This window comes from Microbacterium sp. AC035, from assembly GCF_979258485.1.
The window spans coordinates 2,316,059-2,373,729 of sequence record NZ_OZ409858.1 but is presented as its reverse complement, the minus strand read 5'-3'; the positions used below and the strand labels follow the sequence as shown (position 1 = coordinate 2,373,729).

Below are 57,671 nucleotides of genomic sequence, written 5' to 3'. Positions count from 1 at the left end.
GCGCTGTGACGCGAAAACGGGAGTAGTTCGGTTCGCATGGTCCGAATGGCTCCATCTCGTATAGAGGTGGGGTCATTCGCGTGCCGGGGAGGGTCTGCAACCTCGCTTTGCTTATCGGAATACAACACGTGGGAAGCGGTATTCGCCTCATATGAGGACAATAATGTGGGGGCAGGTGATCTTTGGGGGAACGTGCGCCAACCAATCCATGTGGACTACGAAGGTATGCAGGGCACGGCCAGAACGCTGAACGGCCTTGCTGTCGGCGGATCGGCGAGTGCCTTGGATCTCTCGCCGATGAGGAGCGATCTCGTGACGTCGGCGGCATCGATGTTCTCGCGCGGCTGAGGCGACGCCGTCACCGCGCTCGAATGGGCCGCGCGTCGTCTCGCCGGCGCCGTCGACGAGACCGCCTCCGACTTCGTCGCTGCCGAGCAGGCTCACATCGATGCGCTCGCCGCCTACGTCGCCGCGCTGGACGACTGATGCCGTCCAACTGGACGTGGTCTGATCCGGGCGCGGGCGATGTCGGATCATGCGGGCTCGCCGCTCGATGGGCCGAACTGCGGGCCTCCGATCTGTCCGACGCGCGCGCTGCAGTGACCACGATCCTGCGCGATCTCGATGCGTCGTGGACAGGCGAGAGTGCCGACGCCTTCCGTGGGCGGGCTGCTGGTCTGCGGCGCGACCTCGAGGATTCCGCCGAGGCGATGGATGCTGCGCGCAAGGCCGTCATCGAGTACGGCGATGTCGTCGCTGAGATCGCGGCACGAGCCGAGCCGCTGAAACAGGACCTCGCGGCGGCGCAGCTGATCCTCGACATGGTGAGTGAAGGCGGGCTGTTCGACAATGATGCCGCGGGTATGGAGCATCGGCTCCAGGCGGAACAGCAGGCGAAGAAGGATGCGAAGATCGCGACGGAAGCACTCACCGGCCTCGCTGAGGATAGAGCGACCGCGGATCAGACCCTCGCGAGTCTGCTGGGCCGCGTGGCATCGGTCGCATGGGGAGGTCTGCGCTGCGTCGCCGAGAGTCCGGAGGGGTCCCGTCGTGACAGGGCCAACAGGCGCGTGATGGAGATGCTCGGTCAATTCTGGAAAGGCGACCTCGGCCGAGGTGTGGCCCTCGGTTCCGACGACCCGTTCGTGTCGACGTTAATGCGGAGCGACCACATCGAGAGTGTGCGAGAGCGGGTGCTGGCTGACCTACGTAGTGGGAAGTTCTCCCTCAACACGGACACGGGTCTGGACTACAACAGAGAGATCAGCAACAATTTTTCAACTCTCATCAACGACGGCGTCAACCTCGCGACGAGTTCGATGTCAGGCCCTGTGGCCGATCTCCATCTGGGGGACCGGAATCTGCCGGAATCCTTCCTCGGGTCATACACACTCAGGGTTTTCGTCGACGAGTCCCTCATCGACGGAAGTGTCGACGTGACCTATGTGATCAACAACGACACGACCATAGACTCTGCGACGCGCATCCCCGGCACAGGAGGAGGGCACCTCCCGATAGTCCACCCCTCGATGCTCGCCGCGGAAGCCGACAGCGGCGAATGGGCGTCGCAGCACCAGACGATCGTGTGGACAGAAACGGTGTATCCATGAGTGCCCTCTTGCGAACGCCGCGGATGATCGCTGTTATTGGGGGAGTCGTCGCTGTGGTTCTTACGCTCACCGGGTGCGCGCCGCAGATATCGTCTCCCGTCGGCACCTGGCGGGCGGTAGGTGAGGACACCGGCACGCTCACTGTCTACGAGAATGGAACCTTCGTCATGCACGGAGCTTCGTTCAATCCGCTGGACTATGTCGATGCCGGTGGCTTCGCTGGCATCGGTACCTGGGACACGTACCCTGATGATCCCGAAGTCGTGCTTCGCTTCTCGCAGGCTGCATACGACGGCTTCCGTGTGGAGCCCGCCTCTCTTTCACGAGCGTTCACGTCAGGAGTGATCCGCTTCACCGATCCGGACGAGACCGTCGGCATCGAGTTCCGTATCGAGGATTCAGCCGAATGACGATGGAACTGTAGTCGGATTGATCACACCGTTGGGATCCAGACCCGCATGGTCGACGGGCCGCGTCGAGCCCAGTCGTGATAGGCGATCAAGGGCGCGTCGACCGTCTCGCCGGTCGAGCGGTGTCGCACCGGCAGCACCACGTGACCCTCGCGCTCGACGGGCTCGCCCGCAACGATCGCGTCACCGACATCGGCTCCGAGGTCGATCGACTCGAGCGCCAGGACCTCGGGGCCGCGCTCGATCGCGACGCTGCCGCGCACGGCATCCACCATCGGATGCGGTGCAGTGGCCCTCGCGGCGATAGGCAGGTGCAGCTCGACGATGTCGCCAGCGCGGAACGCACGCGGCACCGACACCGAGTCGACGGGCGCAGGGGACTCCGCGACCTCGCCGCCGCTATGCACGCGCACCGTCGCTCCTGACGCCCACGACGGCACACGCAGCGTCAGCGTGAACTCGGCATCCTCGACGATGGTGATCCGCACGTCCCCCTCGACGGGGTAGTTCGTCGACACGTCGAAGGCCACGATCCGCCCGTCGGGCAGAACGGTCCGCACGGTCGACGGAGCGTACTGATGCACCTGCACGCCGTCGTCGTCGGCGGTGGCGACATACGCACCGAGGCTCGCGAACGTGCGTGCCACGTTCGGCGGGCAGCACGACACCTCGAACCACGGGGCCCGCAGCGATGACGAGGCACGCGGCGACGTGGCATCCGGATCCGCGGGGACCCCCGGAGTGCGCTGATGCAGCGTGTTGGCGTAGAAGAACGAGCGCCCGTCGTCGCCGGGGGAGGTCGCGACGACGTTGAAGAGCGTCCGTTCGATCAGGTCGGCGTACTGCGACTCACCGGTGGCGAGCAGCAGCCGCCACGAGAACATGATCGACCCGATGCCGGCGCAGGTCTCGGAGTAGGCGCGATCCGGCGGTAGCTCCCAGTCGTCGCCGAACGCCTCGTCCTGATGGTGCGACCCCTGGCCGCCGGTGACGTAGGTGCGGCGTTCGACCGTGCGATCCCACTGCGCGCGCAGTGCGTCGAGCAGAGACTCGTCGGCCAGCTCGGTGGCGACATCGGCCGCGGCCGACGACAGGTAGTTGGCCCGCACGGAGTGCCCGCGCAGCGCTTCGGCCTCGCGCACCGACACGTCGTCCTGGAAGTAGCTGCGCCCCCATTCGATCTCGCCCAGCGACCCATGCCCGTGCCGTTCGACGAACAACGCTGCCTGATCGATGTAGCGCTGCTCGCTGAGCGCTCGGCCGAGCTCCGCGAGACCGACCTCGACCTCGGCATGCCCGCAGATCGCGTCCCGGCCGTCGCGGCCGAACTCGCGGCAGACGAGGTCTGCGGCGCGGCGGGCGACGTCGATCAGCCCGTCGTCGGCCTCCGGCCTCGTGCGCACCCGGGCGACGGCCGCCTGGAACAGGTGTCCGAGGCAGTAGAGCTCGTGCCCCCACTGCAGCGCCGACCAGCGCTCACCCTGGCCCTCGCGACCGAACATCGTGTTGAGGTATCCGTCGGGCTCCTGCGCGGCAGCGACCCGGTCGACCACGCGGCGGAACCGCTGCTCGAGGTCGCTGTCATCGCCGGCATCCGTCCGTCCGATCTCCCACGCCAGTGCCTCGAGGTACTTGTAGATCTCGGAGTCGGCGAACTCGCGACCCCGGCGCCCCGCGGGGAGCGTGCCGGCTGCGGCGAGATCGAAGTTCGGCAGCCATCCCTCGGACTCGAGTCGCGACTCGATGTGCGTGAGCGTGGCAGTTCCGTTGACGGCCTGACGGTCGCCCCAGAATCCTCCGGTGATGCGCACCTCGTCGAGACCGAGGGGGCGCAGACGGCCGCGGCTGGGGACCACGGGAGCGGCAGGTGCAGTGGTGTCGAACATGGTCATCCCTTGAAGGCGCCGGACATGAAGCCCCGCACGTAGTGTCGTTGCAGAATCAGGAAGAGCAGGATGCAGGGGAGCGCCAGCACGACGACCCCCGCCTCGGTGGCGCCGTAGTCGACGACGCCCTGCACCTGCCCTCGGAGGTTCGCGACCGCGAGCGGCAGCGTCATGCGGTTGGTGTCGTTGATGAGGATCAGCGGGGCCATGAAGTCGTTCCACGCGGTGAGGAACGCGAACAGCCCGACGGTGACGAGTCCCGGCTTGACCGCGGGCAGCAGCACCCGCCACAGCGCGCCCCAGCTGGAGCATCCGTCGACCATCGCGGCCTCGTCCATCTCCTTCGGGATCGACTCGAACGAGATGCGCATCATGAACATCGAGAACGGCAGCTGGAACATGGTGATCACGAGCGCGACGCCGACGAGCGAGTTCTGCAGGCCGACCGCGTTGAGGATCACGTACAGCGGAATGAGCAGCGTCGCGTACGGCACCATCAGGATCGCGAGCGTCAGCAGGAACAGGGCGTTCTTGCCGGGGAACGAGAAACGCGCGAACGCGTAGCCGCCCAGCAGAGAGATGAACAGCGTGAGCGCCACGGTGAGCACCGAGACGAACAGCGAGTTGCCGAGGTACACCCAGATGCCCGCCTGGTATTCGCCGAGGGCGGCGTAGTTGCCGAATCCCCATCCGTCGGTCTGGCTGGTGCCGGCCATCGGGCTGACGGATGAGACGCCGGTCCAGATCAGCGGGTAGAGGAAGATCACCGCGAGGGCTGTGGTGAACACCCAGTACGGGATGCCGAAGACGACGCGGGCCGCCTTCGAGCGGTATCGAGGTGCGGTGGGCTGATGATTCGGGGCGACGATCGTGCGGGTCAGTGTCTGGGACATGGTTCTCAGCTCTCGGTTCAGTTCTCATCCGTGCGGCGGAACGCGCGCAGCTGGAAGACGTTGATGACGATGAGCGCGAGCAGCACGATCACCGAGAGGGCGCCGGCGATCCCCAGGCTGTTCTGCCCCTGGAAGGCGACGTTGTAGATCAGCTGCACGACGGTCATGGTGCTGTTGTCGGGGCCGCCCTTGGTGAGGATGTAGAACTGCTCGAAAGCGAGCAGCGACCCGGTCACGCACATCACCGTGGTGAGCGCGAAGGTCGGCTTGAGCAGCGGCACCGTGATGTCGCGGAACGTCTGCCACCGGTTCGCGCCGTCGATGCGGGCGGCCTCGTAGACGTCGTCCGGAATGCCCTGCAGGCCCACGAGCATCAGCAGCATGTAGAAGCCCGCATAGCGCCAGACGATCAGGAAGATCGTCGACCACAGCGCACCCTCCGGTGTGCCGAGGAACGTGATGCCCCAGGACTTCATCAGTTCGGCGAACGGGCCGGCGATAGGGGAGTAGAGCACGTAGAAGAGCAGCGAGGCGGATGCCAGGCCGAGCGCACTCGGGATCAGGAAGGCCGTACGCAGGAACCCTTTCCAGCGGGTCGACTCCTGCACGAGGAGGGCCAGGCCGAGCCCGAGCCCGATCAGGATGACGGTCGTGATGAGGGTGTACAGCAGGGTGAAGCGGATCGAATCCCAGAAGAGGCGGTGGGTGACGGCATCCGCGTAGTTCTCGGGGAAGTTGATGCCCTGATTGCCGCTCAGCAGGGGCCAGTCGGATGCCGACATCTGCACCACCAGCACGAGCGGGACGATGAAGAGCAGGGCGACGAAGATCGCGGTGGGAGCGGCGTAGAGCCAGCCCTGCACCGGCCCGCCGAACGCGGTGCGCGGTCTGCGGCGACGCAGCGGGGGTGCGGCCTGGGTCATCTCGTTCTCTTTCGGTCGGGAATGCAGGGGGGCGGGGGCGCCCCGAGTGCAGGCGTGCGGGGATACGTGGCGAGTTCGCCGACGAGGATGCGGGGCGGCGCGATTTGCGCCGCCCCGGACGCGATCACTGCGACAGGATCGCGGTGATCTCCTCGTTGTCGGCCGGCACGGAGCCGTCGCCGTTCAGCACCGCGTTGCGCACCAGCGTGAGCCACGGGCTGCCCGGAGCGTTGAACGCCTGCTGGAAGTTCAGCGCCACCGGGGTGTCGCCCTGGGCTGCGACCTCGTTGATCGTGACCAGCCGAGGGTCGGCGGCCGCGTACTCGTTGTCGGCGAGGTCACCGCGTGACACGGCGTTGCCGTCCTTGGCGAGCACCTCGACCTGAGCGTCCTCGGACATCATCCAGTTGAGGAAGTTCCAGGCCTGCGCCGCCTTCTTCGAGTCCTTCGAGATGCCGATGCCGTCGCCGCCGACGAACGTCGAGGCGCCGCCGTCCACCCCGGGGATGCCGGCGACTCCCGCGTCGAACTCGAGGGAGGGAAGCAGGGTCGCAGGGAACGGCATCACACCGACCTTGCCCTCGCTGAATGCGGCGGTCCAGGTGGGTCCGGCCTCATCGGTCGAGGAGGGGAGGATCGCGCCGGCATCCTGCAGCTCTGCCCACGTGTCGTAGACCGCCTGAGCCGAGTCGCCGTCGAGCAGGGATTCGGTGCCGTCGTCGCTCATGACCTCGTCGCCCGATGCCCAGATGGAGGGGAACCAGGTGAAGACCAGGCAGCCACCGCAGTTGAGGCCCGTCGCCGTGCCGTAGGTGTCGGGCTTGTTCAACGCCTGGACGGCCATGGCCGCCTCGGCGAACTCTTCGAGCGTGGCGGGTGCCTTCTCGGGGTCGAGGCCCGCCTCGGCGAACAGCTCCTTGTTCCAGAACAGCATCGAGAGGTCGAGGGCGAAGGGCAGCACATACTCGGCGCCGTCAACCGTTCCGGCCGACAGGTGCCCGGGGTTGATCTCGTCCTTGAAGTCGAGACCGTCGATCTGCTCGGACATGTCCTGGAACAGGCCCTGCTGCGCCCAGTTGGGCACGTAGACGATGTCGGCGGCGAAGAGGTCGGGCAGACCGTCGGATCCGGCGGCGGCGCCGACCTTCGCGACGTAGTCGTCGTTGGGGACGACTGTCAGCTCGACCTGGTTCTCGTGGCTGTCGTTGTAGGCGTCGACGAGCAGCTTGGCCTGGCGCTCGATGGGCGCGCGGGTCCACAGTGTCAGCGTGGTGCCGTCATCCGTGCCTTCGGCGGGAATGGGTTCGTTCGACGCCTCGTCGGCGGCCGGTGCGCAGGCGGCGAGGCCGCTGACGAGCAGGCCGGCCGCGATGACGGCGGCTGCTGCCCGGCGTGCGGCGTGGGTGCGGGTGGTGTTCATGGGCGGGGGCTCCTCTGGGCTCGTCCTCGAGCGGGTGCGGTGTGGCGCTTCGACAGTGCAGCGCCGGGAGTGAGATGAAGGTGGAGATCAGGTTCTTCGAAACTTACGAAAACCCTTTCGAAAAGGTATAGCGTGGTTTCGGAGGGTGCGTCAACCCTTGTTCCGATAACCTTTCAGCACGAAGGAGTGGGATGACGGACACGACTGGAGCTCGGGCTGCGACCCTCAGCGACGTCGCCGCGCGCGCCGGAGTCTCGATCTCGACGGCGTCCAAGGCGCTGAACGATCGGGGCGACGTGTCGGCCGCCACCCGCGCCAAGGTGCGCGCGATCGCCGAGGAGCTGTCCTTCACCCCCAACGCCATGGCGCGAGGACTCCTCGCCGGGCGCACCGGCACGGTCGGCCTGCTCACCAGCGACCTCGAGGGCCGCTTCATGCTGCCGATCCTCATGGGCGCGGAAGACGCTTTCGGAGCCGGCCGCATCAACGTGTTCCTCTGCGACGCCCGTGGCGACGCGATCCGCGAGCAGCATCACTTGCGCGAGCTGCTGAGCCGTCGCGTCGACGGCATCATCGTCGTCGGTCGGCAGACGGATCCGCGCCCCTCGCTCGGGCAGGAGATCCCCGTGCCCGTGGTCTACGCGTATGCCCCGTCGGATGACCCGCGCGACCTCTCATTGACTCCCGACAACTATGCCGGCGGGCGTCTCGCGATCGAGCACCTGCTCGCCTGCGGGCGTCGGCGCATCGCGCACATCTCGGGCGACCCGACCTATGCCGCGGCTCACGATCGTCTCGCCGGAGCCAGAGCAGCTCTCGGCGAGGCGGGGCTCGAACTCGTGGGCGAGCCGATGTTCTCGGAGTGGACGGAGCACTGGGGTCGCGACGCCGCGGCGATGCTGCTGCAGCGGCATCCGGACATCGACGCCGTGTTCTGCGGATCCGACCAGATCGCTCGCGGTGTGCTCGACTCCGCCCGTGATCTCGGGCGCACTGTGCCGGACGACCTCGCCGTGATCGGCTACGACAACTGGGAAGTGCTCGCGACCAACGCCCGGCCCGAGCTCACCAGCATCGACGCGAACCTGCAGCAGCTGGGGCGTCAGGCCGCGTTGCGGGTGTTCGACGCGATCGACGGCATCGACATCGGCGAGGGGGCGCACCACCTTCCGGTGCGTCTCGTGATCAGAGGGTCGACCATCGCCCGGCGCTGACGCTCACCCTGTCGTTGTCAGGTCAGGCGTGGTCGCGCCAGGAGTGCTGTGGGTCGAACCCCAGGATGCGGCGGGCCTTGTCGATCGACAGCAGCGTCTCGTTCGGTCCGAACTCGCGGGCGACCGGCACATCGGGGAAGACCTCGCCGAGCAGCTCGGCGTTCGGCCGCGACATGACCGTGTCGGCCGCCGCGATGATGAAGTTGTCGAACCCGGGTGCCGCCACCTCGAGCGCACGCTCCACCGCCTGCGCACCGTCGCGGGCGTCGATGTACCCCCACAGGTTCCACTTGCGGCGCAGAGCGTCGGCGTCGAAGTCGGGGAACTCGGCGTAATCCTCGGGGTTCATCACGTTCGAGAACCGCAGCGCCGTGATCGACAGGTCGGGGTGCCAGCGCACGAGCTCCCTCGCCAGCTGCTCCTCCAGCGTCTTGACCAGCGAGTAGACCGATTCGGGGCGCGCCGGGTAGTCCTCGTCGACCGGCACGTAGGGCGGCGGCACATCGAACGGCAGGCCGAGGACGGTCTCGCTCGACGCGTACACGATGCGTCGGATGCCGAGTCGCACGGCCGCCCAGAAGACGTTGAACGTCGCGGGCATGTTGTTATGGAAGGTCGCCACGTCGCTGCGGATGCCGGGGGCGGGGATCGCACCGAGATGCACGACGGCGTCGATGCCCTCGTGTCGGTCGCCGACCGCGGTGAAAGCATCCACGACCTGGCCGTAATCCGTCAGGTCGACCTGCACGAAATCGGGGCCGCGAGTGCCCGCGACATCCATGCCGATGACCTCGTATCCGTGGGCGCGGAGCTCCCGCGCGACGACGCTGCCGAGCTTGCCCGATGATCCGGTGAGTGCGATGCGCATGTCACCAGAGTGGCACGAAGGCGAGGCGCCGGGGCCGCTCGGCATACACTCGTCGGCGTGAGTGACACGAGCAGCGAGCCCCGCCGCACCGTCGGCGTGCGCGACGTCGCCGTGCGCGCGGGGGTGTCACGCCAGACGGTGTCGCGTGTGCTGAACGACCACCCCGAGGTCGCTACCGAGACCCGCGAACGGGTGCTCGCCGCGATGTCCGAGCTCGGCTACCGCATGAACAACGCCGCCCGTGCGCTGGGCACCCGGCGCTCCCGCACCCTCGGCGTGCTGGCCACCGACGCGCTGCACTACGGCCCTTCTCGCAGCATCGCCGCACTCGAGGCGTCGGCCCGCGAGGTCGGCTATTGGCTGAGCGCCGCCTTCGCGGATGCCGGAGATGCCGACGCGGTCATCGCCGCGGTCGACCACCTCGTGATGCAGGGAGTCGAGGGCATCGTCGTCGTCGCTCCGCACGCCCACACCCTCGACGCGCTCGACGAGGTGCGCATCGGCGTTCCCGTCGTGACCCTCCATGCAGCCGACCGGGGTGCGCGTGGCCTCTCGGTCGACCAGGCCGCCGGAGCCAGGCTCGCCGTCTCAGCGCTCGCCGATGCCGGACACACGCGCATCGCGCACCTCGCCGGACCCGCCGACTGGCTCGAAGCCGAGTCGCGCGCCGAGGGATTCGCTGCTGAGCTCGCCGCACGAGGGCTCGCCGCAGGGCCCGTCTTCGAGGGCGACTGGACCGCCGGATCGGGCTATGCAGCGGCTGGCGCCGTGCGGGACTCGGGTGTGACGGCGGTCTTCGCGGCGAACGACCAGATGGCACTCGGGCTGCTCGGCGGCCTGCAGGAAGTCGGGCTCTCGGTGCCCGGCGACATCAGCGTGGTCGGTTTCGACGACACTCCGGACGCCGCGTACTACTGGCCGAAGCTCACGACCGTGCGACAGGACTTCTCGGAGCTGGCGCGTCGTGCAGTGGCGGCGGTGCTGGCGGGCAGCGCCGGAGCCGCGGCATCCGACCTCGCGCCGGTGGCGCCCGTGCTGGTGACCCGGGACTCGGTGGCGCCGCCGCGCTGAACGGCGCCAGGGTGTGTGCCGGCACGCTGCGGGGTCAGTTCTGCATCCGCGGCGCGGTGCGGTGCGGGGTCAGTTCTGCATGTGCGGCGTGGTGCGGGGTCAGTTCTGCACGTGAACACGCCGTATCCGATGCGAAAGTGACCCCGCACGAGACGGGAGATGCGAAAGTGGCCCCGCGCACGGCGGCGCCGAGCGGGCGCCGGCGTCTTGACGGTCCGCCGACCTCCGTGACACACTTCTGTGACCGGTCACAGTGACCACCGCCGACCCTGAGGTATCCGTGAGCAACGAAGCCCCCGCTTTCTCTGACGAGAACGTCTTCTCCGCTGAGATCGACGCATCCATCCAGGCCGTCCGTGAGGACGTCTCCCGTCTGCACAGCGAGCTCGTCCGCTACGGACTCATCGTCTGGACCGGCGGCAACGTCTCGGGCCGCGTGCCCGGCGCCGACCTGTTCGTGATCAAGCCGTCGGGTGTGAGCTACGACGACCTCACGCCCGAGAACATGATCCTGTGCGACCTCGATGGCGCCGTGATCCCCGGCACCCCCGGCAGCGACCGCTCGCCCTCGAGTGACACCGCGGCCCATGCCTACGTCTACCGCCACATGCCCGAGGTCGGCGGAGTCGTGCACACGCACTCGACGTTCGCCGTCGCGTGGGCCGCCCGCGGGGAGGAGATCCCCTGCGTCATCACGGCCATGGCCGACGAGTTCGGCGGTCCGATCCCGGTCGGTCCCTTTGCGATCATCGGTGACGACTCGATCGGCCGCGGCATCGTGCAGACCCTCACCGGCCACCGCAGCCGCGCGGTGCTGATGCAGAACCACGGCCCCTTCACCATCGGGGTGGACGCGAAGGATGCCGTCAAGGCCGCCGTCATGGTCGAAGACGTGGCCCGCACCGTGCACTACGCCCGTGAGGCCGGACCGCTGATCCCGATTCCGCAGGAGGCGATCGACAGCCTCTTCACCCGCTACCAGAACGTCTACGGACAGAACTCGGACGCCCGACGATGAGCGACACGACCCCCACCCCGAGCGACGAGGCGACCACCGCGCGCGACGACATCGCCGCCGGCCGCACGAGCCTCGGCATCGAGCTCGGTTCCACCCGCATCAAGGCGTGCCTGATCGGATCCGACGCCACCGAGGTGCTCGCCACCGGCTCGTTCGCCTGGGAGAACCGGCTCGAAGACGGCCTCTGGACCTACGCGATCGGCGAGGTCTGGAACGGACTGCAGGCGGCATACGCCGGTCTCGTCGCGGACGCGCACGAGCGTCACCGCGTGCGCCCCGAGACGTTCGGCGCCATCGGCATCTCGGCCATGATGCACGGGTATCTCGCGTTCGACGCGCAGGGCGAGCTGCTCACGCCGTTCCGCACGTGGCGCAACACCAACACGGGGGCTGCGGCGGCCGAGCTGACCGATCTGCTCGGGGTGAACATCCCGTTGCGGTGGTCGATCGCCCACCTGCACCAGGCGGTGCTCGACGGCGAGGAGCATGTGCCGCAGCTCGACTTCGTCACCACTCTCGCGGGCTACGTGCACACGCGCCTGACCGGCGAGCGTGTGCTCGGTGTCGGCGACGCATCCGGCATGTTCCCGATCGACTCCGCGACCCGCGACTACGACGAGCGGATGCTGCAGGCCTACGACGTCCTCGCCGCAGACCGCCTTCCCGCGAGCGCACGAGACCTGCTCCCGACCGTCCTCCCCGCCGGCTCTGCGGCAGGAACGCTCACGGCCGAGGGTGCGGCGCTCCTCGATCCGACCGGTGCGCTGAAGCCCGACATCCCGCTCTGCGCGCCCGAGGGTGACGCAGGCACCGGCATGGTCGCGACGAACTCGGTGTCGCCGCGCACGGGCAACGTCTCTGCGGGCACGAGCATCTTCGCGATGGTCGTGCTCGAGCATCCGCTGGCCGAGGTGCATCACGAGCTCGACCTCGTGACCACCCCCGCCGGTGACGCCGTCGCCATGGTGCATTGCAACAACGGCGCGAGCGAGCTGGCCGCCTGGGCCGGGCTCTTCACCCGGTTCTCGGCCGCCGCCGGACAGCCGGTGAGTGATGACGCCGTCTTCGACACGCTCTTCCGCGAGGCTCTCGATGGAGAAGCGGATGCCGGGGGCCTGCTGGCCTACAACCACCTCGCCGGCGAGCCGATCGCCGGTCTCACCGAGGGGCGACCGCTGTTCGTGCGCACGCCCGACAGCGCCTTCACGCTGGCGAACTTCATGCGCTCGCAGCTCTACGGCGTGTTCGGCACGCTCGCACTGGGGATGCAGGTGCTCGCCGCCGAGGGCGTCGAGCTCGACCGCATGTTCGCGCACGGTGGCATGTTCCGCACCGCCGGGGTCGCGCAGCGATTCCTCGCTGGCGCCCTCGGCGCTCCGGTCGCGGTCGGCGAACTCGCCTCGGAAGGCGGCGCGTGGGGCATCGCGGTGCTCGCGTCGTACCTCGCCCACGCCGAGTCGGCGTCGCTGGGGGAGTATCTCGAGCGCGACGTCTTCGCCTCGGCATCGCTCGTGGTCGCCGACCCCGACCCCGCCGACGTCGCCGGCTTCACCACGTACCTCGACCGCTACCGCGCGGGCCTCGCCATCGAAGCCGCCGCCGTCGACTCCCTCTGATCTCTCCCCGCCACACCGAAGGACAACTCATGCCCCGCACCCCGCTCTCCACCTCGCTCGACGGCTACGAGGTCTGGTTCCTCACCGGCAGCCAGCACCTCTATGGCCCCGAGACGCTCGCGCAGGTCGCCGAGCAGTCGCAGGAGATCGCCCGCATCCTCGACGAGGCCGGCGAGGTTCCGGTCACCATCGTCTGGAAGCCGGTGCTGACGGATGCCGCCGCCATCAAGCGCACGGCGCTCGAGGCCAACGCCGACGACAGGGTCATCGGTCTGATCGCGTGGATGCACACGTTCAGCCCCGCGAAGATGTGGATCGCCGGTCTCGACGCGCTGCAGAAGCCGCTCGCCCACCTGCACACGCAGGCGAACGTCGAACTGCCGTGGGCCGACATCGACTTCGACTTCATGAACCTAAACCAGGCCGCGCACGGCGACCGCGAGTTCGGCTACATCCAGACCCGTCTCGGCGTGCCCCGCAAGACCGTCGTCGGCCACGCGAGCGACCCGCGGGTGCGCCAGGAGATCGCGACCTGGCAGCGGGCGGCGGCCGGCCTCGCGGCATCCCGTTCGCTCAAGCTCGCCCGCTTCGGCGACAACATGCGCTTCGTCGCCGTCACCGAGGGCGACAAGACCGAGGCCGAGTTGCGCTTCGGCGTGCAGGTCAACACCTGGGGTGTGAACGACTTGGCGGATGCCGTCGCCGCGGCATCCGACTCCGAGATCGACGCCCTCGTGGCCGAGTACGAAGAGCTGTACGAGGTCGTGCCGGAGCTCCGTCGCGGTGGCGACCGTCACCAGTCGCTGCGTGACGGGGCCGCGATCGAGATCGGTCTGCGGACGTTCCTCGAGGAGGGCGGTTTCGGCGCCTTCACCACCTCGTTCGAAGACCTCGGCGCGCTGAAGCAGCTGCCTGGCCTCGCGGTGCAGCGTCTGATGGCCGAGGGCTACGGCTTCGGCGCCGAGGGCGACTGGAAGACCGCGATCCTCGTGCGCGTCGCCAACGTCATGGGCGCGGGCCTGCCCGGCGGTGCGAGCCTCATGGAGGACTACACCTACGACATGACTCCCGGCGACGAGCTGATCCTCGGGGCGCACATGCTCGAGGTCTCACCCTCGCTCACCACCGCGAAGCCGACCCTCGAGATCCACCCGCTGGGCATCGGCGGCAAGGACGACCCGGTGCGCCTGGTCTTCACCGCCGACCCCGGTCCTGCGATCGTCGTCGCCCTCAGCGACATGCGCGACCGGTTCCGCCTCACCGCGAACGTCGTCGAGAACGTGCCGCCGCGTCAGTCGCTGCCGAAGCTCCCGGTCGGCCGCGCCGTGTGGAAGCCGCAGCCCGACTTCAACACCTCGGCCGCCGCCTGGCTGACCGCGGGTGCTGCGCACCACACGGTGATGTCGACCGCCGTCGGGCTCGAGGCCTTCCGCGACTTCGCCGAGATGGCCGAGGTCGAGCTGCTCGTGATCGACGATGCGACCACGCTGCCCGAGTTCCAGAAGCAGGTCCGCTGGAACCAGGCGTACTACCGACTCGCGCAGGGGCTGTGATGACCGACGTCTCGTCGGCCACCGTCGATCTCGCGACCGCGGCGCGTGCGCGCTCCGGCCGACAGCTGCGCATCACCGGTCACGGCTATGAGGCGGTCATCGCGAGCGTCGGCGCATCGCTGCGCATGCTGACCTTCGACGGGCGCGACCTGGTCGTGCCGTTCGAGGCCGACGAGGTGCGGCCCGGATACCGCGGCACCACCCTGGCGCCGTGGCCCAACCGCATCGTCGACGGTCGCTACACATTCGGTGGCGCCGAGCATCAGCTGGCACTCACCGAGCCCGCCCGTGGCCAGGCGCTGCACGGCCTGCTCTCGTGGGCCGAGTTCGAGGATCGCCTCGTGCTCGACGACCGGGTCGTGCTCGCGGCCGTGATCGAGCCGCAGACGGGGTACCCGTTCCGCGTCGAGGTCGAGACCGAGTACCGCATCGACTCCGACGGACTGCATCAGACCGTCACGGCGCACAACCTCGAGGCGGATGCTGCGCCCTGGGGCACCGGCCCGCATCCGTATCTCGTCGCCGGCCCCGACGGCCGCGTGGACGACTGGACGCTCACCCTGCCGGCATCCGAGGTGCTGACCGTGACCGACGACCGGTTGAGCCCGGTGGCTCTCGAGGGGCTGGCCGAGCATCCGCAGTGGGACTTCCGCGCTGCGCGCCCGATCGGCGACGTGTTCATCGACCACGCCTTCACGGGGCTCGCCCGCGAGGGCGGTGTCGCCGAGGTGCGGCTGGTGACGGATGCCGGCACCGGCGTCGCGATGACGTTCGACGAGCGCTGCCCGTGGGTGCAGGTGCACACGGCCGACAACCCCGAAATCGACGCGATCCACCGCATCGGGCTCGCGGTCGAGCCCATGACCTGCCCGCCCGACGCGTTCAACTCCGGGACCGACCTTGTCGTGCTCGAACCGGGCGCGACGCACGCGGCATCCTGGAGTATCGCCGCCGTCTGAGTCTTGGCGGCCGGCCTGAGTCGCTCGCGGCACGGTCGTGGCGCCGATGCGGGGCCAGTTGCGCACCCGGGATCCTGTGCGGGGCCAGCTCGGCATCCGGGACCCGATGCGGGGCCAGTTTCGCATCCGGGACCCGATGTGGGGTCAGTTCGGCATCCGAATGGGGCGTTTCCGGTGCGCAACTGGCCCCGCACGCGTGCTGTCGTGCGAGAGCGGGCGGATGCTGTCGCGAGCGGGGCCGATAGTGCATCCGCTCCCCGATGCGGGGTCAGTTCGGCATCCGGCATCCGGGGTCGTATGCGGGGTCAGTTTCGCACCCGGGATCCTGTGCGGGGCCAGTTCGGCATCCGAATGGGGCGTTTCCGGTGCGCAACTGGCCCCGCACGCGTGCTGCCGTGCGAGAGCGGGCGGATGCTGTCGCGGGCGGGGTCGATAGTGCATCCGCTCCCCGATGCGGGGTCAGTTCGGCATCCGGGGTCGGATGCGGGGTCAGTTCGGCACCGGGGATCGGATGCGGGGCCAGTTCGGCACCGGGGATCGGATGCGGGGCCAGTTTCGCCCCCGGGATCCTGTGCGGGGCCAGTTCGGCATCCGAATGGGGCGTTTCCGGTGCGCAACTGACCCCGCACGCGTGGAGGAGAGAGCGGGTGCGGGTGCCGGACGGCGCGGGTGCGGACCGCGCCCCTCCGATCAGGCCAGAGCAGCGAGCAGAGCGCGGGCCGCGGATGCCGAGGACTGCGGGTTCTGGCCGGTGATGAGCAGCCCGTCGACGATCGTGTGATCGCTCCACGGGTCCGTGACCTCGACGTCGGCACCGAAGTCGCGCAGCGAGGTCTCGAGGAGGAATGGCGCGCGGTCCGCGAGGCCTCCGAGGCGCTCCTCCTCGTCGGAGAAGCCGGTGATGCGCCGTCCGGCGACCAGCGAGTTGCCGGCGGCATCGCGGACGGGCAACAGAGCCGCGAGCCCGTGGCACACCGCGGCGAGCGGGCGTCCCGCGGCGACGGTCGCCGAGATGAGTGCCGCCGAATCGGCGTCCACTGCGAGATCCTGCATGGGGCCGTGGCCGCCGGGGTAGTAGACCGCCGCGTAGTCGGCGCCGTCGACGTCGGCGAGTACCAGAGGAGAGCTGAGCCCGGGAATCTGCGCGAGCGCCGCGGCATCGCCCTCGCCGAGGCTCGACGCGTCGGCGACCGGCTCGACACCGCCCGGGGTCGCGAAGACGACCTCGTGCCCTGCGGCGGTGAGTAGACGATAGGGGGCGAGCAGCTCTTCGGCCCAGTAGCCGGTGGGGTGCTCTGTGCCGTCGGAAAGGGTCCAGGTGCGGGCGCCGGTGACGACGAAGAGGACGGATGACATGAATGCTCCCAATGATCGGACGGCGGATGCCGTGCGGATGCGATATCCAGGACAACGGCAGGCTGTGATGAGGTCTTCCGATACATTGCCGATATGAGCAATCGGAATCTCGATGGGCTGCAGGACCTCGCCCTGTGGCGGACCTTCCTCGTCGCGCACCGGTCGGGCTCCGTGTCGGGGGCGGCGCGCACTCTCGGACTCGCACAGTCGTCGGTGACCGCTCAGCTGCAGTCGCTTGAGACCACCGTCGGTGAGCCGCTGTTCGTGCGCCATGCTCGCGGCATCCGGCCCACGCCTCGCGCGGATGAGCTCGCCGCGCGGCTCGCCGGCCCGTTCGACGCGTTGGTGGATGCTCTCGGCTCTCACGCGGCGGTCGAACCGCCGGTCGTGCGCCTCGGCGGTGCGGGGGAGTTCCTGGCCAGCATCGCGGCTCCCGCTCTCGCAAGTGCGGTCGCCGCCGGGCTGCCGCTCTCGGTCACGACCGGTCTGGCCGATGATCTGCTCGACCAGCTCAGGGTCGGCAGCCTCGACCTCGTGGTCTCGGCAGTGCGTCCTCGAGGGCGCACACTGCCCAGCATGCCGCTCTTCGATGAGGAGTTCGCGCTCGTGGCCTCTCCGTCGCGAGGCATCGAACCGTCGCCGACTCTCACCCCGAACGCGCTCGATCAGGTGCCGCTGCTGGCGTACGGCCGGGATGTGCCGATCGTGCGACGGTACTGGCGGCATGTGTTCGGCATCCGTCTCGACCGGGAACCGGGTCTCGTCTTCCCCGACCTGCGGGCGCTCGCTGCCGCTGCGGTGGCTGGTGCCGGCGTCACGGCCCTGCCGACCTATCTGATCGCCGACGAACTCGCCGATGGGAGGCTCGTCGACCTGCGACCGACCGAGGATCCGCCGATCAACACCCTGCACCTCGTGCGGCGGCCGGGGCCATTGTCCGACGGCGTCGCGGTCGTCGAGCGTGCGCTGCGCGTCGCCGTCGCCGACCTCTGATCGGTGGGGCGGGGCGGGGGCGGGGTCAGGTGCGCATCGGGACTCCGGTGCGGGGCCACTTTCGCATCCGGAAGCCGGTGCGGGGCCACTTTCGCATCGGGATCCCGCGATTCAGGTGCGGTATTGACCCCGCACAGATGCACTGCCGCGGCCTCACAGATGTGCAGCGGCTCGCGCGGCGGACGCACGCGACGGACGCGACGGACGGACGGATGCCGCACCGCACGGACGCACGCGACGGACGGATGCTGCACCTCACGGTCGCACGCGACCCACGCACGCACGCGACGGACGGATGCGACGGACGGATGCCGCGACTCACGGGACTCACGCCCCTCACGCACGCCCCTCACGCACTTACACGCCAGGCGAGGCAGTCCCGATGCGGCAGAGCCGGCGTCTCAGCGGTTGAGCCAGTGGCGCAGCGTGCGAGTGACCCACGGCAGTACCCAATAGGTCATGATCGGCGTCAGCACGACCGTCGTGGCGAGCACCCGCAGCCAGATCGGCAGCTCGTTCCAGCCGGGGATCGGGCTCATCGCATAGGTGAACGCGAGGTTGAGGGGGAAGAAGCCGAGCCAGATCGATACGGCCTGCTTCCACCGCGGGGGAGTGCTGACCATCGCGACGGTGGTCATCGAGCCGTCGGCCCGGGGGAGGGTGATGGTGTCGGTGGTCGGCTCGTCGAACCAGCCCTCTATGCCGCTCCGGCGCCGCACGCGCTCGCTCCGCACGAACTGCTCGCCGGTCGACTTCCACCACTCGCGCTCGCCGGACTGCTCCCAGGCGACGAGCGACTTCTCGTCGGAGAACCGGTAGAGCATGTGCCAGACGTGCGAGTCCTCGCCGTCGCGCACCCATCCGGATCCGAGGAACCCCGGATACCGATGGGCGAGATTCACGCCGGTCTGCACCCAGGCGGTGGCCTCGGCCACATGCTCGGGGTCGAGTTCGCGGCGGATGGAGACGGTGATGGGTTCACTGGACATGGGGGGCCTCGGATACTGCGGCCGCCCGGATCACGGGCGCCTCGACGGTGGGGGATGCGCCAGGGTGCGGGCGCACCAACGATTGTATTTCGGATGCCGGGGGTGGCCGCCGTGTTTCGCCGCGCGCGAAGACGGCATCCCGAGGTTCTGACGGCACGCGAGGCCGGATGCGTGAGGCCGGATGTTGGGTGCGTCGGAAGGCCCAATGCGCACGCGAGGCCGGATGCCGGATGTTGGGTGCGTCGGAAGGCCCAATGCGCCTGCGGGTGCCGGAGGCCGGATGTTGGGTGCGTCGGAAGCCGAATGCGCCTGCGGATGCCGGATGCCGGATGCCGGATGCCGGATGCCGGAGGGCCGAACGCCGGGCCGGGTGCGTCGGAAGGCTGAATGCGCCTGCGAAGGCCGGATGCCGGGAATTCGGCCGTCGCGGGCGCGCATGGCCGAGGCTGGTGCAGGGCAGCGAAGCGGCATCCGCCCCTCACCCCGCGACAGGACGAGAATAGGAGGCATGAGCACGCGCAGCGAAGCCGTCCTGATCGATGTCGTCCGCACCCCCGTAGGCCGGGGCAAGCCGGGCGGTGCCCTGTCGGGTGTGCATCCCGTGGATCTCGCGGCGGGCGCGCTCGCCGCGATCCTCGAGCGCAGCGGCCTCGAATCGCGGCAGATCGACGACGTGCTGCTCGGCTGCGTGAGTCAGGTGGGCGATCAGTCGTCGAACATCGCCCGACAGGCCGTGCTCGCCGCGGGCTTCGACGAGTCGATCCCCGCCACGACGATCGACCGCCAGTGCGGGTCGAGTCAGCAGGCGGTGCATTTCGCCGCGCAGGGGATCATCGCCGGGGCGTACGACGCGGTCATCGTCGGCGGTGTCGAGTCGATGAGCCGTGTGCCGCTCGGGTCGTCCGCAGTCGGCGGAAGCCCGATGTCGCCCCGGCTGCGGGAGCGATACCCCGAGGGGCTCGTCAACCAGGGCGTCTCGGCCGAGCTCATCGCCCAGCACTGGAACCTCGACCGTGCCGCACTCGACGCCTACGCGGCAGAATCGCACCGACGCGCGGCTGCGGCCTGGGCTGACGGCTTCTTCGACCGCACGATCATTCCGGTCTCAGAGGCGCCGGATGCCGTGGCCGACGAGACCGTCCGCGCCGGCACGACGGCCGAGGGGCTCGCGGGGCTGAACCCGGCCTTCCGCACGGACGCACTCGCCGCCCGCTTCCCCGAGGTCGACTGGCGCATCACGCCAGGCAATTCCTCACCGCTCACCGACGGCGCCTCGGCCGCGCTGCTGATGAGCGCCGAGCGCGCCGCGGCGCTGGGGCTCACGCCGCGGGCGAGGTTCCATGCCTTCACGGTGGTCGGAGACGACCCGCTGATGATGCTCACCGGGCCGATTCCCGCCACCCGGCGAATTCTCGAGCGCACTGGCCTCACGATCGACGACCTCGACGCCTACGAGGTCAATGAGGCCTTCGCGTCGGTGCCGCTCGCGTGGGCCGCCGAGCTCGGGGCGGATGCCGCCAAGCTCAACCCCAGAGGAGGGGCGATCGCTCTCGGGCACGCACTCGGCTCGTCGGGCACCCGTCTGCTCGGCACCCTCATCGACCAGCTCGACGCGGTGGAAGGGCGATTCGGACTGCAGACCATGTGCGAGGGCGGCGGCATGGCGAACGCCACGATCATCGAGCGGCTGTAGCCCCGGCATCCGGGCATCCGGCCCGTTGCGCGGTCGCGTTCGGCCCAGCGTCCGGCGCCGCGTCGGCCACCCGCGCCTGCGTCGGCCGTCTGCGCGGAATCGGGCCGAAGCTGGCGCGTTCGGCCGACCGAGGGCACACCCCACAAGACAGAGAAGACCCCCGCCGACCCGATTCGGCGGGGGTCTCTTCGGGAGCAGACGCTCACCGTATGCGCGGATGACGTGACTACCCGATCCGGTCTGAGTCTGTGTCCGCGCATGTGCAGTTGTAGTCGGCGAAGGTGTCCGGGCGGTGAACGCGGCGAGAATTCCGCAGCCTTGAGGACTCGCCACTCTGGAAGCGCTTGCGACTTTCGGCCAACAGCGTTGTGCACACCCCTGACTTTTCGCTAAAGCACTACTGCAAGCGCTTGCAGGTCGCTACGACGCCCTGCTAGCTTCACTCGCAAGCCTTCGGACACGTCGTCGTGTCCGCCCGCCACCCAGGGAGCATCACTTGTTCAAGCCGGCTCGGTCGAAGACGACCGCCTCACGTCCGCTCGCCCTTCTCGCCGCCACCGCGCTCGTCGTCTCGGGGTTCGGCGCGGCCGGCGCCCTCGGCGGCTCACCCGCCTCCGCCGCCGATAGGACCGTGGCCCTCGTGGGCTCGCTGCAGTCCGAGCTCGGCTGCGCTGCCGACTGGGCCCCCGACTGCGCCGAGACCGAGCTCGAGCCCACGGGCGCCGAGGGCATCTACTCCGCCGAGTTCGAGGTCCCCGCCGGCACCTGGCAGTACAAGGTCGCCGTGAACGACGGCTGGGACGAGGCGTATGGCCTCGACGGCGGCGCCGACGACATCCCCCTCACGATCGCAGGCCCCACGACCCTCCGCTTCACCTTCGACGACACGCTCAAGCGAGTGGGGCTCGAGGCGACCGACCTGCGCGGCGGCTACAGCTCAGACGACGACGCGCTGATCAAGAGCCCGGCGCGCCAGGCCGGGGCCGGCGAGCAGTTCTACTTCGTGATGACGGATCGCTTCGCGAACGGCGACACCTCGAACGACACGGGCGGCCTCGAGGGCGACCGGCTCACGACCGGGTTCGACCCCACGGACAAGGGCTTCTACCAGGGCGGCGACATCGCGGGCATCCGTGACAACCTCGACTACATCGAGGGGCTGGGCACATCGGCGATCTGGCTGACACCGAGCTTCGCCAACAAGCCGGTGCAGGGCGAGGGGGCGAACGCCTCGGCCGGGTACCACGGCTACTGGATCACCGACTTCACGCGCATCGACCCGCACCTCGGCACCAATGAGGAGCTGCAGGCGCTGATCGCCGACGCGCATGCCCGCGGCATCAAGGTGTACTTCGACATCATCACGAACCACACCGCCGACGTGATCGACTACACCGAGGGCCAGTACTCCTACATCGACCAGGCGACGAGCCCCTACACCGATGCCGCGGGCACGGCGTTCGATCCGGCCGACCACGCGGGCACCGACGGCTTCCCCGAGCTCGACCCGGCGACGAGCTTCCCCTACACGCCGGTGGTCGCCGACAGCGAAGCCGACGTCAAGGTGCCGGCCTGGCTGAACGACCCGACGCTGTACCACAACCGCGGAGACTCGACCTGGTCGGGGGAGTCGGTCACATACGGCGACTTCAGCGGGCTCGACGACCTGATGACCGAGCACCCGACGGTGGTCAACGGCTTCGTCGAGGTCTACGACAAGTGGATCGACCTCGGCATCGACGGCTTCCGCATCGACACCGTGAAGCACGTGAACTTCGAGTTCTGGGAGAAGTGGACCGCCGACGTCCTCGACTACGCGCATGAGCAGGGCAACGAGGACTTCTTCATGTTCGGCGAGGTCTATGACGCCGACCCGGTGAAGCTCGCCCCCTACGTGCGCGACACCGACATGAACTCGATCCTCGACTTCACCTTCCAGTCGTCCGCCGTCAGCTATGCGTCGGGCAACTCGGCCAAGGGCCTGCAGTCCCTGTTCGCGGGCGACGACCGCTACACGACCCCCGATTCGTCGGCCACGGCGCTGCCCACCTTCCTCGGCAACCACGACATGGGCAGGGTCGGGTCCTTCCTGCAGTCGACGGATGCTCCGCTGGCGCGCGACGAGCTGGCGCATGAGCTCATGTTCCTCACCCGCGGTCAGCCGGTCGTCTACTACGGCGACGAGCAGGGCTTCACCGGTCCCGGCGGCGACAAGGACGCCCGGCAGTCGCTCTTCGCCACGCAGGTCGCCGAGTACGCGAACCAGAACCTCATCACCGGCGAGCAGGCCGGCTCCGTCGACCGCTTCGCGACGGATGCCGCGCTCTACGAGCACATCGCCGCGCTGTCCGAGCTCCGTGAGTCGAACCCTGCTCTCGGCGAGGGCGCACAGATCGAGCGCTACGCGGCGTCCGGCGCCGGTGTCTACGCCTTCTCGCGGGTCGATGCCGACGACAAGGTCGAGTACCTGGTCGCGGTGAACAACGCTGCGACCGCGCAGACCGTCGACCTCGCGACGTTGACCGCGGATGCCTCCTACGAGGTGCTCTACGGCGATGCCGCTCCGCTCATCACGGATGCCGGTGCCGCCGCCTCGATCACGGTGCCCGCGCTGTCGGCTGTGGTCTGGAAGGCCGACTCCACCGTCACGGCGCCGACCGAGGCGGCGTCCGTCTCGGTGTCCGCGCCGACCGCCGGAGCCGGAGTCACCGGACAGTCCGCGGTGCAGGCCGACATCGCCGACCAGTGGGCGCAGACCAGCTTCGCCTGGCGCGTCGTCGGCTCTGACGAGTGGCAGGCGCTCGGCACGGCGGAGGACACGGATCCGCGCGTCTTCCACGACATCCGCGATCTCGCGAACGGCACGCTCCTCGAGTATCGGGCGGTGACGACGGATGCCGCCGGCAATCACGCCGCCGCCTCGACCTACGCGTCGGTCGGCAACGCCGTGACGCTGGAGGCAGGCGAGGAGCCGGAGTCGCCGATCGACATGGTGACTGTGCCCGGCAGCCTCAACTCCGAGATGGGGTGCGCGGGCGACTGGGACCCGGCATGCGAGAAGGCCAAGCTGACCCTGCGCCCCGACGGAGTCTGGGCCGGCACGTTCGATCTGCCGGCCGGCGACTATGAGTACAAGGCCGCGGTGAACGGCAGCTGGGCGATCAACTACGGAGCGAACGGCGTTCCGGACGGCGCGAACGTCACGCTCACCCACGCGGGCGGGCCGATCACCTTCTACTTCGACCCGCGCACGAACGTCGTGCAGTCCACGGCCGACGGCCCCATCGTGACGCTGCCCGGCTCACTGCAGGACGAGCTCGGCTGCGCCGCCGACTGGTCGCCAGACTGCCTCGGCACCCTGATGGCCGACGGGGACCGTGACGGCGTCTACGAGTTCTCGACCGCGGATCTGCCGACCGGCGCCTATGAGCTCAAAGTCGCGCACGGTCTGAGCTGGGCCGAGAACTACGGCGCCGACGGAGTGCCGGGCGGCGCGAACATCTCGTTCAGCGCCACCGAGGGCACGGTGACGGCGTTCCGCTACACGCTGGCGACGCACGTCCTCGAGGTCGGCAGTGACACCCCGCAGCTCCCCGGCACGGGGGAGCAGCGCGCGCACTGGGTCGATGCCGAGACGATCGCGTGGCCGGCGACCCTCGGGACCGTCGACCAGGCGGCCTATCAGCTGTACTCCTCCGCAGACGCCTCGCTCGCCGTGGCCGACGGCGAGGTCGCAGGAGCAGAGCCGGTGGCGCTCGAAGTGATCGAGGGCGGCCTGACCGACGAGCAGCTCGCCCGATTCCCGGCGCTCGACGGCTACCTCGCACTGCGAGTGACGGATGCCGATGCTGCGGCGCTGCTGCGCACGCAGCTCGCGGTCGCCCAGCGCGACGCCGCGAGCACGCTCACGGCGTTCACCGGCGTGCAGATCGCGGGAGTCCTCGACGACCTCTATGCCGCCGCGCTCGACGATGTCGACCTCGGCGTGACGTTCTCGGGCAAGAAGCCGACGTTCCGGCTGTGGGCGCCGACCGCGCAGAGCGCGACGCTGCTCACCTGGAACGACGGTGCCGAGGGTGAGCCCGTGCGCCATGAGGCGACGTGGGATGCCGCATCCGGTGTCTGGTCGGTCACGGGCAAGAAGGACCTCAAGGGCGACGAATACCTCTGGGAGGTCGTCGTCTACGCCCCGACCACCGGCGCGATCGAGACCAACCGGGTCACCGACCCGTACTCGACTGCCCTCACGCTGAACTCGCAGCGTTCGGTCGCCGTCGATCTCGATGACAAGGCCTGGCAGCCGAAGCAGTGGCAGAAGGCCGAGTCGCCGGTCGTCGAGCGCGCGGTCGACCGCGCGATCTACGAGCTGCACATCCGGGACTTCTCGATCAGCGACGAGACGGTTCCGGCCGCGGAGCGCGGCACCTACCTGGCCTTCACCCGCGACAGCGCGGGCACCGACCAGCTGAAGCAGCTCGCGGATGCCGGCATCAACACCGTGCACCTGCTGCCCTCGTTCGACATCGCGTCCATCGAGGAAGACAGAGCGGCGCAGGCGGTGCCCGACTGCGACCTCGCCTCGTTCGGCCCTGCCGACTCGGCGCAGCAGGCCTGCATCCAGGCCGTCGCCGATGCCGACGCGTTCAACTGGGGCTATGACCCGTATCATTTCTCGACCCCCGAGGGCTCGTACGCGGTGAACGCCGAGGGCGGCGCACGGGTGAGCGAGTTCCGCTCGATGGTCGGTGCGCTGCACGACATGGACCTGCAGGTCGTGCTCGACGAGGTGTTCAACCACACCGCGGCATCCGGTCAGGCCGAGAAGTCCGTGCTCGACCAGGTGGTGCCGGGCTACTACCACCGGCTCAATGCGGCAGGCGGCGTCGAGACCTCGACGTGCTGCCAGAACGTCGCGACCGAGCACCTCGCCGCGCAGAAGCTGATGGTCGACTCGATCGTGACCTGGGCGCGCGACTACAAGGTCGACGGCTTCCGGTTCGACCTCATGGGGCACCACTCGACAGCGAACATGCAGGCGATCCGTGACGCGCTCGATGCGCTGACGCTGAAGAAGGACGGCATCGACGGAACCGCGATCCATCTGTACGGCGAGGGCTGGAACTTCGGCGAGGTCGCCGACAACGCCCTGTTCGAGCAGGCCACGCAGGGCCAGCTCGGCGGCACCGCCATCGGGACGTTCAATGACCGGCTGCGTGATGCCGTGCACGGCGGCAGCCCGGTCGACGCCTCCTCGACGTTCCGCCAGGGCTTCGGCACCGGTCTGGGCACCGATCCGAACGGCGATCCGATCAACGGCACCGTCGAGCAGGCTCTCGCCGACCTCGGGCACGAGACCGATCTGGTCAAGCTCGGGCTCGCGGGCAACCTGCGCGACTTCTCGTTCACGACGAGCGACGGCGCGGTGACGGCAGGAGACGGCATCGACTACCGAGGCTCGGCGGCGGGCTATGCCGACCAGCCGGACGAGGTGATCAACTACGTCGACGCGCACGACAACGAGACGCTCTACGACCTCTCGGTGCTGAAGCTCCCCGTCGACACGTCGATGGCCGACCGTGTGCGCATGAACACACTCGAGCTCGCGACCGTGACGCTCTCGCAGTCGCCGTCGTTCTGGCACGCCGGCACCGAGCTGTTGCGGTCGAAGTCCCTCGACCGCAACAGCTACAACTCGGGCGACTGGTTCAACCGCATCGACTGGACAGGGCAGGAGTCGACGTTCGGCTCCGGACTCCCGACCGCAGCCGACAACGAAGGGAAGTGGCCGATCATGGCGCCGCTGCTCGCCGATCCCGCGCTCAAGCCGGCGGCCGCCGACATGGCGGCAGCCGAGGCATCCGCTCTCGATCTGCTGCGGGTGCGCGAGGAGGTCGACCTGCTGCGGCTCGGCTCCGCCGAGCTGATCCAGCAGAAGGTCACCTTCCCGAATGGCGGCACGGCCGCCGCGCCGGGCGTGATCCTGATGCAGATCGACGATCTGGTTGGTCCTGATGCCGATGCAGAGCTCGACGGCGCACTCGTCGTGTTCAACTCCTCGCCCTCGCCCGTCACCCAGTCGGTGACCGGCCTGGCCGGGCGGTCGTTCGCCCTGACGCCGGCGCAGGCGCACGGAGCGGATGCGGTGGTCAAGACCACGACGTGGGATGCCGCGACCGGCACCGTGACGATCCCTGCTCGCTCGGTCGCCGTGCTCGTCGACGACCAGGTGCAGCCGATCGACACCCGGGTGCGTGCCACCTCGGACATTCTCGTGAAGGCGGGCAAGAGCGCCACGGTGAAGGTGACGGTCACCGCCGACGACGACAGCGCCCCGGTGGGCACGGTGACGGTGCACGACCGCGGCCAGGTCGTCGTGACGGTCGAGGTGAAGGCGTCCGATAAGGGGAGGGTCACTGTCTCGGTGCCGAAGCTCAGTCGCGGGATTCACCTGCTGACGGTGCGATTCGATGGCGCGGAACCGTGGCAGGACTCACGAATGCGCCTCCCCCTTCCCGTGATCGTGCACTAGAAAGACGAGACCGGATGCCGGGGCGCATGTCCTCGGCATCCGGTCTTCGTGTGGGCGTGCTACCAGGCGTACGCCTCGGGAGCGGTGCCGCCGGGCCCGGGCCAGATGCGGTCGAGCTCGGCGAGCGTGTCGGCGTCGAGCACCACGTCGAGCGCCTCGACGGCGGAGTCGAGCTGGTCGAGCGTGCGCGGGCCGATTACCGGGGCGGTCACCACCGGCTGGTGCAGCAGCCAGGCGATCGCAACGACGCCAGGGCGGATGCCGAGCTCGGCGCAGAACTCCTCGTAGCGTTCGATCGCAGGACGTCGGTCGCCGAGCGCGTCGAGGCTCGAGCGGGAGCGATGGGTCTTCTGCAGCACGCCGCCGAGCTGCCCGCTGGCGAGCGGCGACCAGGGCAGCAGTCCCATGCCGTACTGCTCCGCAGCGGGCACGACCTCGAGCTCGACGGTGCGCTCGGTGAGGTTGTACAGCGACTGCTCTGTGACAGGGGCCGGGTAGCCGGCGGCCGCGGCGATCTCGTGCACGCGCGCGAGGTGCCACCCGGCGAAGTTCGAGCTGCCGAGGTAGACGATCTTGCCCTGTTCGCGCAGCGTCGCGAAGGCGCTGAGCGTCTCGTCGAGCGGCACCTCGCGGTCGATGTGGTGCATCTGGTACAGATCGATGTGGTCGGTGCCGAGCCGCCGCAGCGAGTCGTCGACCGACGCGCGGATATGCACCGCCGACAGGCCCCGATCGTTCGATCGAGGGCCCATCACGCCGAACACCTTGGTCGCGACGATCAGGTCGTCGCGGTTGCCACGCTCCTTCATCCAGCGTCCGAGGATCTCCTCCGACTGTCCGGGGTGGTCGCCCCACCGACCGCCGCCGTACACGTCGGCGGTGTCGATGAAGTCGATGCCGGCCTCGACCGCGCGATCCAGGATGGCGCGCGAGGCCTCCTCGTCGATCACCGGACCGAAGTTCATGGTGCCGAGAGCCAGGCGGCTCACGCGCGCCCCAGCTCGTCCGAGACGTGTGTACTGCATCAGCTGTTCTCCTTCTGCGAGTCCTGCGAATACTGCGAATCCGAATCCTGCGAATCGGGCGCGTCCGGCGACGCGCTCGTGTCGATGAACGCCCATCCGTACGCGCCGAGCTCGCGACGAGTCTCGGTCGATCCCGTGAGCAGATCTGCACCCGGCACGTCGACCGAGAACGGCTCCGCGCTGTGGTTGATCACCGTGAGGATGCTGCCGCGGCGCGCGATCTCGACGTGCTCGGGCAGCCCGTCGATCTCGGCCGTCACTCCGGCCTCGGCCGCGAGCCAGCGCAGCACCGCGGTCATGCCGGAATCGTCGGGGATCGTGGCGAGGTAGTAGCCGTGCCCTGCGCCGAAGGCCTTGCGGGTGAAGGCCGCCCGACCTGCGGTGCGCCCCTCGGTGAAGCGGCCGAGCACCTCGGCATCCTGCACGAGGAGCTCCTCGGCGAAGTACTGGCCGACGATGCGGCCGGCGGGGCCGTCGAGCGGAGCCTCCGACTGGCCGGGGCCGTCTGGCACCGCGTGGCTCGCGACCTCTCCGGCCGAGTCGGCCGAGCGCACGGACTCAGGGGGAACGAGTGCCCCGAAGTCCTCGAGCGCGACCCCGAGCGCGTCGCGCAGCGAGACGATGAACCCGCCGTCACGGAACGCGTCGTCCTGATCGACGACGTCGCTGAACGCGGAGACGAACAGGTGGCCGCCCTGGTGCACGTACGACGTCAGGTTCGCCGCGCCCTCGTCGCTGAGCAGATACTGCTGCGGCGCGACGACGAGCGAGTAGGCGCTCAGGTCGCTGGTGGTGTTCACGATGTCGACGGCGAGGTTCTGACGGTGCAGCGCCGCGAACCAGCGGTGCGCGAGTGTGAGGTAGTCGAGCACGATCGGGTGGTCGCGCCCGTCGATGGCCCACCAGTTCTCCCAGTCGAACACGAGGGCGATCCGGGCTCCCGAGCTGACATCCGGGAGGTCGGGAAGCTGGGCGAGCTGTCCGCCGAGCTCGACGACCTCTCGCCACGTGCGCGTCTCGAGCCCTGCCTGCGGCACCATCGCCGAGTGGAACTTCTCGCTGCCGCGGCGCGACTGGCGCCACTGGAAGAACATGATGCCGTCGGCGCCTCGGCCCACCGCCTGGGCGCTGATCGCCGCCATCTGGCCCGGCGCCTTCGGGGCGTTGGTCGGTCGCCAGTTCAGGGCGTTCGTCGACTGCTCGGTGAGGATCCACGGCACACCGGGCTTGAGGCCGCGCATCAGCTCGCGAGCGAAGGCCGCCCCGCGGAACGACTCCGGGTCGTTGGGGTCGGGGTAGTTGTCGTCGCTGATCACGTCGACCTCCGCGGCCCACTTCCAGTAGTCGGCCGGGGGGAACGCACCCATGAAGTTCGTGGTGATCGGCTGGGTCGCCCCCGAGGCGCGGATGATGTCGCGCTCCATCACGTAGAGCTCGAGCAGGGTGTCGGAGGTGAAGCGCTTGAAGTCGAGCACGCTCGTCGGGTTGATGCTGTACGGCGCCTTGCGCGGCGGCACGATCTGCTCGAACGCGGTGTACCTCTGCGACCAGAAGTCGGTGCCCCACGCATGATTGAGGGCGTCGATCGTCTGGTACTTGCGCTGCAGCCACAGCCGGAAGGCATCACGCGCCGCGTCGGAGTAGTCGTAGTGCAGGTGGCAGCCGTACTCGTTGTTGACGTGCCACAGCACGACGGCCGGATGCTGCGCATAGCGCTCCGCGAGAGCGGTGACCAGCTCCGAAGCCAGGCGGCGGTAGACGGGCGACGAGGGGGCGAACGCCTGTCGGCTGCCCGGCCAGAACGTCGAGCCGTCGGCATCCTGAGGAAGCATCTCGGGATACGCGGTCGTGGCCCACGGCGGAGGGGAGGCGGTGGCGGTGGCGAGGTCGACCTCGATGCCGCCCTCGTGCAGCAGCCCGATGATCTCGTCGAGCCACTCCCAGTCGAACTCGCCCTCGGCCGGCTGGATGCGCGACCACGAGAAGATGCCGAGACTCACGAGCGTGACGCCCGCTTCGCGCATGAGCCGGACATCGTCCGGCCACACCTCTCGTGGCCACTGCTCGGGGTTGTAGTCGGCGCCGTAGTGCATGGGTCTCCTGGGTCGGTGGTCGATGACGTCGAGGTCGATGACCGGGTGGTGGGGAAGGTCAGCGGGTGCGGGTCGAGGCGCGCATGACGAGCTCGGGCACGAATCGGGCTTCGATCGGTTCGTCGGAGCCTGCGAGGTGGTGCATGAGCAGCTCGACCGCGCGGGCTCCCATCTCGCGGGCGGGCTGGCGCACCGAGGTCAGGGGCACGACCGCCGCGCCGGCGAACTCGATGTCGTCGTAGCCGACGAGCGAGATGTCCTCGGGCACCCGCAGGCCTCGTCCGACGAGCCCCTGCAGCAGTCCGAGGGCGAGGTGGTCGTTACCGGCGAAGACGCCGTCGGGGCGATCGGCCTCCGGCAGATCGGCGATCTGCTCGCCGATCTCGCGGCCGAGTCCGGTGTTCAGGGTGGTCGTCTCGATGAGCGTGGTGCGCACGCCCGCGGCATCCGCCACCTCATGCAGCCCCGCGAGACGCTCGCGCATCTGCTCGCGCGACCGGGGTCCGCCGATGAAGGCCAGGTGTCGGCATCCGCCGTCGAGCAGCGCCTGCGCCGCGATGCGCCCGCCGAGGCGGTTGTCGACCGAGACCGAGGAGAACTCTCCCCGCGGATGCCGCTGATCGACGAGCACGACCGGCACCCCCCGGCGGCGGAAGCGCTCGAGATACTCCTCGTGGTACTCGACGGGCGCGATGAGCACCCCGTCGACCCGCTGCCGCTCGAACAGGTCGAGGTAGCGCGATTCGCGCTCGGCCGAGTCGAAGCCGTTGCCGACGATCACCGAGTAGCCGGCGGTCAGCGCCTGCTCTTCCGCGCCGAAGGCGAGGTCGGCGAAGAACGGGTTGGTGATGTTGATCACCGAGAACCCGATGGCATCGCTGCGGCCCGCCTTGAGCTGGCGCGCGGCGATGTTGGGCACGTAGCCGAGCTCGTCGACCGCCGCGGCCACGCGGGCCGCAGAGGCCTCGGACACGAGCTCGGGTCTGTTGAGCGCGTTCGAGACGGTGCCGATCGAGACGCCCGCACGCTCGGCGACGTCTCGCAGGCCGATGTCAGGCATGCTGCTCCTTCTGCGTCTCGGACAGTGCCCTCAGGTCGTCGAGCAGCCGGACGCGATTGTCGAGCTTGGCGGACGCCGGGCCGTGCACCACGACGACGCGCCACTCGTCCCCGAGCAGGATCGCAGATCCGTCGCCCGTGCGCTGCCAGTCACCGGCTTCGGCGACGAGCACGATGCCGGCGTCGGCTGCCCGCAGCATCCGTCCGTCGACCTCGGCACCCGGCAGATCGACATGCAGCCCGAGGTCGACCGAGGCGAGTCGGCCGACCTCGCGGCCGTGGCTGTGCAGCGCGGCGCCGCCGGTGGGCAGCCGCTCGAGAAGCAGATAGCCGGATGCCAGCAGCTCGCCGTCGTCGAAACGATCGGCGAAGCGCGTCGAGGCGACGGCGGTGCCGCGGGGCGCCAGCGCGATGAGTTCGTAGTCGAGGGCTGTGGCCTCGAGGTCGTGCGAGACTGTGGCGTCGTCGCGCGGCTCGGTCGGCGCGTGCTCGGCGCCGAGCAGCTCGTCGACCAGCGCATGCACGAGCGCGCGGGTGCCCGCCGAGCGATACGCCTCGACGCCGTGGCCGAGTGCCGAGTACGCGACTCCGCCGCGCCCGGCCGTTCCCTGTCTCGACCACGCCAGAGGGTGGGTGATCCCGTCGTCGGTGTGGATCGCGCGCAGCTCCGACCCCGAGTCGATCTCGAGATGCGAATAGCGCTCGTCGTAGACCCGGAACGGGGCGAGCGGCGCCGTCGGCTGCACCAGACTCCATCCGATCTGCGGATGCATCGTCACCCCTGGCACCCACCGCCCGCCCAGCAGCTCGGCCCAGCGCGGGTCGTCGCGGAACGCGAGAGATGACGAGTGCACGGCGAGCAGCGGGATGCCGGAGGCCACGGCCTCGAGCAGCGGATCGAGCACCGCGCTCGCCGCAGTGGCATCGGTCGCGAGATCGCCGCTGATGTTGACGACGATCAGCGCGGCATCCGTCAGTGCGGCGCCGCCCGCGACCTCGTCGGTGTCGATGCGGTGCACCGGCATCCGCTCTGCCAGCACTCTCGCGAGTGCCGTGCTGGTCGCAGCGAGGCCGTGCCACGGATCGGCGTGCGCGCCGACCCCGGTGATGAGGAGGGCCGGGCGGTCAGTCATCGATCCAGGTCTCCTTCGACGGTCGCAGGGCCTCGAGCTCTTCCCAGAGGGCGTCGGGAACGACGGTCTCGGCCATGCCGACAGTCTGGTCGAGCTGCGCCGGGGTCACCAGCCCGCACACCGTCGAGTGGATGCGCGGATCGCGCAGCGAGCTCTGCAGGGCGGCGGTGATCAGAGGGATCCCGTGGCGTTCGCAGGCCGCCCCCATCGCATCGATCGCCGCGAGCATCTCGGGCGCGGCGGGTGCGTAGTGGTAGCGGTCGGAGGTGCGGGGCCAGCTCGCCAGGATGCCCCCGCCGTAGATCGCCGCGTTGACCACGCCGATCCCGGCGGCGGCCGCGGCGTCGAGCAGGGCATCGGCCGTGCGGTCGACGAGCGTCGCGCGGTTGTGCGTGATCAGCACGTCGAAGACGCCGGTCTCGACGAACTGCGTCAGCATCCGTGCGGGCCCTCCTGAGATGCCGATGAAGTCGGCATATCCCTCGTCGCGCAGAGCCTGCAGCACCTCGATGGGCCCACCGGGCGCCATCGCGGCCTCGAAACCGATGTGCTCGGGGTCGTGCAGGTGCAGGATCGGCACCCGGTCGATGCCGAGCCGGTCGAGGCTCTCGTCGAGCGAGCGGCGCATGCGGTCGGGGTCGAACGAGTCGGTCTCGGGATCGCGGTCGAGCTTGGTCTGGATCACGAAGCCGTCGGGCACGCCGCCGGCTCGACGCACGGCCAGGCCGATGCGGCGCTCGCTCTCACCGTCGCCGTAGTTGTTCGAGGTGTCGATGAACGTCACGGGGCTGTCGAAGGCGGCGAGGGTCAGCTGCACCGCATCCTCCTCCGGGACCGTCAGACCGTGCACGGGGGAGGAGACGCCCCAGGCCGCGGTGCCGATGCAGATCGGCGAGACCGCGAGACCGGTGCGGCCCAGGATCCGGCTCTCGAGAGCCGTCTGCGGGTGCGCGCTCACTCGAACGCGTCCCCACCGCGGAAGCGGTCGACGAGCACCGCGGCGAGCAGGATCACCGCGACGATGAGGTCGAGGTAGTCCGGGTCGATGAAGCTCACGTTCAGGATGTTCGTGATGCCCGCGACGACGAGCAGGCCGAGCAGTGCGCCGATCGGGTTGCCCACGCCCCCTCGTGTGATCGAGTATCCGCCGATCATCAGCGCCGCGTAGATCTGGAACTCCAGGCCGGTGCCGAGGATGTTGGATGCAGAGCCGAGCTGCCCCACATAGAAGATGCCGCCGATCGCCGCACCGACCGCGCTCACGATGAGTGCGACCGTGCGCACCCGGACGACCGAGATCCCGGCGCGCTGCGCGGCCCGGGGGTCGCCGCCGACGGCCTGGACCTTGCGGCCGATGCGCGTCTTCGAGACCACGCCTGCAGCCACCAGGGTGAGCCCCACGCCCATGAGCAGCAGGGTCGGGATGCCGAAGGTGGTGCCCTGCGTGACGTCGTAGAGCGGCTCGATCAGGGTCGTGGGCGGAGCCTGTACGACGATCGCCTGGCACACTCCACGCAGCAGCGTCAGCATGCCCAGCGTGACGGCGAGCGGTTCGGCACCGAGACCCACTATCACGAACGCGTTGATCGAGCCGACGACGACTCCGAGGAGGACGGTCACGCCCGCGGCCATCCACGGGTCGATGCCCGAGGCGACGAGCTGGTTGAAGGCCACGGCGCCGAAGCCCACCATCGAGCCGATCGACAGGTCGACGACGCCGGCGAGCAGGGCGAACGAGGCGAGCACGCCGACGATGAGCGGGATCGCGACCGCCACGCCGACGATGCGCACGTTGGAGGCCGAGAAGAACGCCGGTCCGACGGCGACGGCGCCGATGATGACGACGGCGGCGAGCATCAGCGCGATGCTGCCGACGGGACCTTTGAGGTACGAGAGCACCCGGGGGAGCAGGGGCTGGGGTGTCTGCACGTCGGATGCCGGGGCGAATGCCGTGGTCATCGTGCACCTCTCTTGATGCGGAAGCCGTCGATGCCGACGGCGATGATGAGGAGTGCGCCCTGGAAGATCAGCGCGAACGCCGGCGGGAGCCCGAAGAAGGCGATCGACACCGGGATGGTCGAGAGGAATCCGACGCTGAGCAGCAGCACCAGGAAGTTGCCCTTGCCGCCCGAGAGGCTGATGCCTGCGAGGATCACCGCGGCGATCACGATGAGCTGATAGCTGGCCCCGGCGTTGGGGGTGAAGCTCGGGGTGACCGAGGCGAACAGCACGCCGGCGACTCCGGCGACGGCGCCTGCTCCCGAGAACGTCGCCAGGCGCACGCGGCGCAGCGAGACGCCGCGGGCACGAGCGGCCTGGGCGTTGCCGCCCACGGCGGTGAGGCGTCGGCCCCAGCGCGTCCAGGTGATCGCGAGTCCTGCGAGCACGAGGATCACGAGCATGGGCCAGAAGATGTTCGGCAGACCCAGGAACTGACCGAGCCCGAAGGCGCGGAGGGCCGACCCCGAGGGGATCTGCGCCGACTTGAATCCGATCATCATGATCGCGAGGCCGCCGAAGCCGGTGGCGAGCGTGACGATGATCGGGTTGAGCTTGCCGTAGACGACGATCAGGCCGTTCAACAGGCCCCAGGCGCCGCCGGCGGCGATGCCGCAGAGCACCGCGAGCAGGTCGGGCACACCCGCACCCAGGAGGGTGACGGTGGCCCAGGCGCTGACGACCAGGGCGACGGGCAGGCTGAGGTCGAGCAGGCCGCCGCCGATGACGACGATGCCCTGCGCGACGGAGAGGACGCCCGAGATCGCCATCGTGAAGGTGATGGCGAGCAGCGACTGCGTCGAGAGGAAGTCCGGGCGGACGATGGTGGTCGCCGCGGCGAGCAGGAACCAGACCGCGGCGATGGTGAGCGCATCGCGCAGGGCGGTGCGGCTCCCCGCGTCCGGGCGCGCTGTGCGCGCACCCGAACGCGGGGCGGCCGGATCGGCCGTGAGGGTGGGAGTCGTCATGTGAGTCTCGTTCTTCTCGAGACCGATCCGGGAGGAACGGTTAGTTCTTGCAGTAGAGGTCGTAGAGGGTCGTGCCCTCGTCGGCCTGGGAGATCTCGGCGACGCGTTCCTCGATGCCGGGGATCGCGGCGGCCTGCTCCTGGGTCACGGCGCACGGCTGCACGCTCACCGCTGCGTCGTCGCCCGTGTCCTTGACCTCGGGCGCATCGCCGGCTGCGATCTCGTCCAGGATCTGGAAGGCGTAGGCCGCGTACCCCTCGAGGAAGTACATGACGCTGCCGGCGAGGTTCGGGTCGACGTTGTCGCCCGTGATCAGGCCGCCGTCCTGGCCCCAGCCCATGATGTTGGCGTCTCGGCCCAGCTGCGTCGCCGCCTGCAGGGCGCCGACGACCGCCTGGTCGTTGAGTCCGACGACGAGGATGTTCTCGGCATCCGGGTGTGCCGCGAAGACGCCCGGCGCGTTCTGCAGCGAGGTGGTGAGGTTGCCGTCGGCCTCGTACGCGACGTAGGCGTCCTCGGGGACGTCGGGGCAGACCTCGCCGATCGCCGTCGCGGCGTTGCCGGTGCGCCAGGTGTCGATCTGTCCGGCTGCGGTGCCCTGCGCCGAGATGACGAGGTCGACGTCGCAGTCCCACTCGCTCTTGGCGAGCTCACCGAGAGCCGTGCCGCCCTCGGTGCCGGCTGCGGCGTTGTCGATGCCGACGAAGTACCAGCCCTCCTGGGCGATGTCGAACGTGATGACCGGGATCTCGGCATCCGAGTACTTCTTCGCGATGACCGGGTTCGCCTCGGGGCGTCCGTTGAACATCATCACGGCGTCGACGCCCTGCTGCACGAAGAGGTCGGCGTTCTTCACCGCGGTGGCCTCGTCGCCGTCGTTGCTGAGCTCGACGTACTTCCAGCCGCGCTGCTCGGCGAGTGCCTGGGCGACGTCGCCCTGGTAGTCCTGCCAGTCGGCGTCGGCCTGACCGCCGACGGCGAAGCCGAGGGTGAAGGTGTCGTCGTCTCCGCCTCCGGATCCGCCGGATGCCTGATCGGCGCAGCCGACCATCGCGATGGCCGAGACGAGTGCCACGCCTGCGCCGAGCAGGCGCAGGGCGGTGCGGGATGAGTGATGCGTCATTGCAGTGCTCCTCTTGAGTGGGTGTGTTCGGGTGTGTTCGGGTGGTGCGGGTTCTTGCGGGTGGTGACGCCTGGTCGTCAGCTGACGAGCGTCTCGGTGTCCTCCGGAGTGGGGACGTCTGCGGGGAGGGCCCCGGTGATGAGGCCGACGATGTCCTGCGCGGTGACGTCGGCGATGTCGCGCACGGCGACCGACCGGCCGAGGCGCATGACGGTGACGCGGTCGGCGACGGTGTGCAGCTGCTGCATGTTGTGGCTGACGAGGATCACGCTGACTCCGTGCTCGCGCAGGCGGCCGATGAGATCGAGCACCTGCTGCGACTCGCGCACGCCGAGCGCCGCGGTGGGCTCGTCGAGGATCACGATGCTGCGGCCCCAGAGCAGCGCGCGGGCGATCGCGAGGCACTGCCGCTGTCCGCCCGACATGCCCTTGACCGACACGTTGACCGACTGGATGCCGACGCCGAGCTCGGCGAGCACCTCGCGCGACCGGGCACGCATGCCGCGGTCGTTCACGATGTTCAGTGCCTTGAGGATCGGATTGCTCGACAGCTCTTCGCGACCGAGGTACACGTTCTGCACGGCCGACATCGTGTCGACGAGCGCCAGGTCCTGGTAGACCGTCTCGATGCCGGCGGCCAGGGCGTCGGTCGGGCGGCGGAAGTCGACCGGCTTGCCCTCGACCTCGATGGTGCCGCCGTCCGGCACCACCGCGCCCGAGAGCACCTTCAGCAGTGTCGACTTGCCGGCGCCGTTGTCGCCGACCAGACCCATGACCTCGCCGCGGCGCAGGGTGAGCGATGCGTCGGCGAGAGCCGTGACCGCGCCGTACCGGCGCGAGATGTTGCGAGCGTGGAGAACCAGATCCTGGTCAGCAGCGAGTGCCATGATCAACCTCATTGTCGAAGGGCCGAAACGTGACTTTAAACGTTTCAGGTGTTTAAAACGTTTCAGACTCTACATCGCGATCTCGCCGACGAGCAAGAACTTTTCTCCGTGGCCCCGATCAGACAACTACAAGGACGCCCTAGTAAATGTGCGGGGGGCGAAGTACCATCGTCATAGTGCCAACGACGGCGCGAAGGGACATCGCACAATGACTCGTACCATTCCCCATTTCGTAGGCGGAAAGCACCTCATCCCCGACGGCGGACGCTTCGCCGACGTCTTCGACCCGAGCACCGGATCGGTGCAGGCGCGCGTGCCGCTCGCCTCCGCCGACGAGGTCGCGGCGGTCGTCGCGAACGCCGAGGCGGCTCAGATCGAGTGGGCGGCGACGAACCCGCAGAAGCGCGCGCGGGTGCTGCTGCGGTTCCTCGATCTGGTGCAGCGCGAGATGACCGAGCTCGCCGAACTGCTCGCGAGCGAGCACGGCAAGACCGTCGACGATGCGAAGGGCGACATCCAGCGCGGACTCGAGGTCATCGAGTTCTCCGCCGGCGCTCCGCACCTGCTCAAGGGCGAGTACTCGACTGGTGCCGGAGCCGGGATCGACGTCTACTCGATGCGTCAGCCGCTCGGAGTGGTCGCCGCGATCACCCCCTTCAACTTCCCCGCCATGATCCCGCTGTGGAAGGCGGGCCCCGCGCTCGCCGCCGGCAACGCCGTGGTGCTCAAGCCCAGCGAGCGCGACCCCTCGGTGCCGGTGCGCATCGCCGAGCTGTTCCTCGAGGCAGGGCTTCCGGCCGGCGTCCTCAACGTCGTGCACGGAGACAAGGAGGCCGTCGATGCGCTGCTGACCGACGACCGCATCCGCGCCGTCGGCTTCGTCGGCTCGACCCCGATCGCCGAGTACATCTACTCGACGGCAGCCGCGCACGGCAAGCGGGCGCAGTGCTTCGGCGGGGCCAAGAACCACATGATCGTCATGCCCGATGCCGACCTCGACCAGGCCGTCGATGCGCTCATCGGCTCGGGCTACGGCTCGGCGGGCGAGCGCTGCATGGCGATCTCGGTCGCAGTGCCGGTGGGGCAGGAGACGGCGGATGCTCTCGCCGCCAAGCTCACCGAGCGCGTGGCACAGCTGCGGATCGGTCCCTCGCTCGCGGCCGACGTCGACTACGGGCCGCTGGTCACGCGGGCTGCCGTCGAGCGGGTCGAGGGATACATCCAGCAGGGAGTCGACGAGGGCGCGACGCTGCTCGCCGACGGCCGCGGGTTCACCGTCGAGGGGCACGAGCAGGGCTTCTACCTCGGGCCGACGCTGTTCGACCACGTCACCACCGACATGGCGATCTACCGTGAGGAGATCTTCGGACCGGTGCTCGTGATCGCACGCGCCGCCGACTACGAAGAGGCGCTGCGCATGGCATCCGAGCACGAATACGGCAACGGCGTGGCGATCTTCACGCGCGACGGCGATGCCGCCCGCGACTTCGCCGCTCGGGTCGAGGTGGGGATGGTCGGCGTCAATGTGCCGATCCCCGTGCCGATCGCGTATTACACGTTCGGCGGGTGGAAGCGCAGCGGGTTCGGGGACCTCAACCAGCACGGCGCCGACGCCTTCCGCTTCTACACGAAGACCAAGACGGTCACGAGCCGCTGGCCGTCGGCGGGCATCCGTGACGGCGCGAGCTTCGTCATCCCGACCATGCACTGATCCGCCGCGACATCCACAAGGAACCATGATGACCATGACCACTGTCACCACCACCGCCGAAGAGCGCGAGGCGATTCTCGACGCGGTGCGCGAGTTCGCCGACACCGAGCTCGCACCGTTCGCTGCCGAGCGTGACGAGAAGCACATCTTTCCGCGGGAATCGCTCGGCAAGGCCGGCGAACTCGGGCTCGGCGGCATCTACGTGCGCGAGGACTTCGGCGGCACAGGGCTCAGCCGCTCCGACACCGTCGCGATCTTCGAGGAGCTCGCCAAGGGCGACCCCGCCGTCGCCGCGTACATCTCGATCCACAACATGGTGGTCTGGATGATCGACACGTACGGCGATGACGCGCAGCGCGGCCGTTGGCTGCCCGAGCTCACCGCGATGCAGGAGTTCGGCGGATACTGCCTGACCGAGCCGGGCGTCGGATCGGATGCCGCGAACGTCGCGACGAGCGCGGTGCGGGACGGAGACGACTACCTGCTCACGGGTGTGAAGCAGTTCATCTCGGGCGCGGGCGAGGCCGCGGTCTACGTGGTCATGGCGCGCACGGGCGAGCCGGGAGCGCGCGGCATCAGCGCGTTCCTCGTGCCGGGCGACGCCGACGGGCTGAGTTTCGGCGCCCCCGAGAAGAAGATGGGCTGGCACGCGCAGCCGACCCGCCAGGTCATCCTCGATGGCGTGCGCATCCCGGCATCCGGAATGCTGGGCGACGAGGGCAGGGGCTTCGCGATCGCGATGTCGGCGCTCAACGGCGGCCGCCTCAACATCGCCGCCTGCTCGCTCGGCGGCGCTCAGTGGGCACTCGACCGCGCGGTGCAGTACGTGCACGAGCGCGTGGCGTTCGGCGAGCCGCTGGCCGAGAAGCAGTCGATCCTGTTCGCGATCGCCGACATGCGCACCGACCTGCAGGCCGCTCGCCTCATGGTCAGGGACGGCGCGCTGGCGGTCGACGAGCACGCTCCGGATGCGACGATGCGCTGCGCCATGGCCAAGCGCTTCGCGACGGATGCCGGATTCGACGTCGCCAACCGGGCGCTGCAGCTGCACGGCGGCTACGGGTACCTGCAGGACTACGGCATCGAGCGGGTCGTCCGCGATCTGCGGGTGCATCAGATCCTCGAAGGCACGAACGAGATCATGAGACTGATCGTCGGCCGCGAGATGCTGCGACCGGCAGGCTCGGCGTCGATGCGGAGCGCGTCATGACCGAGCCGCTGAAGACCCGCGTCGCGTTCCTCGGACTCGGCCACATGGGTCTGCCGATGGCGAAGAACCTGGTCGCGGCCGGGCACGAGGTGCACGGCTTCGACCTCGTGCCGGCGGCGATCGAGGCGGCGCAGGCCGCCGGCATCCCGATCGCAGCCAGCGGAGCGGATGCCGTCGCCGAGGCCGATGTCGTGATCACGATGTTCCCCGCAGGCAGGCATGTGATCGACGCGTACCGCACCGAGCTGCTCGCCGCCGCTCGCCCGGACACGCTGTTCATCGAGTCGTCGACGATCGCGGTCGACGAAGCGCGCGCTGCGCACGCGCTGGCGCTCGCCGCCGGGCACCGCAACGTCGACGCCCCCGTCTCGGGCGGAGTCGTGGGCGCGGAGAACGGCACACTCGCGTTCATGGTCGGCGGGACGGACGAGGACTTCGCCTCGGCGCTGCCGCTGCTCGAGATCATGGGAAAGCGCATCGTGCACTGCGGCGGTCCGGGGCTCGGGCAGGCCGCGAAGGTCTGCAACAACATGGTGCTGGCCGTGTCGCAGATCGCGGTCGCCGAGGCGTTCGTGCTGGGGGAGCGGCTCGGACTCGAGCATCAGGCGCTCTTCGACGTCGTCTCGCAGGCGTCCGGTCAGTGCTGGTCGATCACGACGAACTGCCCGGTGCCGGGGCCGGTGCCGACGAGCCCCGCGAACCGCGACTACCAGCCGGGATTCGCCGGGGCTCTGATGGCCAAGGACCTCGGCCTCGCGCTGCAGGCGATCGAGCAGACGTCCACCGACGCGAAGATGGGGCGCCTCGCCCAGCAGCTCTACGCCGACTTCGCCGCGGGCGAGGGCGCGGCGCGGGACTTCTCGGGCATCATCACCGACATCCGGGACGGGTCCGCGTGACGCACCCGCGACATACTGAGATGACCACGACGGAGAGGCCCTCACGATGACCGAGTACGAGACGATCCTGGTCGAGCAGCGCGGACGAGTCGGGTGGATCACCCTCAATCGACCCGAGGCGCTGAACGCGCTGAACAGTCGCCTGGCCGACGAGGTCACCGCCGCGGCCGTGGCCTTCGATCTCGATGACGGGGTCGGTGCGATCGTCGTCACCGGGTCCGAGAAGGCGTTCGCCGCAGGCGCCGACATCAAGGAGATGGAGGGCATGTCGGCGGCCGAGATGGTCGAGACGGATCACTTCGGCGTCTGGCACGAGTTCGCGGCAGTGCGCACGCCTGTGATCGCGGCCGTCTCGGGCTTCGCACTCGGGGGAGGATGCGAGCTCGCGATGATGTGCGACATCATCCTGGCGGCCGACACCGCGAAGTTCGGTCAGCCCGAGATCAACCTCGGCGTCATCCCCGGCATGGGCGGAACGCAGCGCCTGATCCGAGCGGTCGGGTACTACAAGGCGGCCGAGCTCGTGCTGACCGGCCGGTTCATGGGCGCCGAAGAGGCGGAACGCTCCGGTCTCGTATCGCGCGTCGTGCCGGCGTCCGATCTGCTGGACGAGGCCGCGAAGCTCGCCGAGACGATCGCGTCCAAGTCGCTGCCGTCGGTGTTCGCTGCGAAGGCCGCGCTCGATGCCGCGATGGAGACGACTCTCGCCGACGGTCTGGCCCACGAGAAGCGCGCGTTCGCCGAGCTGTTCGACACCGAAGACCAGAAGGAGGGCATGTCGGCCTTCCGGGAGAAGCGTGCGCCCGACTTCCGGCACCGCTGACTTCCGCTCCACAACTCCGGAGAGTCGGAGCGGCGCGGGTGCCTCACCCGCGCCGCTCCTCGACGATCTTCTCGACGCGGCGGTCGCGGGTCGCCTCCTGCTTGGCCTCGGCCACGGTGCGGGCGTGCTCCTTGCGCACCGAGTACGAGAGGGCGTCGAAGGCTGTGCGCAGTGCGGCGTCGGCACCCAGGGCCTCGGCGAGGGCGGGCGGGATCTCGACCTCGCGCTCGGCGGAATCCAGGCGGATGACGGCATCGACCTCCTGGTCGATCTCGACCCCGAGTTCGGCTCGGACGGCTTTGCTGAAGCCGATCATGTTCTGCCCTCCCATGCGGGCGAGGCGCAGACGGGAGGTGCGGCCATCGATCGTCACCGCGACGGGGAACGTCTTCCCCGCACCGAACGAGGTGACCTGCTCGTCGGTGAGGATGATCGCGGCAGCGGGGCCGCGGCCTTCGAGGATCGTGTGCAGGCGCAGTTCGCTCATGCGGGCAGTGTACGCCCGCGCCCCTCGGCCTCGGATGCCAGGTGGTCGTTGCGCTCTTCGATCAGCGTGCGCATGTACTCGCGCATGAACACGCGGTCGACGAGGCGCCCGATCGGACCGAACGGCGAGTGGAAGACGATCGTGTCGCGCGCCAGCGTCCCCTGCGGATGCTCCTCGAAGACATGCTCGTGCAGGAACGCGCCGAAGGGCCCTGAGAGCTGCCGATCGCGGAACCCGTGTGGAGCGTCGACGTCGTACACGATCGTGCGCAGCCGGAACGGGATGCCGAAGTGCCGCGCGCGCCAGGTCACGGTCGATCCTTCGGTGAACACACCGCCCGCCGGCGCCTCGACCATCGTCTCGCCGTATCGAGCCATCGACCGCAGATGCAGCCCCGGGTCGAGCGCCAGAGCGAACACCGTGGCGCGCGGGGCGGCGATCACGCGCTCCAGCACGAACTCGACCACGTCAGAGCGCATCCGGCTGCGGCTTCGGGTCGCTGAAGTCTCCGGCCGCCTTGCGCATCCGCGCCACGATCGCGACGAGCTCGGTCGCGTCCTCCCTGCTCACGCCGGGGTCGGCGAAGACATCGGCGTTGAGTGCGGAGGTGGCGCGTTCGACGAGTTCGCGGCCGGCGTCCGTCAGAGAGAGCAGGGCCGCACGGCCGTCGTGCGGATGCGGCTCGCGCACGATCAGCCCGTCGCGCACCAGTCGCTCGGCCGTGCTGGTGACGGTCGTCGCGTGCACCTGGAGCCGCGCGACCACGCTCGACAGCGGCAGGCGCCCCGAGCGGCTGAATGCCAGCAGACGCAGCATCTCGTAGCGGGCGAAGCTGAGCGCGAAAGGCTTCAGTGCGGCGTCCACTCTCGCGAGCAGCAGCTGCTGGGCCCGCATCACCGAGGTGACGACGGTCATGCCGTCGGCGGCATCCGTCCAGCCGTGCGCGAGCCACTGCCGCTTCGCCTCAGCGAGCGGATCGACAGGCAGAGGGCGGGGTCGGACCACGGTTCTACGGTAGGGCATCGGGTCCGGACTCCGGGGATGCGCCGACCGGAACGGCGTCTGGGCCTCAGTCGCTCGATGGTTGGGACTCAGTATCAAGGGACTAGAATCAAGGCAGTCGTGAGGAGCAATCGATGAAGATCTTCGTCCTGGTCAAAGAGGTGCCCGACACCTATGGCGATCGCAAGCTGAACCTCGAGACGGGCCTCGCCGACCGCGGTGCCGGCGACGTGGTGCTCGATGAGATCACCGAGCGAGCACTCGAGGTCGCTCTCAGTCACGCCGACAAGAACGAGGGCACCGAGGTCGTCGCTGTGGCGATGGCTCCCGGCGGTTCGACGGCATCGGTGCGACGGGCGCTGGCGATCGGCGCAGGATCTGCCGTGCACATCGCCGACGAGCAGCTCGCGGGCGCTGACCTCGGGCTCACGGCCGAGACGCTGGCCGCAGCGATCCGCCGCGGCGAACCAGACCTGGTGATCACCGGCAACCTGTCGACCGACGGCTCGGGCGGCGTCATCCCCGCGATGATCGCCGAGCACCTCGGCTGGGCGCACGCGACCGCGCTGACCTCTGTCGAGATCACGGCCGAGGGCGTCACGGGCACGCGAGGGGCGGATGCCGGAGCGCAGCCGATCTCGGCATCCCTCCCGGCCGTCATCTCGATCACCGAAGCGCTGCCCGACGCGCGCTTCCCGAACTTCAAGGGCATCATGGCGGCGAAGAAGAAGCCGCTCGAGGTCCTGACCCTCGACGACCTCGGTGTCTCGGCCGACCCCGCTGCGGCTCCCCGCACGATCCTGACCTCCGTCGCCGAGAAGCCGCCGCGCGCCGCCGGTGTGAAGATCGTCGATGAAGGCGATGCGGCCGAGAAGCTGGTCGAATTCCTCGTGCAGAACAGGCTGGTGTGACATGACCTACCCCGAGAACGCGATCCTCGTCCTGGTCGACCTCGACCCCGCAGGAAACGCCGCCAGCAGCACCGCCGCCCTGATCGGCGCGGCGGCGACCGTCGGCTCTCCGGTCGCGCTGGTCGTCGGCGGATCCGCAGATGCCGCCGCGCAGGTGGCCGCGGCGGGAGCATCCGTCGTGCTGACGGCCGACGCCGACGAGACGATCCTCACGGTGCCGATCGTCGACGCGCTGCAGGCGGCCTTCGAGCAGGTGCGACCGGGTGCCGTGCTCATCTCGAACTCCATCAGCGGACGCGATGTCGCGGGAAGGTTCGCGGTGCGCGCGAAGCTGGCGCTGTCGGTCGACGCCGTCGGCGTCTCGCGCGACGACGAGGGCATCGTCGCGCACCACTCCGTCTACGGTGGGGCGTACCTCACCGACTCGGCTCCCACGTTCGGCGCCCCGGTCATCACCGTGCGTCAGGGTGCCGTCGATGCGCGCGTCGACGCCGTGGCGTCGCCGACCGTCGACGCGCTCGCTGTGACGTCATCCGGGGCGGCTGCTGCCACGGTCGGCGCCGTCGAAGCGGTCGAGGCCACGTCCTCTCGACCCGAGCTGCGCGGCGCGACCCGCGTCGTCTCGGGAGGCCGCGGACTCGCCTCGAAGGAGAAGTTCGTGCTCGTCGAGGAGCTCGCCGATGCGCTCGGTGCAGCCGTCGGCGCATCGCGGGCCGCGGTGGATGCCGGATACATCCCGCAGTCGCATCAGGTCGGTCAGACCGGAGTCTCCGTGTCGCCGCAGCTTTATGTCGCGCTCGGCATCTCGGGTGCGATCCAGCACCGCGCGGGCATGCAGACGGCGAAGAACATCGTCGCGATCAACAAGGACGCGGAGGCGCCGATCTTCGACGTCGCCGACTTCGGGATCGTCGGCGACCTGTTCACGATCGTCCCGCAGGTGATCGCGGGCCTCGAGGCTCGGAAGAAGTAGCCATGGCGACGCGGATGCTCAGGCGCGGGCTCCCGCGCGTGCCCGGCGGCGAGCCGTGGCCTCCCGGAGAGATCGCCGTCGATGAGGGCGGTGTCGGTGCGGCTCCGGCCGCTCCGGCTCCGACCGCCACAGCGGAACCCGCCCGAACCGAACCGGCAGACGCCGCGCTCACTCCTGCCGACGGCGCGCAGCAGTCCTCCGTCGTCTCGCTTTCGCCCGGCCGGGCGGCAGCGCTGCGCCGTGGTCTGCCGCGTGTGCCCGGCGGCGATCCATGGCCTCCCGCGGGTACCGCCGTGAGCGGTGCAGAGCATGTGCCATCTCGGTCGGCGTCGACGACGGTGACGGCGGGGGCGGCCGCGGGGGTGGCCGCGACCTCGCTCGACGAGGGGCACGAGGCCGCACCGCTCGTTTCGCCCGCGGTCGAGGCCGCATCGGTCGTCGAGCCACTGGACGACGGGACCCCTGCCGCGGACGCTTCGGCGAGCGCTGCCGCCCCGGCGGGATCCGTGCGACGCGGTCTCCCGCGCGTCGCGGGCGGAGAACCCTGGCCTCCGGCCGACACGGTTCCGGTGCCAGCCGCAATGTCCGCCGCGGCCCCGGTCGCTGAGGCCGCAGCACCCGCACCCGCGCCCGCAGTCGCACCCGCAGTCGACACCGCAGCGACAGCGACAGCACCCGCAGCATCCACCGCACCCGCAGCGACCCCCTCCACCGGCGTCGCCACCACCCGCACGGCTCCTGCCCTCGGCGACCCGTCGATCCCGCTGCCGTCCCCGCGCACGGTGTGGAACGGCAGCGCTCCCCGACACATCACAGCGACCGCTCCGGCATCCGTCCGTCCCCGGCCCTCCTGGACCCAGGCGATCGCGGGTCTGCTCGGGGCCGCGGCCCTCGGCATCCTGGCCGCCGCAGCCGTGGCCTTCGTGCGCGCCCTGCTGAGCTTCCCCTTCATGCAGGACTTCCTCGCCGCCTTCCCCGGAGAGTACGAGCCGGCCGTCGCTGTCGAGCCCGGGTTCGCGCCGTGGACCAACTGGGCGCACTTCTTCAACGTGTTCCTGATGGTGCTGATCATCCGCTCGGGCCTGCGCATCCGCAACGAGAAGCGGCCGACCGCCTTCTGGACCCCGCGCAACGACCCCAAGGGCAAGGTCAGTCTGACGATCTGGTTCCACCAGGCGCTCGACATCCTCTGGCTGGTCAACGGCGTGATCTTCGTGGTGCTGCTGTTCGTCACCGGGCACTGGGCGCGCATCGTGCCGACCAGCTGGGAGGTCATCCCGAACGCGCTGTCGGCCGCGCTGCAGTACGTGTCGTTCGACTGGCCGACCGAGCACGGCTGGGTGAACTACAACAGCCTGCAGCAGCTGGCCTACTTCGTGACCGTGTTCGTCGCGGCCCCGTTGGCGGCGGCGACCGGGTTCCGCATGTCGGGCATGTGGCCCAAGAAGGCGGAGCGACTGTCGAAGGCGTACCCGATCGAGTGGGCCCGTGCGCTGCACTTCCCGGTCATGATCTACTTCGTGGTGTTCATCATCGGACACGTCGCGCTGGTGTTCCTCACCGACTTCCTGCGCAACCTCAACCACATGTACGCCTCGTCGGACGCCGTCGGCTGGACGGGCTTCTGGGTCTTCGTGGCCTCCCTGGTGGTGATCGCCATCGGCTGGGTCGCGGCTCGCCCGCTGGTCATCGCGCCGATCGCGAAGCTGTTCGGCAGCGTGTCCGGGCGCTGACCCGGCTCCGAACTCAGCACGGACTGCGGCCGGACGCAGAGAAACGGCCCCCTGCCGATGGCAGGGGGCCGTTCATGCTGAGTCGCGAACGCGGAATCAGCGGACGAAGCGCACCTCGGTGAGCGTCTCGCCGAGGAACGGCTCGGTGTGGCTGGCGCCGTCGAGTGAGAACCCGTTGCGGGTATAGAAGCGGTGCGCGCGGGGGTTGTCCTCCGCGACCCACAGGTAGAGGGGCTCGTCCTTCTCGACCGCCGCATCGAACAGCTTCTGGCCGATGCCGGTGGAGTGATACGCGTCGAGCAGGTAGATGAAGTACAGCTCGCGGAACGCCGGGGCGTCCTTGTCGCGGGCGGGACCGGAGCCGACGAAGCCGACGATCTCGCCGTCGACGAGCGCAGCGCGCATCGTGAACTCGGGGCCCTGAGAGGCCCAATGCGTCCATAGTTCGGCCATGCGCCGGGGTGAGACCTTCTCGAGCGCGGCCTTGCTGATCAGGTGGTCGTAGGTCTCGTGCCAGCACTGCGCGTGCACACGACCAAGGGCTTCCGCATCCACATCACGGACCGGACGGACAATGACTTCAGGCTGGGCTTCGGCGCTCATATCGTGACTCTACGCGCGGCCTCCGGGATCAGGAAATCGAGCGGAAGCGTTCCCACAGCGCCGATATGCCGGTGGAGGGTTCGCACAACGATGTTCGCGATCCGTTCGTCGATGGCTACGATCAGTCCTCGTGAACGTGATCTGGCGCACTCTCCTCGTGATCCTCTCCGCCCGCCGTCGAGTGCGGCGAGGCAAGACGCTCGACGCGGCATCGGTCAGCAGCATCCGGCTGACGACGCTGCCGACCGACATCGACATCCTCCGTCACATGAACAACGGCCGATACCTGTCGCTCTTCGACCTCGGCCGGTGGGACCTGCTGATCCGCACAGGGCTGTTCGACGCCATGAACGAACGCGGCTGGTACGCCGTCGTCTCGAGCGAGACCGTGACATTCCGCAAGTCGCTGCAGCTGTGGCAGCGGTTCGAGGTGCAGTCGCGGTTCATCGGGCATGACGACAAGGCGGTGTTCCTGGAGCACAGGGCGGTCGTCGGCGGTGAGATCTACGCCCGCGTCATCGTGCGATCGCGGATGCTGCGCCGAACCGGCGGCACGGTCAGCAACGAAGAGCTGTTCGCCGCCGTCGGCAAGCCGGAGGGCGTGCCCGAGATCGACTCCTGGGTGCACGACTGGGCCGCGGCATCCGCCCTGCCTCCCGTGCGCACCCCGGCGCCGAGCGTCTGGAACTGACGCCGTGACCGATCCATGGGGTCTCGAGACACGAGCACCGGGCGACGTGCTGCTGGTCGGATGCGGCAAGCTCGGCATCCGCCTCGGTGAGCGACTCGTCGCAGCGGGCTCACAGGTCACGGCCATGCGACGCAGCGGGGGTGACATGCCTTTCCCGACCATCGAGGCCGATCTGCGGCATCCGCTCGACCGTGAGCTCCCCGGGTTCGACTCGGTCGTGATCACGCTGCCGCCGAGCACCGAGGGCGACTCGGTGTATCCGCCGGCGCTGCGGGGGCTCGCCGACGCCCTTCCGTCGATGCCGGGGCGGGTCGTGTTCGTGTCGTCGACGCGCGTGTTCGAGGGGCGTCCCGGTGAGACGCCGCTGACCGAGCGCGATGCACCACGCGTGTCGAGCGAGCGCGGCGGCGATCTGGTCGAGGGTGAGCACCTGGCGACGGAGCTGTTCGGGGCGCGGATCGTTCGTCCGGCCGGCATCTACGGCCCCGGTCGAGACTTCCTCATCCGGCGGGTGCGCGAGGGTGCGGCGGTCGACCACACCCGTCGCACCAACCGCATCCACGAGACCGATCTCGTCCGGCTGCTCGAGGCGATGCTGCGGGCCGACTCCGCACCACCGCTGATCCATGCCGTGGACCGTGAGCCGGTGCTGCTCGGAGACGTCGTCGCACACATCGCCTCGCGCCTCGGGGTCGAGCCGCCGCCGCACCTCGACCCGGAGGTCGGCGGCGGGACGGTGCTCGAGGGGCGTCTCCTGCTGGAGTTCCTCGGCGACCTCGAGTATCCGACCTTCCGCGACGGGTACGACGAGATGATCGCCGCGCTCTGAGCGCTCCGTCTGGGTTCCGGTCGCCTGCCCGTGCCGCGCGTCCGCGTGATCGACGGCACGGACTGCGACCCGAACCACCCGACGCGACCGTCGTTCACGGGCAGGCGAGCACGGCAGTCCTAGGCTGAGCTCATGGCCGACCCGATGCCCTCCACGGATCCAGAATCCGTCTCACTCGCGGACCGCGCCGTCGAGCTCGCCCGCCGCTGGGTGATCGAGGCCGCGGCCGCCGATGTCGACCCGGCGGCAGAGCGTCTCGCCGGTGTCCTCCAGGATGCCAACGGACTGCCGTTCACACTCGGATTCGTCGACGGCGTCATGCGCCCCGAGAGCCTGAGCGCCGCCGCATCGCAGCTGCACCGCATCGCCCCGATCGTGCCCGACTTCCTGCCCTGGTACCTGCGGTCGGCTGTGCGGATCGGCGGCGGCGTGGCGCAGATGCTGCCGACACCCGTGGTGCCCATCGCGCGTCGGGTGCTGCGCGACATGGTCGGTCACCTGGTGGTCGACGCCCGCCCCGCGAAGCTCGGACCCGCCATCGCGAAGATCCGCGAATCGGGCGCTCGGCTCAACCTCAACCTGCTGGGCGAGGCAGTGCTGGGTGAGGACGAGGCGCAGCGGAGGCTCGACGGCATCCATGAGCTGATCCGTCGCCCCGATGTCGACTACGTGTCGGTGAAGGTGTCGGCGATCGTCAGCCACATCTCGATGTGGGCGTTCGACGAGGTCGTCGAGTCGGTCGTCGAGAGACTGCTTCCGCTGTATCTGACGGCCGCCTCGGATCGCACCTTCATCAACCTCGACATGGAGGAGTATCGCGACCTCGACCTGACGATCGCGGTGTTCACCCGCATCCTCGAGGATCCGCGCCTCGACGGTCTCGAGGCGGGCATCGTGCTGCAGGCCTATCTCCCCGACGCGCTGCCGGCCCTGCAGCAGCTCACCGCCTGGGCCCGTGAACGGGTCGACCATGGCGGCGCCCCCATCAAGGTGCGACTCGTCAAGGGAGCCAACCTCGCGATGGAGCGGGTCGAGGCCCGGATGCACGGATGGGCGCAGGCGACCTACGACACCAAGCTCGACACCGACGCCAACTATCTGCGCTGCCTCGACTGGGCGCTTCGCCCCGAGAACGTCGCTGCGGTGCGGCTGGGCGTCGCGGGGCACAATCTGTTCGGCATCGCCTATGCGTGGTTGCTGGCGGGGGAGCGCGGGGTTCGTGCCCTCGACTCCGGTGCGGCGACTCCGGTCGCGAACAGCCAGCCGCCGATCGAGTTCGAGATGCTGCTCGGCATGGCGCAGGGGCAGGTGCAGGCCGTCTCGCGAGAGGTCGGCGAGGTGCTGCTCTACGTGCCGGTCGTGAATCCGGGCGAGTTCGATGTGGCCATCAGCTATCTCGTCCGTCGTCTCGAAGAGAACGCGTCGAGCGACAACTTCCTCTCCGCCGCGTTCCGGCTCGGCGATGACGAGTCGCTCTTCGTGCGCGAGCGCGACAGGTTCCTCGACGCCGTCGACCGCTCGACGTCGCCGACGCTGCAGGTGGGCGCGCTGCGCAGCCAGGATCGGATGGCGCCGGTGCACGAGTCGATGCGCCCTGTGCCCGTGGCTCCTGCGCCCGAAGAGGGGCTGACCCAGGCGGTGCTCGGCATCTCGCGCGGCTCGGAGGACACGGGCGGGCCGTTCCTCGAGACGGCGGTCTACGCTCCGCGAGAGCTCGACGAGGCGACCGGCGGTGCTCCCGGATTCGCGAACACTCCCGACAGCGATCCGTCGCTTCCGGTCAACCGCGATTGGGCACGCGAGATCCACTCGCGCATCGCCGGCTCGACGCTCGGCGCCGCGACGATCGACGCGGCACGTGTCGACGATGCCGAGGCGCTCGAGACCATGATCGCCGGAGTGCGGGATGCCGCTGCCCTGTGGGGCGCGCGCCCCGCCACCGAACGCGCCGAGGTGCTGCTGCGTGCCGCGGCCGCGCTCGAGGGTCGACGAGGAGACCTCATCGAGGTCGCCGCCTCCGAGACCGGCAAGGTCTTCGCCGAGGCCGACGTGGAGGTCAGCGAGGCCGTCGACTTCGCTCGCTATTACGCAGCCAAGGCCAGAGAGCTGGATGCCGTCGCCGGCGCCGCATTCGAGCCTGCGCGCGTCACCGTCGTCACACCGCCGTGGAACTTCCCTCTCGCCATCCCGGCCGGAGGCGTGCTCGCCGCGCTCGCCGCGGGCTCGGGAGTCGTCTTCAAGCCCGCCCCGCAATCGCGTCGCTGCGCCGCCGTCATCGCCGAGACGCTGTGGGAGGTCGGTGTGCCGCGTGATGTGCTCGCGCTCGTCGACATCGAGGAGGGCGACCTCGGTCGCGAGCTGATCTCGCACGAGGCGGTCGACCGCGTCATCCTCACCGGGTCGTGGGAGACCGCCGCACTGTTCCGCTCGTGGCGGCCCGACCTTCCGCTGCTCGCCGAGACCAGCGGCAAGAACGCGATGATCATCACCCCGTCGGCGGATCTCGATCTCGCGGTCGCCGATCTGGTGCGCAGCGCCTTCGGGCACGCGGGGCAGAAGTGCTCGGCGGCGTCGCTCGCGATCCTCGTCGGCCCCGTCGGGCGGTCGAAGAGATTCGCCCGGCAGCTGGCCGATGCGACCCGGTCACTGCATGTCGGCTGGCCGACCGATCCGCTGGCCGAGGTCGGGCCTGTGATCGAGCGGCCGGAGGGCAAGCTCGCCTGGGCGCTCACCGAACTCGACGGCGAGGAGCAGTGGCTGATCGAGCCTGCCCTCTCGGCCGATGACCCCACCGGTCGACTCTGGCGGCCGGGCATCCGTGTCGGGGTGCAGCCGAGGTCGCGGTTCCACACCGAGGAGTTCTTCGGGCCCGTGCTGGGCGTCATGCATGCCCCGACCCTGGAGCGGGCGATCGAGCAGCAGAACGCTGTCGAGTACGGCCTGACGGCGGGGCTGCACACGCAGGATCCGGCCGAGCTCGCCCTCTGGCTCGATCGGGTGCAGGCCGGCAACCTCTATGTGAACCGCGGCATCACCGGTGCGATCGTGCAGCGTCAGCCGTTCGGCGGGTGGAAGCGCTCGTCGGTCGGTCCCGGCGCCAAGGCGGGCGGACCCAACTACCTGATCGGACTCGGATCCTGGCGTTCGAGCGGGTCCGGCACGGTGTCGAGCACGCTGCACCTGCGTGGGCTCGACTCGCGCATCACCGACCTCATCGAATCGGCACAGCCCTCGCTCGGCTTCGAGGCTTTCGAGTGGCTGCGTCGTTCGGCGCTCTCGGATGCACTCGCCTGGGACCGCGAGTTCGGCCAGGTCCGAGACGTCTCGCACCTGGGCGTCGAGCGCAACCTGTTCCGCTACCGCCCTGTGCCGGTCGCGATCAGGGCCACTGCGGATGCCGGATGGCAGGAGCTGCTGCGCGTCGTCGTCGCCGCGGTGCGCGCCGGGGCCGGGTTCGTGCTGTCCACCCCGGTGGGTCTGCCGTCGGCGGTGCGCCACGCGCTCGGCGAACTCGGTGCCGTGGTCTACATGGAGACCGACGACGAATGGATCGAGCGGATGCGGCGGCGCGGCGACGATTCGAACGGGCCGCTCGAGTCGCTCGACGACGAGCTGCGGCCGAGCAGGGCGCGCCTGGTGGGACCGCGCGACTCGGTGGCCGCGCTGCACCGAGCGTTGGCGGTGGCTGTCGACGGCGACCCCGACCTCGCGGTGTACGACGGCGAGGTCACCTCCGCCGGACGCATCGAGCTGCTGCCGTTCGTGCACGAGCAGGCGATCGCGATCACCGCGCACCGCTACGGCAACCCCGACGACTGGAGCGCCCCGGTCATCTGACCTGGTCGCCCCGCACGCGACCAGGGATGCGTTAGTGGCCCCGCCTGCGGGGGCCCAGCACGGCGTGTAAAGAATTCTTGACACAGCGGATGCCGCAGGCGTACTGTCGTGTCAAGAATCTTTTACATGGGAGGCATCATGGTCTACGAAGAGCGCAACGCCTGGGCCGGTCTCATCGTGGGCCTGGTCGTGATCGGGGCCTATGTCGTCATCGTCCTGCAGCAGGCCGCCGGTGGATCGGTGACCGATGTCGACTGGTTCCCGCTCATGCTGTGGACGATCGGTCTCGGCATCGTCGCCACGATCGTGCTCAGCATCGTCTGGGGGATGATCGCCGGCGCGAAGGATCCTGACGGGGTCGGCAAGTCCGATGTCCGCGACCGCGACATCAGCCGTATGGGCAGCCGGGTGGAGCAGGCCTTCGTCGTGATCGCGGGCCTCGGTGTGATCGCGCTGTGCGCGGTGAGCGCCGACGTCTTCTGGATCGCCAACACCATGTTCGCGGGGTTCGCCGTCTCGGCCATGGTCGGCAGCGTCGCGCGAGTCGTCGCCTACCGACGGGGACTCGTCTGATGGTCAAGCCCACACTCGTCTCCAACCGCATCCGCGCCCACCGCGAAGCGGCCGGGCTCACCCAGGCCGAACTCGCCCGCAGCATCGGCGTGACGAGGCAGACGCTGATCGCGATCGAACAGGAGAAGTACTCTCCGTCGCTTGAGCTCGCATTCCAGATCGCCCGCGCCTTCGGCGTGGGGCTCGATGACCTGTTCCAGTATCCGCAACCCACCAGCACGGAGGTGTGACATGACCGAGACCGACAAGACCCCGACGAACCAGACCGAGATGATGCCGGCGTGGCGTCGCGAGACCTACGGCTCGGCCGACGGATTCCGGCTCGAGCAGGTCCCCGTTCCCGTGCCTCGGCACGGCGAGGTCGTGCTGCGCGTCGAGGCGACCGCGCTCCACGCGGGCGACGTCCGACTCATGCTCGGTGACCCGCTGCTCGTGCGCCCGATCTTCGGGCTGACCCGTCCGAAGTATCCGGTGCGCGGAATGGAGGTCGCCGGCACCGTCGTGGCCGTGGGGCCGAGCGCGATCGGAGCCGAGCTCGGCGAACGTGTCGTCGGTGAGGTCACCGGAGGTGGAGGATTGGCGTCGCATGTCGCGGTGCCCGCCGCCCGGCTCGTGCCGATCCCGCCCGATGTCACCTCTGAGACCGCTGCCTGCCTGCCGGTCTCGGCCGGCACCGCCTGGCAGGCCCTCGACCGCGCGGGGATCGGCTTTCGCGCCGCCAGAGGCAGCGTGGCCGGGCATGTCCCACGCGTTCTCGTGATCGGTGCTTCCGGGGGAGTCGGCACCTTCGCGGTGCAGCTCGCGGCGCTGCGCGGTGCCGAGGTCTGGGCGACCTGCGGCGAACGCAACGCCCGGCTCGTCGAGCATCTCGGCGCCGTGCGCACGCTCGACCACCGCACTTCACCGCTGGCAGACCTGCCGGCCGGGCACTTCGACGCGGTGATCGACATCGCGGGAGGCATGGGCCTGCGCGTGCTGCAGCGACTCGTCGTGCTCGGCGGCTCGGTGGTGCTCGTGGCAGGCAACGGAGGGCACGTACTCGGACCGATACCGCGCATACTCACGGCGCTGCTCCTGTCGATCGGGTCGAGTCGCCGCATCCATCCGTTGGCGGCGACGCCGCGCCCCGAGGTCCTCGCCAAGCTGCTCGAGCTCACGGCGGAGGGCCGCATGACTCCTGTGGTCGAGCGGGAGTACGCCTTCGACGATGCACGCGCCGCCCTCGCGCACCTCGAGGCGGGCCACACCGTGGGCAAGGTCGTCGTGCACGGGGCCTGACCGCGAGGCGCGGTGCTCTGGCGGCGTTCAGGGGCGGATGACAGAATGGATGCTGGCGTGCCCGAGTCGCATCTTCCCCCGGGCGTCGACTCTGACCGAGCGACGCGGGTCGAAGGACCGCCGGGCCCCTGGACAGCGTCCGCCGCATCCGTTCGAGGAGCCCCATGTCTGTCGAAACCACTGCGCCGGCGTCCGAGACCGCAACCCCGGTCCGCACCGCACACCACCGTCACTATCTGATGTGCAAGCCGTCGCACTTCACGGTGAACTACTCGATCAACCCGTGGATGGAGCCGACGAAGCCGACCGACACAGCTCGGGCTGTCGAGCAGTGGCAGAAGCTGCACGACCTCTACCTCGAGCTCGGTCACGAGGTCGAGCTGATCGAGCCGCTCGCCGGATACCCCGACATGGTCTACACCGCCAACGGCGGGTTCCTGATCGACGGCCGCGCGTACGTGCCGAAGTTCCGCTTCGTCGAGCGTCAGGGTGAGGCCCCCGCGTTCGCGGACTGGTTCCGCGGTGCCGGCTACGACACCGTCATCCCCGAAGAGGTCAACGAGGGCGAGGGCGACTTCCTGCTCGTCGGCGACGTGATCCTCGCGGGCACCGGCTTCCGCTCGACCGGCGACAGCCACCGCGAGGTCGGAGAGGTGTTCGGTCGCGAGGTCGTGTCTCTCAACCTCGTCGACCCGCGGTTCTATCACCTCGACACCGCGATCGCGGTGCTCGACCCCGTGCAGGGCGTTGAGAACGGCGGCCCCGAGCGCGCGAACATCGCGTATCTGCCCGGCGCCTTCGACGATGCGAGCCGAGCGATCCTCGAGGAGCGCTTCCCGGATGCGATCCTCGTGTCCGACGAGGACGGGTCGGTGTTCGGTCTCAACTCGGCGAGCGACGGCTACAACGTGGTCATCTCGCCGCGCGCGCTCGGCTTCGAGAAGCAGCTGCGCGAGCGCGGCTACAACCCGATCATGGTCGACCTGTCCGAGCTGCTGCTCGGCGGCGGCGGCATCAAGTGCTGCACCCTCGAACTGCGCGGTGACGCGTGACCGCCGTCGACGCCGGTGTGTCGGCCGAGCCGCACGTCGCCCACAACTATCACCCGCTGCCGGTCAACATCGCGCGCGGTGACGGTGCCTGGGTGACGGATGTCGAGGGCAAGCGGTACCTCGACCTCCTCGCCGCCTACTCGGCGGTGAACTTCGGCCATCGGCATCCTGCTCTCGTGGCGGCGCTCACCGAGCAGCTCGGTCGGGTCACGCTGGTCAGCAGGGCGTTCCAGAGCGATCGGCTCGAGCCGTTCGCCGCGGCACTCGCGAAGCTCGCCGGCAAGGACATGGTGCTGCCGATGAACACCGGTGCCGAAGCGGTCGAGACGGGCATCAAGGTCGCCCGCGCCTGGGGGTACCGCGTCAAGGGCATCGCTGACGGCCGGGCGCGGATCATCGTCGCGGCCGGGAACTTCCACGGCCGCACCACCACGATCGTCAGCTTCAGCGACGACGAGCAGGCGCGAGCCGACTTCGGTCCCTACACGCCGGGCTTCGACGTGGTTCCCTACGGGGATGCGAATGCCGTCGCCGCCGCGATCACCGAAGACACCGCCGCCGTGCTGATCGAGCCGATCCAGGGGGAGGGCGGGGTGGTGATCCCGCCGGAGGGATACCTGCGCCGCGTCCGCGAGATCTGCGACGAGAAGAACGTGCTGTTCATCGCAGACGAGATCCAATCCGGACTCGGACGCGTCGGCGAGACCTTCGCCTGCGACCGCGAGGGTGTCGTGCCCGACCTGTACCTGCTGGGCAAGGCACTGGGCGGAGGAATCCTGCCGGTGTCCGCCGTCGTGGGCAACGCCGATGTGCTCGGAGTCATCCGCCCGGGAGAGCACGGCTCGACGTTCGGCGGCAACCCGCTCGCCGCGGCCGTGGGGCTGCGCGTGGTGGAGATGCTCGAGTCGGGGGAGTTCCAGGAGCGCGCTCGTGCACTCGGTGCTCACCTCGCCGCGGCACTCGAACCGCTGAAGGGTCATGGAGTCACCGAGGTGCGCATCGCCGGCCTGTGGGCCGGCGTCGACATCGACCCCGCCAAGGGCACGGGGCGCGAGATCGCCGAGAAGCTGCTCGACCGTGGGGTGCTGGTGAAGGACACGCACGGTCAGACGATCCGCATCGCACCACCGCTGGTCATCCGGGCGACCGAGCTCGACTGGGCGGTCGAGCAGTTGAAGCTGGTCCTGGGGGCCTGAAACCCGCGTCCGCCGGGCGACACGCCCGGCGGACGGCCCGGATTTGCCGGAACCCCGGAACCCACGTAACTTATTACTTGTTCGCCCCACAGGGAAGCGGAGAGGCCGAGAGCTTCACCCCCCTCAAGCGGAGAACCACCTCCACTCGATCAGCTCCTCGGAGCAGATCGCAGACACACTTCTGTCTGACCTGGAGCTTCCTACCGGAACAGCGGTCAATTTGACAGCGACGCCGGAACGGATAAGCTAGTGAAGTTGCCTCGGAGGCCTTGAGCCCCGAGCTGCAGATCTGGTTCTGAGCTTCACGGCGTGTCGATTTGACAGCCGGAACAGCGAAGATAAGATAGAGAAGTTGCCCTTCGGGCCTGGTTGTGATGACTGGGTCGTGGGAGCATCCGATCCTTGAGAACTCAACAGCGTGCACTTGTCAAATGCCAAATTATCCTCGTCTAGCTTCGGCTGGGTGAGAATTCCTTTGGATCAAAGACCAACCTCCTTGTGGGGTTGGCATTCGGATGAAGTCAGCAATGAATTTGTCTCTTTGGTCAGCATCAAACTCGCTGCGTCACCGTTTTC

General features: G+C 69.3%; 47 protein-coding genes (1 of these 47 cut by a window edge). 27 read left to right on the top strand and 20 right to left on the bottom strand.

Annotated features, from left to right (window positions below):
* The 3 genes from ACZ0AA_RS11465 to ACZ0AA_RS11455 all read left to right on the top strand — a co-directional run.
* A protein-coding gene (locus ACZ0AA_RS11465) for an ABC transporter permease (protein ID WP_463512959.1) crosses the window boundary here: on the top strand, positions 1-26 show its final stretch. It extends 1,012 nt beyond the left edge of the window; 26 of the gene's 1,038 nt are visible here — the last part of the coding sequence; its start codon lies beyond the left edge, outside the window; it ends in the stop codon at positions 24-26.
* Between the two features lie 459 nt (positions 27-485).
* Positions 486-1,610: a WXG100 family type VII secretion target gene (locus tag ACZ0AA_RS11460; protein WP_463512958.1), complete on the top strand. Its 1,125-nt coding sequence runs from the start codon at positions 486-488 to the stop codon at positions 1,608-1,610.
* A gap of 53 nt (positions 1,611-1,663) precedes the next feature.
* Complete coding sequence (locus ACZ0AA_RS11455; RefSeq protein ID WP_463512957.1) at positions 1,664-2,020, top strand: hypothetical protein; 357 nt, start codon at positions 1,664-1,666, stop codon at positions 2,018-2,020.
* 23 nt (positions 2,021-2,043) lie between these two features.
* Here ACZ0AA_RS11455 and ACZ0AA_RS11450 read toward each other — a convergent pair whose 3' ends face one another.
* The 4 genes from ACZ0AA_RS11450 to ACZ0AA_RS11435 form a co-directional block, all read right to left on the bottom strand.
* A complete protein-coding gene (locus ACZ0AA_RS11450; protein ID WP_463512956.1) occupies positions 2,044-3,912 on the bottom strand; it encodes a glycoside hydrolase family 127 protein in 1,869 nt (622 codons plus the stop codon).
* Complete coding sequence (locus tag ACZ0AA_RS11445; RefSeq protein WP_082477973.1) at positions 3,909-4,799, bottom strand: carbohydrate ABC transporter permease; 891 nt, start codon at positions 4,797-4,799, stop codon at positions 3,909-3,911. Before ACZ0AA_RS11445 ends, ACZ0AA_RS11450 begins: the two co-directional genes overlap by 4 nt.
* A 17-nt stretch (positions 4,800-4,816) precedes the next feature.
* Positions 4,817-5,722 (bottom strand): carbohydrate ABC transporter permease, encoded by a 906-nt coding sequence (locus ACZ0AA_RS11440; RefSeq protein ID WP_400864419.1) that lies wholly within the window; start codon positions 5,720-5,722, stop codon positions 4,817-4,819.
* Between the two features lie 124 nt (positions 5,723-5,846).
* Positions 5,847-7,142: an ABC transporter substrate-binding protein gene (locus tag ACZ0AA_RS11435; RefSeq protein WP_463512955.1), complete on the bottom strand. Its 1,296-nt coding sequence runs from the start codon at positions 7,140-7,142 to the stop codon at positions 5,847-5,849.
* 191 nt (positions 7,143-7,333) lie between these two features.
* Here ACZ0AA_RS11435 and ACZ0AA_RS11430 point away from each other — a divergent pair, with 191 nt between their 5' ends.
* The gene (locus tag ACZ0AA_RS11430; RefSeq protein ID WP_463512954.1) at positions 7,334-8,356 is read left to right on the top strand and encodes a LacI family DNA-binding transcriptional regulator; all 1,023 of its coding nucleotides are present in this window, start codon (positions 7,334-7,336) and stop codon (positions 8,354-8,356) included.
* 22 nt (positions 8,357-8,378) lie between these two features.
* Here the strand turns inward: ACZ0AA_RS11430 and ACZ0AA_RS11425 are convergent, their stop codons facing one another.
* Positions 8,379-9,224: an NAD-dependent epimerase/dehydratase family protein gene (locus tag ACZ0AA_RS11425; protein WP_463512953.1), complete on the bottom strand. Its 846-nt coding sequence runs from the start codon at positions 9,222-9,224 to the stop codon at positions 8,379-8,381.
* Between the two features lie 57 nt (positions 9,225-9,281).
* Between ACZ0AA_RS11425 and ACZ0AA_RS11420 the strand changes: the two genes are divergently transcribed.
* The 5 genes from ACZ0AA_RS11420 to ACZ0AA_RS11400 all read left to right on the top strand — a co-directional run bounded on the left by ACZ0AA_RS11420 (position 9,282) and on the right by ACZ0AA_RS11400 (position 15,441).
* Positions 9,282-10,295: a LacI family DNA-binding transcriptional regulator gene (locus ACZ0AA_RS11420; RefSeq protein ID WP_463512952.1), complete on the top strand. Its 1,014-nt coding sequence runs from the start codon at positions 9,282-9,284 to the stop codon at positions 10,293-10,295.
* 331 nt (positions 10,296-10,626) lie between these two features.
* Positions 10,627-11,313 (top strand): L-ribulose-5-phosphate 4-epimerase, encoded by a 687-nt coding sequence (locus ACZ0AA_RS11415; RefSeq protein WP_463513840.1) that lies wholly within the window; start codon positions 10,627-10,629, stop codon positions 11,311-11,313.
* Entirely contained in the window at positions 11,310-12,929 is a 1,620-nt protein-coding gene (locus ACZ0AA_RS11410) for a xylulokinase (RefSeq protein WP_463512951.1), read from the top strand. Before ACZ0AA_RS11415 ends, ACZ0AA_RS11410 begins: the two co-directional genes overlap by 4 nt.
* 29 nt (positions 12,930-12,958) lie before the next feature.
* Positions 12,959-14,482 (top strand): L-arabinose isomerase, encoded by a 1,524-nt coding sequence (gene araA / locus ACZ0AA_RS11405; protein ID WP_463512950.1) that lies wholly within the window; start codon positions 12,959-12,961, stop codon positions 14,480-14,482.
* Positions 14,482-15,441, top strand: a complete 960-nt coding sequence (locus tag ACZ0AA_RS11400) for an aldose 1-epimerase family protein (protein WP_463512949.1) — start codon at positions 14,482-14,484, stop codon at positions 15,439-15,441. Before araA ends, ACZ0AA_RS11400 begins: the two co-directional genes overlap by 1 nt.
* A gap of 690 nt (positions 15,442-16,131) precedes the next feature.
* On the opposite strand, the gene ACZ0AA_RS11395 is transcribed toward ACZ0AA_RS11400, so the two are convergent.
* Positions 16,132-16,797, bottom strand: coding sequence for a type 1 glutamine amidotransferase domain-containing protein (locus ACZ0AA_RS11395; protein ID WP_463512948.1), 666 nt, complete (start codon positions 16,795-16,797; stop codon positions 16,132-16,134).
* Between the two features lie 93 nt (positions 16,798-16,890).
* Between ACZ0AA_RS11395 and ACZ0AA_RS11390 the strand changes: the two genes are divergently transcribed.
* A complete protein-coding gene (locus ACZ0AA_RS11390) occupies positions 16,891-17,790 on the top strand; it encodes a LysR family transcriptional regulator (protein WP_463512947.1) in 900 nt (299 codons plus the stop codon).
* A gap of 401 nt (positions 17,791-18,191) precedes the next feature.
* Here the strand turns inward: ACZ0AA_RS11390 and ACZ0AA_RS11385 are convergent, their stop codons facing one another.
* Positions 18,192-18,779 (bottom strand): antibiotic biosynthesis monooxygenase, encoded by a 588-nt coding sequence (locus ACZ0AA_RS11385; RefSeq protein WP_463512946.1) that lies wholly within the window; start codon positions 18,777-18,779, stop codon positions 18,192-18,194.
* 508 nt (positions 18,780-19,287) lie between these two features.
* Here ACZ0AA_RS11385 and ACZ0AA_RS11380 point away from each other — a divergent pair.
* Both ACZ0AA_RS11380 and pulA read left to right on the top strand, forming a co-directional pair.
* Positions 19,288-20,472: a thiolase family protein gene (locus tag ACZ0AA_RS11380; RefSeq protein WP_463512945.1), complete on the top strand. Its 1,185-nt coding sequence runs from the start codon at positions 19,288-19,290 to the stop codon at positions 20,470-20,472.
* Between the two features lie 496 nt (positions 20,473-20,968).
* Positions 20,969-27,001 (top strand): pullulanase-type alpha-1,6-glucosidase, encoded by a 6,033-nt coding sequence (gene pulA / locus ACZ0AA_RS11375; protein WP_463512944.1) that lies wholly within the window; start codon positions 20,969-20,971, stop codon positions 26,999-27,001.
* A 59-nt stretch (positions 27,002-27,060) separates the two neighbouring features.
* Here the strand turns inward: pulA and ACZ0AA_RS11370 are convergent, their stop codons facing one another.
* The 9 genes from ACZ0AA_RS11370 to ACZ0AA_RS11330 all read right to left on the bottom strand — a co-directional run bounded on the left by ACZ0AA_RS11370 (position 27,061) and on the right by ACZ0AA_RS11330 (position 37,287).
* Positions 27,061-28,026: an aldo/keto reductase gene (locus ACZ0AA_RS11370; RefSeq protein ID WP_463512943.1), complete on the bottom strand. Its 966-nt coding sequence runs from the start codon at positions 28,024-28,026 to the stop codon at positions 27,061-27,063.
* On the bottom strand, positions 28,026-30,119 hold the full coding sequence (locus ACZ0AA_RS11365; RefSeq protein WP_463512942.1) for a beta-galactosidase: 2,094 nt from the start codon (positions 30,117-30,119) through the stop codon (positions 28,026-28,028). The genes ACZ0AA_RS11370 and ACZ0AA_RS11365 overlap by 1 nt, the downstream gene beginning before the upstream one ends.
* A gap of 58 nt (positions 30,120-30,177) precedes the next feature.
* Positions 30,178-31,179, bottom strand: a complete 1,002-nt coding sequence (locus ACZ0AA_RS11360) for a LacI family DNA-binding transcriptional regulator (RefSeq protein WP_400864461.1) — start codon at positions 31,177-31,179, stop codon at positions 30,178-30,180.
* Positions 31,172-32,311: a ThuA domain-containing protein gene (locus ACZ0AA_RS11355; protein WP_463512941.1), complete on the bottom strand. Its 1,140-nt coding sequence runs from the start codon at positions 32,309-32,311 to the stop codon at positions 31,172-31,174. The genes ACZ0AA_RS11360 and ACZ0AA_RS11355 overlap by 8 nt, the downstream gene beginning before the upstream one ends.
* Entirely contained in the window at positions 32,304-33,269 is a 966-nt protein-coding gene (locus tag ACZ0AA_RS11350) for an aldo/keto reductase (RefSeq protein ID WP_400864466.1), read from the bottom strand. Before ACZ0AA_RS11350 ends, ACZ0AA_RS11355 begins: the two co-directional genes overlap by 8 nt.
* A complete protein-coding gene (locus tag ACZ0AA_RS11345; protein ID WP_400864469.1) occupies positions 33,266-34,270 on the bottom strand; it encodes an ABC transporter permease in 1,005 nt (334 codons plus the stop codon). The genes ACZ0AA_RS11350 and ACZ0AA_RS11345 overlap by 4 nt, the downstream gene beginning before the upstream one ends.
* Entirely contained in the window at positions 34,267-35,277 is a 1,011-nt protein-coding gene (locus tag ACZ0AA_RS11340; protein WP_463512940.1) for an ABC transporter permease, read from the bottom strand. The genes ACZ0AA_RS11345 and ACZ0AA_RS11340 overlap by 4 nt, the downstream gene beginning before the upstream one ends.
* 40 nt (positions 35,278-35,317) lie before the next feature.
* Positions 35,318-36,400, bottom strand: a complete 1,083-nt coding sequence (locus ACZ0AA_RS11335) for a sugar ABC transporter substrate-binding protein (RefSeq protein ID WP_463512939.1) — start codon at positions 36,398-36,400, stop codon at positions 35,318-35,320.
* Between the two features lie 77 nt (positions 36,401-36,477).
* Positions 36,478-37,287, bottom strand: a complete 810-nt coding sequence (locus ACZ0AA_RS11330; RefSeq protein ID WP_400864478.1) for an ATP-binding cassette domain-containing protein — start codon at positions 37,285-37,287, stop codon at positions 36,478-36,480.
* A 208-nt stretch (positions 37,288-37,495) separates the two neighbouring features.
* Between ACZ0AA_RS11330 and ACZ0AA_RS11325 the strand changes: the two genes are divergently transcribed.
* The 4 genes from ACZ0AA_RS11325 to ACZ0AA_RS11310 are packed head-to-tail and all read left to right on the top strand — an operon-like array spanning position 37,496 to position 41,930.
* Positions 37,496-38,998 (top strand): CoA-acylating methylmalonate-semialdehyde dehydrogenase, encoded by a 1,503-nt coding sequence (locus tag ACZ0AA_RS11325; protein WP_463512938.1) that lies wholly within the window; start codon positions 37,496-37,498, stop codon positions 38,996-38,998.
* Between the two features lie 28 nt (positions 38,999-39,026).
* Positions 39,027-40,208, top strand: a complete 1,182-nt coding sequence (locus ACZ0AA_RS11320) for an acyl-CoA dehydrogenase family protein (RefSeq protein WP_400864484.1) — start codon at positions 39,027-39,029, stop codon at positions 40,206-40,208.
* The gene (gene mmsB / locus ACZ0AA_RS11315) at positions 40,205-41,107 is read left to right on the top strand and encodes a 3-hydroxyisobutyrate dehydrogenase (protein WP_463512937.1); all 903 of its coding nucleotides are present in this window, start codon (positions 40,205-40,207) and stop codon (positions 41,105-41,107) included. Before ACZ0AA_RS11320 ends, mmsB begins: the two co-directional genes overlap by 4 nt.
* Positions 41,108-41,153: 46 nt before the next feature.
* Positions 41,154-41,930 (top strand): enoyl-CoA hydratase, encoded by a 777-nt coding sequence (locus tag ACZ0AA_RS11310; protein ID WP_463512936.1) that lies wholly within the window; start codon positions 41,154-41,156, stop codon positions 41,928-41,930.
* A 43-nt stretch (positions 41,931-41,973) separates the two neighbouring features.
* Here ACZ0AA_RS11310 and ACZ0AA_RS11305 read toward each other — a convergent pair whose 3' ends face one another.
* From ACZ0AA_RS11305 to ACZ0AA_RS11295, 3 genes are read right to left on the bottom strand one after another with little or no spacing between them, the layout of a single operon-like run.
* The gene (locus ACZ0AA_RS11305; protein WP_463512935.1) at positions 41,974-42,417 is read right to left on the bottom strand and encodes a YdeI/OmpD-associated family protein; all 444 of its coding nucleotides are present in this window, start codon (positions 42,415-42,417) and stop codon (positions 41,974-41,976) included.
* A complete protein-coding gene (locus ACZ0AA_RS11300; RefSeq protein ID WP_463512934.1) occupies positions 42,414-42,896 on the bottom strand; it encodes an SRPBCC family protein in 483 nt (160 codons plus the stop codon). Before ACZ0AA_RS11300 ends, ACZ0AA_RS11305 begins: the two co-directional genes overlap by 4 nt.
* Entirely contained in the window at positions 42,886-43,422 is a 537-nt protein-coding gene (locus ACZ0AA_RS11295) for a MarR family winged helix-turn-helix transcriptional regulator (protein ID WP_400864499.1), read from the bottom strand. The genes ACZ0AA_RS11300 and ACZ0AA_RS11295 overlap by 11 nt, the downstream gene beginning before the upstream one ends.
* A gap of 131 nt (positions 43,423-43,553) precedes the next feature.
* Between ACZ0AA_RS11295 and ACZ0AA_RS11290 the strand changes: the two genes are divergently transcribed.
* The 3 genes from ACZ0AA_RS11290 to ACZ0AA_RS11280 are packed head-to-tail and all read left to right on the top strand — an operon-like array spanning position 43,554 to position 47,036.
* Positions 43,554-44,330, top strand: a complete 777-nt coding sequence (locus ACZ0AA_RS11290) for an electron transfer flavoprotein subunit beta/FixA family protein (RefSeq protein ID WP_463512933.1) — start codon at positions 43,554-43,556, stop codon at positions 44,328-44,330.
* A gap of 1 nt (position 44,331) precedes the next feature.
* The gene (locus ACZ0AA_RS11285; protein ID WP_463512932.1) at positions 44,332-45,303 is read left to right on the top strand and encodes an electron transfer flavoprotein subunit alpha/FixB family protein; all 972 of its coding nucleotides are present in this window, start codon (positions 44,332-44,334) and stop codon (positions 45,301-45,303) included.
* 2 nt (positions 45,304-45,305) lie between these two features.
* On the top strand, positions 45,306-47,036 hold the full coding sequence (locus tag ACZ0AA_RS11280; RefSeq protein ID WP_463512931.1) for a cytochrome b/b6 domain-containing protein: 1,731 nt from the start codon (positions 45,306-45,308) through the stop codon (positions 47,034-47,036).
* Positions 47,037-47,132: 96 nt separating this feature from the next.
* Here ACZ0AA_RS11280 and ACZ0AA_RS11275 read toward each other — a convergent pair whose 3' ends face one another.
* Positions 47,133-47,639: a GNAT family N-acetyltransferase gene (locus ACZ0AA_RS11275; RefSeq protein WP_400864511.1), complete on the bottom strand. Its 507-nt coding sequence runs from the start codon at positions 47,637-47,639 to the stop codon at positions 47,133-47,135.
* A 130-nt stretch (positions 47,640-47,769) separates the two neighbouring features.
* Here ACZ0AA_RS11275 and ACZ0AA_RS11270 point away from each other — a divergent pair, with 130 nt between their 5' ends.
* The 8 genes from ACZ0AA_RS11270 to rocD all read left to right on the top strand — a co-directional run bounded on the left by ACZ0AA_RS11270 (position 47,770) and on the right by rocD (position 57,095).
* Positions 47,770-48,330: an acyl-CoA thioesterase gene (locus tag ACZ0AA_RS11270; protein WP_463512930.1), complete on the top strand. Its 561-nt coding sequence runs from the start codon at positions 47,770-47,772 to the stop codon at positions 48,328-48,330.
* A 4-nt stretch (positions 48,331-48,334) separates the two neighbouring features.
* Positions 48,335-49,159 carry a Rossmann-fold NAD(P)-binding domain-containing protein gene (locus ACZ0AA_RS11265; RefSeq protein WP_463512929.1) on the top strand — a complete coding sequence of 275 codons (825 nt, stop codon included), beginning with the start codon at positions 48,335-48,337 and terminating at the stop codon, positions 49,157-49,159.
* Between the two features lie 132 nt (positions 49,160-49,291).
* A complete protein-coding gene (locus ACZ0AA_RS11260; protein WP_463512928.1) occupies positions 49,292-52,996 on the top strand; it encodes a proline dehydrogenase family protein in 3,705 nt (1,234 codons plus the stop codon).
* A 126-nt stretch (positions 52,997-53,122) separates the two neighbouring features.
* Positions 53,123-53,569 (top strand): hypothetical protein, encoded by a 447-nt coding sequence (locus tag ACZ0AA_RS11255; RefSeq protein WP_463512927.1) that lies wholly within the window; start codon positions 53,123-53,125, stop codon positions 53,567-53,569.
* Positions 53,569-53,799 carry a helix-turn-helix transcriptional regulator gene (locus tag ACZ0AA_RS11250; RefSeq protein WP_042541438.1) on the top strand — a complete coding sequence of 77 codons (231 nt, stop codon included), beginning with the start codon at positions 53,569-53,571 and terminating at the stop codon, positions 53,797-53,799. The genes ACZ0AA_RS11255 and ACZ0AA_RS11250 overlap by 1 nt, the downstream gene beginning before the upstream one ends.
* A 1-nt stretch (position 53,800) precedes the next feature.
* On the top strand, positions 53,801-54,847 hold the full coding sequence (locus ACZ0AA_RS11245) for an NAD(P)-dependent alcohol dehydrogenase (protein ID WP_463512926.1): 1,047 nt from the start codon (positions 53,801-53,803) through the stop codon (positions 54,845-54,847).
* Positions 54,848-55,011: 164 nt separating this feature from the next.
* A complete protein-coding gene (ddaH, locus tag ACZ0AA_RS11240; protein WP_400864527.1) occupies positions 55,012-55,899 on the top strand; it encodes a dimethylargininase in 888 nt (295 codons plus the stop codon).
* Entirely contained in the window at positions 55,896-57,095 is a 1,200-nt protein-coding gene (gene rocD, locus ACZ0AA_RS11235) for an ornithine--oxo-acid transaminase (RefSeq protein ID WP_463512925.1), read from the top strand. The genes ddaH and rocD overlap by 4 nt, the downstream gene beginning before the upstream one ends.
* Positions 57,096-57,671 lie beyond the last annotated feature (576 nt).

Excerpts from the sequence above, each read along its gene's own strand:
- ACZ0AA_RS11460 (WP_463512958.1), top strand. The coding sequence starts at position 486 with ATGCCGTCCAACTGGACGTGGTCTGATCCGGGCGCGGGCGATGTCGGA.
- ACZ0AA_RS11450 (WP_463512956.1), bottom strand. The coding sequence starts at position 3,912 with ATGACCATGTTCGACACCACTGCACCTGCCGCTCCCGTGGTCCCCAGC.
- ACZ0AA_RS11445 (WP_082477973.1), bottom strand. The coding sequence starts at position 4,799 with ATGTCCCAGACACTGACCCGCACGATCGTCGCCCCGAATCATCAGCCC.
- ACZ0AA_RS11440 (WP_400864419.1), bottom strand. The coding sequence starts at position 5,722 with ATGACCCAGGCCGCACCCCCGCTGCGTCGCCGCAGACCGCGCACCGCG.
- ACZ0AA_RS11435 (WP_463512955.1), bottom strand. The coding sequence starts at position 7,142 with ATGAACACCACCCGCACCCACGCCGCACGCCGGGCAGCAGCCGCCGTC.
- ACZ0AA_RS11430 (WP_463512954.1), top strand. The coding sequence starts at position 7,334 with ATGACGGACACGACTGGAGCTCGGGCTGCGACCCTCAGCGACGTCGCC.
- ACZ0AA_RS11425 (WP_463512953.1), bottom strand. The coding sequence starts at position 9,224 with ATGCGCATCGCACTCACCGGATCATCGGGCAAGCTCGGCAGCGTCGTC.
- ACZ0AA_RS11410 (WP_463512951.1), top strand. The coding sequence starts at position 11,310 with ATGAGCGACACGACCCCCACCCCGAGCGACGAGGCGACCACCGCGCGC.
- araA (WP_463512950.1), top strand. The coding sequence starts at position 12,959 with ATGCCCCGCACCCCGCTCTCCACCTCGCTCGACGGCTACGAGGTCTGG.
- ACZ0AA_RS11400 (WP_463512949.1), top strand. The coding sequence starts at position 14,482 with ATGACCGACGTCTCGTCGGCCACCGTCGATCTCGCGACCGCGGCGCGT.
- ACZ0AA_RS11395 (WP_463512948.1), bottom strand. The coding sequence starts at position 16,797 with ATGTCATCCGTCCTCTTCGTCGTCACCGGCGCCCGCACCTGGACCCTT.
- ACZ0AA_RS11390 (WP_463512947.1), top strand. The coding sequence starts at position 16,891 with ATGAGCAATCGGAATCTCGATGGGCTGCAGGACCTCGCCCTGTGGCGG.
- ACZ0AA_RS11385 (WP_463512946.1), bottom strand. The coding sequence starts at position 18,779 with ATGTCCAGTGAACCCATCACCGTCTCCATCCGCCGCGAACTCGACCCC.
- ACZ0AA_RS11380 (WP_463512945.1), top strand. The coding sequence starts at position 19,288 with ATGAGCACGCGCAGCGAAGCCGTCCTGATCGATGTCGTCCGCACCCCC.
- ACZ0AA_RS11370 (WP_463512943.1), bottom strand. The coding sequence starts at position 28,026 with ATGCAGTACACACGTCTCGGACGAGCTGGGGCGCGCGTGAGCCGCCTG.
- ACZ0AA_RS11365 (WP_463512942.1), bottom strand. The coding sequence starts at position 30,119 with ATGCACTACGGCGCCGACTACAACCCCGAGCAGTGGCCACGAGAGGTG.
- ACZ0AA_RS11360 (WP_400864461.1), bottom strand. The coding sequence starts at position 31,179 with ATGCCTGACATCGGCCTGCGAGACGTCGCCGAGCGTGCGGGCGTCTCG.
- ACZ0AA_RS11355 (WP_463512941.1), bottom strand. The coding sequence starts at position 32,311 with ATGACTGACCGCCCGGCCCTCCTCATCACCGGGGTCGGCGCGCACGCC.
- ACZ0AA_RS11345 (WP_400864469.1), bottom strand. The coding sequence starts at position 34,270 with ATGACCACGGCATTCGCCCCGGCATCCGACGTGCAGACACCCCAGCCC.
- ACZ0AA_RS11340 (WP_463512940.1), bottom strand. The coding sequence starts at position 35,277 with ATGACGACTCCCACCCTCACGGCCGATCCGGCCGCCCCGCGTTCGGGT.
- ACZ0AA_RS11335 (WP_463512939.1), bottom strand. The coding sequence starts at position 36,400 with ATGACGCATCACTCATCCCGCACCGCCCTGCGCCTGCTCGGCGCAGGC.
- ACZ0AA_RS11330 (WP_400864478.1), bottom strand. The coding sequence starts at position 37,287 with ATGGCACTCGCTGCTGACCAGGATCTGGTTCTCCACGCTCGCAACATC.
- ACZ0AA_RS11325 (WP_463512938.1), top strand. The coding sequence starts at position 37,496 with ATGACTCGTACCATTCCCCATTTCGTAGGCGGAAAGCACCTCATCCCC.
- ACZ0AA_RS11320 (WP_400864484.1), top strand. The coding sequence starts at position 39,027 with ATGACCATGACCACTGTCACCACCACCGCCGAAGAGCGCGAGGCGATT.
- mmsB (WP_463512937.1), top strand. The coding sequence starts at position 40,205 with ATGACCGAGCCGCTGAAGACCCGCGTCGCGTTCCTCGGACTCGGCCAC.
- ACZ0AA_RS11310 (WP_463512936.1), top strand. The coding sequence starts at position 41,154 with ATGACCGAGTACGAGACGATCCTGGTCGAGCAGCGCGGACGAGTCGGG.
- ACZ0AA_RS11305 (WP_463512935.1), bottom strand. The coding sequence starts at position 42,417 with ATGAGCGAACTGCGCCTGCACACGATCCTCGAAGGCCGCGGCCCCGCT.
- ACZ0AA_RS11300 (WP_463512934.1), bottom strand. The coding sequence starts at position 42,896 with ATGCGCTCTGACGTGGTCGAGTTCGTGCTGGAGCGCGTGATCGCCGCC.
- ACZ0AA_RS11290 (WP_463512933.1), top strand. The coding sequence starts at position 43,554 with ATGAAGATCTTCGTCCTGGTCAAAGAGGTGCCCGACACCTATGGCGAT.
- ACZ0AA_RS11285 (WP_463512932.1), top strand. The coding sequence starts at position 44,332 with ATGACCTACCCCGAGAACGCGATCCTCGTCCTGGTCGACCTCGACCCC.
- ACZ0AA_RS11280 (WP_463512931.1), top strand. The coding sequence starts at position 45,306 with ATGGCGACGCGGATGCTCAGGCGCGGGCTCCCGCGCGTGCCCGGCGGC.
- ACZ0AA_RS11275 (WP_400864511.1), bottom strand. The coding sequence starts at position 47,639 with ATGAGCGCCGAAGCCCAGCCTGAAGTCATTGTCCGTCCGGTCCGTGAT.
- ACZ0AA_RS11260 (WP_463512928.1), top strand. The coding sequence starts at position 49,292 with ATGGCCGACCCGATGCCCTCCACGGATCCAGAATCCGTCTCACTCGCG.
- ACZ0AA_RS11255 (WP_463512927.1), top strand. The coding sequence starts at position 53,123 with ATGGGAGGCATCATGGTCTACGAAGAGCGCAACGCCTGGGCCGGTCTC.
- ACZ0AA_RS11250 (WP_042541438.1), top strand. The coding sequence starts at position 53,569 with ATGGTCAAGCCCACACTCGTCTCCAACCGCATCCGCGCCCACCGCGAA.
- ACZ0AA_RS11245 (WP_463512926.1), top strand. The coding sequence starts at position 53,801 with ATGACCGAGACCGACAAGACCCCGACGAACCAGACCGAGATGATGCCG.
- ddaH (WP_400864527.1), top strand. The coding sequence starts at position 55,012 with ATGTCTGTCGAAACCACTGCGCCGGCGTCCGAGACCGCAACCCCGGTC.